The organism is Geodermatophilus aquaeductus (assembly GCF_900182545.1).
GTDB lineage: Bacteria > Actinomycetota > Actinomycetes > Mycobacteriales > Geodermatophilaceae > Geodermatophilus > Geodermatophilus aquaeductus.
In genome coordinates this window covers 1-57,246 of the sequence record NZ_FXTJ01000011.1, presented here as the reverse complement: position 1 = coordinate 57,246, position 57,246 = coordinate 1, and the positions used below count along the sequence as shown (strand labels likewise).

55 protein-coding genes and 1 rRNA gene are annotated in these 57,246 nt (G+C 76.0%); 31 read left to right on the top strand and 25 right to left on the bottom strand.

Features of this window, described 5'->3' with window-relative positions:
* Positions 1-159: 159 nt before the first annotated feature.
* Entirely contained in the window at positions 160-3,588 is a 3,429-nt protein-coding gene (locus FN207_RS27365) for an ATP-binding protein (protein WP_185938476.1), read from the top strand.
* 81 nt (positions 3,589-3,669) lie between these two features.
* On the opposite strand, the gene FN207_RS21290 is transcribed toward FN207_RS27365, so the two are convergent.
* Entirely contained in the window at positions 3,670-4,437 is a 768-nt protein-coding gene (locus FN207_RS21290; protein ID WP_142460461.1) for an SDR family oxidoreductase, read from the bottom strand.
* Between the two features lie 188 nt (positions 4,438-4,625).
* Between FN207_RS21290 and FN207_RS21285 the strand changes: the two genes are divergently transcribed.
* The 4 genes from FN207_RS21285 (at position 4,626) to FN207_RS21270 (ending at position 9,365) form a co-directional block, all read left to right on the top strand.
* Positions 4,626-5,102: a DUF7144 family membrane protein gene (locus FN207_RS21285; RefSeq protein ID WP_142460460.1), complete on the top strand. Its 477-nt coding sequence runs from the start codon at positions 4,626-4,628 to the stop codon at positions 5,100-5,102.
* A gap of 52 nt (positions 5,103-5,154) precedes the next feature.
* Positions 5,155-6,387 (top strand): arginine deiminase, encoded by a 1,233-nt coding sequence (locus FN207_RS21280; protein ID WP_142460459.1) that lies wholly within the window; start codon positions 5,155-5,157, stop codon positions 6,385-6,387.
* An 81-nt stretch (positions 6,388-6,468) separates the two neighbouring features.
* Positions 6,469-7,932, top strand: coding sequence for an MFS transporter (locus tag FN207_RS21275; protein ID WP_142460458.1), 1,464 nt, complete (start codon positions 6,469-6,471; stop codon positions 7,930-7,932).
* Complete coding sequence (locus tag FN207_RS21270) at positions 7,929-9,365, top strand: M20/M25/M40 family metallo-hydrolase (RefSeq protein WP_221888340.1); 1,437 nt, start codon at positions 7,929-7,931, stop codon at positions 9,363-9,365. The genes FN207_RS21275 and FN207_RS21270 overlap by 4 nt, the downstream gene beginning before the upstream one ends.
* A 161-nt stretch (positions 9,366-9,526) precedes the next feature.
* Here FN207_RS21270 and FN207_RS21265 read toward each other — a convergent pair whose 3' ends face one another.
* Positions 9,527-10,462, bottom strand: coding sequence for a DUF5926 family protein (locus FN207_RS21265; protein WP_142460457.1), 936 nt, complete (start codon positions 10,460-10,462; stop codon positions 9,527-9,529).
* Between the two features lie 56 nt (positions 10,463-10,518).
* Here FN207_RS21265 and FN207_RS21260 point away from each other — a divergent pair, with 56 nt between their 5' ends.
* The 3 genes from FN207_RS21260 to FN207_RS21250 are packed head-to-tail and all read left to right on the top strand — an operon-like array spanning position 10,519 to position 14,031.
* Positions 10,519-11,727: a cytochrome P450 gene (locus FN207_RS21260; RefSeq protein WP_142460456.1), complete on the top strand. Its 1,209-nt coding sequence runs from the start codon at positions 10,519-10,521 to the stop codon at positions 11,725-11,727.
* A complete protein-coding gene (locus FN207_RS21255; RefSeq protein ID WP_221888339.1) occupies positions 11,727-12,389 on the top strand; it encodes a DNA alkylation repair protein in 663 nt (220 codons plus the stop codon). Before FN207_RS21260 ends, FN207_RS21255 begins: the two co-directional genes overlap by 1 nt.
* Positions 12,390-12,414: 25 nt before the next feature.
* Positions 12,415-14,031, top strand: a complete 1,617-nt coding sequence (locus FN207_RS21250; protein ID WP_142460455.1) for a long-chain fatty acid--CoA ligase — start codon at positions 12,415-12,417, stop codon at positions 14,029-14,031.
* Here FN207_RS21250 and FN207_RS21245 read toward each other — a convergent pair.
* Complete coding sequence (locus FN207_RS21245; RefSeq protein WP_142460530.1) at positions 14,028-14,357, bottom strand: rhodanese-like domain-containing protein; 330 nt, start codon at positions 14,355-14,357, stop codon at positions 14,028-14,030. The genes FN207_RS21250 and FN207_RS21245 overlap by 4 nt on opposite strands.
* Positions 14,358-14,434: 77 nt before the next feature.
* Between FN207_RS21245 and FN207_RS26495 the strand changes: the two genes are divergently transcribed.
* Positions 14,435-14,950, top strand: coding sequence for a PH domain-containing protein (locus tag FN207_RS26495; protein ID WP_185938475.1), 516 nt, complete (start codon positions 14,435-14,437; stop codon positions 14,948-14,950).
* Complete coding sequence (locus FN207_RS21240; RefSeq protein WP_246066236.1) at positions 14,947-16,491, top strand: PH domain-containing protein; 1,545 nt, start codon at positions 14,947-14,949, stop codon at positions 16,489-16,491. The genes FN207_RS26495 and FN207_RS21240 overlap by 4 nt, the downstream gene beginning before the upstream one ends.
* Positions 16,492-16,855: 364 nt before the next feature.
* Here FN207_RS21240 and FN207_RS21230 read toward each other — a convergent pair whose 3' ends face one another.
* Positions 16,856-17,548 carry a response regulator gene (locus FN207_RS21230; protein ID WP_246066235.1) on the bottom strand — a complete coding sequence of 231 codons (693 nt, stop codon included), beginning with the start codon at positions 17,546-17,548 and terminating at the stop codon, positions 16,856-16,858.
* A 62-nt stretch (positions 17,549-17,610) separates the two neighbouring features.
* Between FN207_RS21230 and FN207_RS21225 the strand changes: the two genes are divergently transcribed.
* From FN207_RS21225 to FN207_RS21215, 3 genes are all read left to right on the top strand, one after another.
* Complete coding sequence (locus tag FN207_RS21225; RefSeq protein WP_142460452.1) at positions 17,611-18,357, top strand: sensor histidine kinase; 747 nt, start codon at positions 17,611-17,613, stop codon at positions 18,355-18,357.
* A 131-nt stretch (positions 18,358-18,488) separates the two neighbouring features.
* Positions 18,489-19,349 carry a manganese catalase gene (locus FN207_RS21220; protein WP_142460451.1) on the top strand — a complete coding sequence of 287 codons (861 nt, stop codon included), beginning with the start codon at positions 18,489-18,491 and terminating at the stop codon, positions 19,347-19,349.
* A gap of 115 nt (positions 19,350-19,464) precedes the next feature.
* The gene (locus FN207_RS21215; protein WP_142460450.1) at positions 19,465-19,722 is read left to right on the top strand and encodes a hypothetical protein; all 258 of its coding nucleotides are present in this window, start codon (positions 19,465-19,467) and stop codon (positions 19,720-19,722) included.
* Positions 19,723-19,839: 117 nt separating this feature from the next.
* Here the strand turns inward: FN207_RS21215 and FN207_RS21210 are convergent, their stop codons facing one another.
* Together FN207_RS21210 and FN207_RS21205 are read right to left on the bottom strand one after the other, a co-directional pair.
* On the bottom strand, positions 19,840-21,489 hold the full coding sequence (locus FN207_RS21210; RefSeq protein ID WP_142460449.1) for a solute symporter family protein: 1,650 nt from the start codon (positions 21,487-21,489) through the stop codon (positions 19,840-19,842).
* The gene (locus FN207_RS21205) at positions 21,482-21,871 is read right to left on the bottom strand and encodes a DUF485 domain-containing protein (RefSeq protein WP_142460448.1); all 390 of its coding nucleotides are present in this window, start codon (positions 21,869-21,871) and stop codon (positions 21,482-21,484) included. Before FN207_RS21205 ends, FN207_RS21210 begins: the two co-directional genes overlap by 8 nt.
* Positions 21,872-22,072: 201 nt before the next feature.
* Between FN207_RS21205 and FN207_RS21200 the strand changes: the two genes are divergently transcribed.
* The gene (locus tag FN207_RS21200) at positions 22,073-23,275 is read left to right on the top strand and encodes a Rieske 2Fe-2S domain-containing protein (protein WP_246066234.1); all 1,203 of its coding nucleotides are present in this window, start codon (positions 22,073-22,075) and stop codon (positions 23,273-23,275) included.
* Positions 23,276-23,353: 78 nt separating this feature from the next.
* On the opposite strand, the gene FN207_RS26490 is transcribed toward FN207_RS21200, so the two are convergent.
* Positions 23,354-23,518 (bottom strand): hypothetical protein, encoded by a 165-nt coding sequence (locus FN207_RS26490; protein WP_185938474.1) that lies wholly within the window; start codon positions 23,516-23,518, stop codon positions 23,354-23,356.
* A gap of 89 nt (positions 23,519-23,607) precedes the next feature.
* On the opposite strand from FN207_RS26490, the gene FN207_RS21195 reads away from it, so the two are divergent.
* Entirely contained in the window at positions 23,608-24,813 is a 1,206-nt protein-coding gene (locus tag FN207_RS21195; RefSeq protein ID WP_142460446.1) for an MBL fold metallo-hydrolase, read from the top strand.
* A 4-nt stretch (positions 24,814-24,817) separates the two neighbouring features.
* On the opposite strand, the gene FN207_RS21190 is transcribed toward FN207_RS21195, so the two are convergent.
* From FN207_RS21190 to FN207_RS21170, 5 genes are all read right to left on the bottom strand, one after another.
* Positions 24,818-24,970, bottom strand: coding sequence for a LacI family DNA-binding transcriptional regulator (locus FN207_RS21190; protein ID WP_246066233.1), 153 nt, complete (start codon positions 24,968-24,970; stop codon positions 24,818-24,820).
* A 99-nt stretch (positions 24,971-25,069) separates the two neighbouring features.
* On the bottom strand, positions 25,070-25,924 hold the full coding sequence (locus FN207_RS21185) for an Fpg/Nei family DNA glycosylase (protein WP_142460444.1): 855 nt from the start codon (positions 25,922-25,924) through the stop codon (positions 25,070-25,072).
* 74 nt (positions 25,925-25,998) lie between these two features.
* Positions 25,999-27,489, bottom strand: a complete 1,491-nt coding sequence (locus FN207_RS21180; protein WP_142460443.1) for an NAD-dependent malic enzyme — start codon at positions 27,487-27,489, stop codon at positions 25,999-26,001.
* A gap of 102 nt (positions 27,490-27,591) precedes the next feature.
* The gene (locus tag FN207_RS21175; RefSeq protein ID WP_110906599.1) at positions 27,592-28,029 is read right to left on the bottom strand and encodes an SRPBCC domain-containing protein; all 438 of its coding nucleotides are present in this window, start codon (positions 28,027-28,029) and stop codon (positions 27,592-27,594) included.
* Positions 28,026-28,544, bottom strand: coding sequence for a DUF309 domain-containing protein (locus FN207_RS21170; RefSeq protein WP_142460442.1), 519 nt, complete (start codon positions 28,542-28,544; stop codon positions 28,026-28,028). The genes FN207_RS21175 and FN207_RS21170 overlap by 4 nt, the downstream gene beginning before the upstream one ends.
* Before the next feature lie 176 nt (positions 28,545-28,720).
* Between FN207_RS21170 and egtA the strand changes: the two genes are divergently transcribed.
* From egtA to FN207_RS21130, 8 genes are all read left to right on the top strand, one after another.
* Complete coding sequence (gene egtA, locus FN207_RS21165; RefSeq protein WP_142460441.1) at positions 28,721-29,968, top strand: ergothioneine biosynthesis glutamate--cysteine ligase EgtA; 1,248 nt, start codon at positions 28,721-28,723, stop codon at positions 29,966-29,968.
* The gene (gene egtB, locus FN207_RS21160; protein ID WP_142460440.1) at positions 29,965-31,248 is read left to right on the top strand and encodes an ergothioneine biosynthesis protein EgtB; all 1,284 of its coding nucleotides are present in this window, start codon (positions 29,965-29,967) and stop codon (positions 31,246-31,248) included. The genes egtA and egtB overlap by 4 nt, the downstream gene beginning before the upstream one ends.
* Complete coding sequence (egtC, locus tag FN207_RS21155; RefSeq protein ID WP_142460439.1) at positions 31,248-31,937, top strand: ergothioneine biosynthesis protein EgtC; 690 nt, start codon at positions 31,248-31,250, stop codon at positions 31,935-31,937. Before egtB ends, egtC begins: the two co-directional genes overlap by 1 nt.
* Before the next feature lie 22 nt (positions 31,938-31,959).
* Entirely contained in the window at positions 31,960-32,922 is a 963-nt protein-coding gene (gene egtD / locus FN207_RS21150) for an L-histidine N(alpha)-methyltransferase (protein ID WP_142460438.1), read from the top strand.
* 72 nt (positions 32,923-32,994) lie between these two features.
* Entirely contained in the window at positions 32,995-33,807 is an 813-nt protein-coding gene (locus tag FN207_RS21145; RefSeq protein WP_142460437.1) for a DUF4397 domain-containing protein, read from the top strand.
* Positions 33,808-33,812: 5 nt separating this feature from the next.
* Positions 33,813-34,463 (top strand): class F sortase, encoded by a 651-nt coding sequence (locus tag FN207_RS21140; protein ID WP_142460436.1) that lies wholly within the window; start codon positions 33,813-33,815, stop codon positions 34,461-34,463.
* A 53-nt stretch (positions 34,464-34,516) separates the two neighbouring features.
* Positions 34,517-35,116: an RNA polymerase sigma factor gene (locus FN207_RS21135; RefSeq protein WP_246066232.1), complete on the top strand. Its 600-nt coding sequence runs from the start codon at positions 34,517-34,519 to the stop codon at positions 35,114-35,116.
* Positions 35,097-35,888 (top strand): anti-sigma factor, encoded by a 792-nt coding sequence (locus tag FN207_RS21130; protein ID WP_142460434.1) that lies wholly within the window; start codon positions 35,097-35,099, stop codon positions 35,886-35,888. Before FN207_RS21135 ends, FN207_RS21130 begins: the two co-directional genes overlap by 20 nt.
* Positions 35,889-35,956: 68 nt before the next feature.
* Here the strand turns inward: FN207_RS21130 and FN207_RS21125 are convergent, their stop codons facing one another.
* On the bottom strand, positions 35,957-39,400 hold the full coding sequence (locus FN207_RS21125) for a DUF6923 family protein (RefSeq protein WP_142460433.1): 3,444 nt from the start codon (positions 39,398-39,400) through the stop codon (positions 35,957-35,959).
* Between the two features lie 155 nt (positions 39,401-39,555).
* On the opposite strand from FN207_RS21125, the gene egtE reads away from it, so the two are divergent.
* The gene (gene egtE / locus FN207_RS21120; protein ID WP_221888338.1) at positions 39,556-40,686 is read left to right on the top strand and encodes an ergothioneine biosynthesis PLP-dependent enzyme EgtE; all 1,131 of its coding nucleotides are present in this window, start codon (positions 39,556-39,558) and stop codon (positions 40,684-40,686) included.
* A gap of 48 nt (positions 40,687-40,734) precedes the next feature.
* On the opposite strand, the gene FN207_RS21115 is transcribed toward egtE, so the two are convergent.
* Complete coding sequence (locus FN207_RS21115; protein WP_246066231.1) at positions 40,735-42,129, bottom strand: 8-oxoguanine deaminase; 1,395 nt, start codon at positions 42,127-42,129, stop codon at positions 40,735-40,737.
* A gap of 119 nt (positions 42,130-42,248) precedes the next feature.
* Here FN207_RS21115 and FN207_RS21110 point away from each other — a divergent pair, with 119 nt between their 5' ends.
* From FN207_RS21110 to pucD, 3 genes are read left to right on the top strand one after another with little or no spacing between them, the layout of a single operon-like run.
* Positions 42,249-43,124, top strand: a complete 876-nt coding sequence (locus tag FN207_RS21110; RefSeq protein ID WP_142460431.1) for an FAD binding domain-containing protein — start codon at positions 42,249-42,251, stop codon at positions 43,122-43,124.
* Between the two features lie 17 nt (positions 43,125-43,141).
* Positions 43,142-43,603: a (2Fe-2S)-binding protein gene (locus FN207_RS21105; RefSeq protein ID WP_246066230.1), complete on the top strand. Its 462-nt coding sequence runs from the start codon at positions 43,142-43,144 to the stop codon at positions 43,601-43,603.
* Positions 43,600-45,969 (top strand): xanthine dehydrogenase subunit D, encoded by a 2,370-nt coding sequence (gene pucD, locus FN207_RS21100; protein WP_185938473.1) that lies wholly within the window; start codon positions 43,600-43,602, stop codon positions 45,967-45,969. Before FN207_RS21105 ends, pucD begins: the two co-directional genes overlap by 4 nt.
* A 36-nt stretch (positions 45,970-46,005) precedes the next feature.
* On the opposite strand, the gene FN207_RS21095 is transcribed toward pucD, so the two are convergent.
* Complete coding sequence (locus FN207_RS21095) at positions 46,006-46,749, bottom strand: SDR family NAD(P)-dependent oxidoreductase (RefSeq protein WP_142460429.1); 744 nt, start codon at positions 46,747-46,749, stop codon at positions 46,006-46,008.
* Positions 46,750-46,799: 50 nt separating this feature from the next.
* Positions 46,800-47,792: an allantoicase gene (gene alc, locus FN207_RS21090; RefSeq protein ID WP_142460428.1), complete on the bottom strand. Its 993-nt coding sequence runs from the start codon at positions 47,790-47,792 to the stop codon at positions 46,800-46,802.
* Positions 47,793-47,879: 87 nt separating this feature from the next.
* Here alc and FN207_RS26485 point away from each other — a divergent pair, with 87 nt between their 5' ends.
* On the top strand, positions 47,880-48,038 hold the full coding sequence (locus tag FN207_RS26485; protein WP_185938472.1) for a hypothetical protein: 159 nt from the start codon (positions 47,880-47,882) through the stop codon (positions 48,036-48,038).
* Between the two features lie 2 nt (positions 48,039-48,040).
* Here FN207_RS26485 and allB read toward each other — a convergent pair whose 3' ends face one another.
* Genes allB through FN207_RS21050 form a run of 8 tightly spaced genes read right to left on the bottom strand, consistent with a single transcriptional unit; the run spans position 48,041 to position 54,905 of the window.
* Positions 48,041-49,357, bottom strand: a complete 1,317-nt coding sequence (gene allB / locus FN207_RS21085) for an allantoinase AllB (RefSeq protein ID WP_142460427.1) — start codon at positions 49,355-49,357, stop codon at positions 48,041-48,043.
* Positions 49,354-50,037, bottom strand: coding sequence for an urease accessory protein UreD (locus FN207_RS21080; RefSeq protein ID WP_142460426.1), 684 nt, complete (start codon positions 50,035-50,037; stop codon positions 49,354-49,356). Before FN207_RS21080 ends, allB begins: the two co-directional genes overlap by 4 nt.
* Positions 50,034-50,711, bottom strand: coding sequence for an urease accessory protein UreG (gene ureG / locus FN207_RS21075; RefSeq protein WP_142460425.1), 678 nt, complete (start codon positions 50,709-50,711; stop codon positions 50,034-50,036). Before ureG ends, FN207_RS21080 begins: the two co-directional genes overlap by 4 nt.
* On the bottom strand, positions 50,701-51,357 hold the full coding sequence (locus FN207_RS21070) for an urease accessory protein UreF (protein ID WP_142460424.1): 657 nt from the start codon (positions 51,355-51,357) through the stop codon (positions 50,701-50,703). The genes ureG and FN207_RS21070 overlap by 11 nt, the downstream gene beginning before the upstream one ends.
* Positions 51,357-53,078 (bottom strand): urease subunit alpha, encoded by a 1,722-nt coding sequence (locus FN207_RS21065; protein WP_142460423.1) that lies wholly within the window; start codon positions 53,076-53,078, stop codon positions 51,357-51,359. Before FN207_RS21065 ends, FN207_RS21070 begins: the two co-directional genes overlap by 1 nt.
* Positions 53,078-53,380: an urease subunit beta gene (locus FN207_RS21060; protein WP_142460422.1), complete on the bottom strand. Its 303-nt coding sequence runs from the start codon at positions 53,378-53,380 to the stop codon at positions 53,078-53,080. Before FN207_RS21060 ends, FN207_RS21065 begins: the two co-directional genes overlap by 1 nt.
* A 32-nt stretch (positions 53,381-53,412) precedes the next feature.
* A complete protein-coding gene (locus FN207_RS21055; RefSeq protein WP_093577433.1) occupies positions 53,413-53,715 on the bottom strand; it encodes an urease subunit gamma in 303 nt (100 codons plus the stop codon).
* A 59-nt stretch (positions 53,716-53,774) separates the two neighbouring features.
* Positions 53,775-54,905, bottom strand: coding sequence for an epoxide hydrolase family protein (locus FN207_RS21050; RefSeq protein WP_142460421.1), 1,131 nt, complete (start codon positions 54,903-54,905; stop codon positions 53,775-53,777).
* Between the two features lie 110 nt (positions 54,906-55,015).
* Between FN207_RS21050 and FN207_RS21045 the strand changes: the two genes are divergently transcribed.
* The 3 genes from FN207_RS21045 to FN207_RS21035 are packed head-to-tail and all read left to right on the top strand — an operon-like array spanning position 55,016 to position 57,014.
* Positions 55,016-55,378 (top strand): GntR family transcriptional regulator, encoded by a 363-nt coding sequence (locus tag FN207_RS21045; protein WP_110906578.1) that lies wholly within the window; start codon positions 55,016-55,018, stop codon positions 55,376-55,378.
* Positions 55,375-56,319, top strand: coding sequence for an ABC transporter ATP-binding protein (locus FN207_RS21040; protein ID WP_142460420.1), 945 nt, complete (start codon positions 55,375-55,377; stop codon positions 56,317-56,319). The genes FN207_RS21045 and FN207_RS21040 overlap by 4 nt, the downstream gene beginning before the upstream one ends.
* A complete protein-coding gene (locus tag FN207_RS21035; RefSeq protein ID WP_142460419.1) occupies positions 56,316-57,014 on the top strand; it encodes a hypothetical protein in 699 nt (232 codons plus the stop codon). The genes FN207_RS21040 and FN207_RS21035 overlap by 4 nt, the downstream gene beginning before the upstream one ends.
* 144 nt (positions 57,015-57,158) lie before the next feature.
* On the opposite strand, the gene rrf is transcribed toward FN207_RS21035, so the two are convergent.
* A 5S ribosomal RNA gene (rrf, locus tag FN207_RS21030) occupies positions 57,159-57,246 on the bottom strand; the annotation flags it as partial.

Below are 57,246 nucleotides of genomic sequence, written 5' to 3'. Positions count from 1 at the left end.
CGCGGCGGGGGTCCGGGTCAGGCTCATGGCGGGGGTTCCTCGGGGCAGGGAGAAGGTCGAGGGTGACCGTGGCCCCGCCGTCTTGACGGCCACTTGCGCCCGACTTGGGCCGCGCGGACCCCTCCCGCTGCGGGCCGGGACCTGCGAGGATGCCCGGTCGTGCGGTACCGCGTCCTCGGCCCCCTCGAGGTCACCGGTCCCGACGACCGCCCCGTCGACGTCGGAGGGGCCAAGCCCCGCGCGCTGCTGACGCTGCTGCTGGCCGAGGCCGGCCGGGTCGTCCCGATCGACCGGATCGTCAGCACGCTGTGGGGCGACGAGCCGCCGCCCACGGTCACCGGCACGCTGCAGGCCTACGTGTCGCACCTGCGCCGGGTGCTCGAGCCCGAGCGCGGGCCCCGCCAGGCGCCGTCGGTGCTGCTCACCCGCGCGCCGGGCTACCTGGTGCAGGTCGGCCCCGAGGACCTCGACAGCCTGCGCTTCGCCCGGCTGGTGGAGGAGGGCGACCGCGCCGTCGGGGCGGGCGACCCCTCCGGCGGGGTGGCCGCGCTCGACCGCGCGCTGGAGCTGTGGCGCGGCGAGCCGCTGGCCGAACTCGGCGACGCCCCCGGCGCGGCCACCGACCGGCTGCGCCTCACCGAGCTGCACGTGCGCGCCCGCGAGCGCCGCTGCGACGCGCTGCTCGCCGTCGGCCGCGCCGACGCCGCCGTCACCGACCTGCAGCGCCTGGTCGCCGAGCACCCGCTGCGGGAGCGGCTGTGGGCGCGGCTGGTGACCGCCCTCTACGCCGCCGACCGGCAGGCCGACGCGCTCGACGCCCTGCGCCGCTGCACCGAGCTGCTGCGCGAGGAGCTGGGCATCGACCCCGGCCCCGAGCTGCGCGACCTCGAGAAGGCGGTGCTCCGCCAGGACCCCCGGCTCACCTCGCGGGTGCCCCGGCCGGTGCTGTCGGTGGTGCCCCCGCCGGCGCCCACGCCCCTGGCCGCGCCCGGCGACGAGACGCTCGTCGGCCGCCGCACCGAGCTCGCCCGGCTGCGGGCGGTCGCCCAGCAGGCCGCCGCCGGCCGCGGGACCGTCGTCGTGCTGAGCGGGGAGGCCGGCATCGGCAAGACCCGGCTGGCCGAGGCGGTCGCCGACACGATCCGCGCCGCCGGGTGGGCGGTCGCCGAGAGCCGCTGCGCCGACGACGCCGGCGCCCCCGCGCTGTGGCCGTGGACGCAGGTGCTCGAGCAGCTCGGCCAGGAGCCGCCCGCGCCCGGCGGGCAGGACGGGGACGACGCCGACGCCGCCCGGTTCCGTCTGTTCCAGGCGCTGCGGGCCCGGCTCACCGCGGCCGCCGGCGAGCGCCCGGTGCTCGTCGTCCTCGACGACCTGCAGGGCGCCGACACCACGTCGGTGCAGCTGCTGACCCTGCTCGCCCGCCACCTGCCGCGGGTGCGACTGCTCGTCCTCGTGACGGTGCGCAGCGTCGGGGAGGACCTGCCCGAGGCGGTCGAGGACTGCCTGGCCCGGCTGGCCCGCGAGCCGTCGGCCACCACGATCACGCTGGAGGGTCTCGACCCCGACGACGTCGGCTCGCTGCTCACCGCGCAGCTGGGCTCGGCCGGCGACCCCGGGCTGGCCGCCACGGTGCACGACCGCACGGCCGGCAACCCGTTCTTCGTCGTCGAGCTGTCGCGCTGGATGCGCGGCGGCCGCGACCTGCACACCGTGCCGGTGCCGCCGTCGGTGGTCGAGGTGCTGCGGACCCGCCTGGCCCGGCTGCCCGCCGGCGCGCGCCCGGTCCTGGAGCTGGCCGCCGTCGCCGGCCGCGAGGTGTCCCTGGACCTGCTCGAGGCCGCCGGGGAGCCCGCCGAGGAGGCGCTGGCCGCCTTCGACGCCGCGGTCGCCGCCGGGCTCGTCGTCGAGGGCGGCACCCCGTGGAGCTGGCGGTTCACCCACGCGCTCGTGCGCGAGGTGCTCGCCGACGACCTCCCCGCGCTGCGGCGGGCCAGGCTGCACGCGCGGCTGGGCGAGGCGCTCGAGCGCCGGCTGGCCGGCGGCCGGCCCGACGGCGCGCTGGTCGAGCGGCTGGCGCACCACTTCGTGGAGGCGGCCCCGATCAGCGGTCCCGCCGCCGCACTGCGCTGGTCGACCGCCGCCGCGACCGCGGCCCGGGCCCGCCTGGCCGACGGCGAGGCCGCCGTGCACACCCGCCGCGCGCTACGGCTGGTCGACCCGTCGCAGCCCGGCGCCGCCCGCACCCGGCACGACCTGCTCACCGCGCTCGGCAACGACCTGCTGCGCAGCGGCGAGCGCACCGAGGCCCAGCAGGTCGTGGGCGAGGCCATCGCGCTGGCCCGCGAGCTCGGCGACCGGCGCTGCCAGCTGGAGTCCGCCGCCGTCTGGGGCTCGGTCACGCTGTGGAACTGGCGGCCGCACGGCGTCGTCGACACCGAGATGGTGGCCCTGCTCGAGGACCTGCTGGAGCACCGCGACGAGATCGCGCCGGAGGCCACCGAGGCCGAGAGCGACCGGCTGACCGCGCGGCTGCTGGGCACCCTCGGCGTCGAGCTGGCCTTCAGCGAGGACCTGCAGCGCGGCGTCCGGTACGCCGAGCGGGCGGTGGCGCTGGCCCGCGGCGTCGGGGACCCGGAGCTGCTGAGCCGGACGCTGAACAACTACTCGCTCGCGGTGTGGGGCCGCCCGGGCGCCGCCGAGCTGCGGCTGGCGGCCACCGACGAGGCGCTGGCCCTGGCCGGGCACGGGCTGCCGCGGCGCACCGAGTTCTACGCGCGGCTGCACCGCGCAGCGATCCGACTGCACCTGACCGACCGCGCCGGGTTCGAGGCTGACATGGAGGCCGGACGGCGGCTGGCCTTCTCGCTGTCGGGCCCCGAGGTGCGCCCGCACGTGCTGTGGCAGCAGGCCGGTGCCGCGTGGCTGGCCGGCGACGCGGCGCGCGCCGAGGAGCTGACCACCGAGGCGCACGAGCTCTACCGCCGGGTGACGCCGCACTCGCGGCACGCCTACGCCGCGCACCTGTTCACGCTGCGCCGGGCCGACGGGCGGCTGCCCGAGGCGATCGACCTGCTCGTGGAGACCGGCGACGAGGGCAACCCGCTGCTGCAGCTGATGGCCGTGCTGGCCGCCGCGGAGTCCGGCGACCTGGCCGAGGCGCGGCGGCTGCGCGCCCGGTGGGGGCGCACCCAGATCCGGGACTGGGCCAGCGACGTCGCGGTGCTGCTGCAGGCCGAGGCCGCGCTGCACCTCGGCGACGAGCCCGAGCTGACGATGGCCACCGTGCAGCTGCTGCCCTTCCGCGGGCGGCAGGCGGTGCTCGGCACCCCGGCGTTCAGCCTCGGCGCCTACGACGAGGTGCTCGGGCGGATCGCCGAGCGCACCGGCGATACGGTGGCCGCCCGCGACTGGTGGAGCGGCGCCCGCGAGCAGGGCCGCAAGGTCGGTTCCCCGCAGCAGGTGGCGCTGGCCGAGGCACACCTCGCCCGGGTGCCCGCCGAGACGGCACGCCGCCCGCCCCGCCGCCGGCCTGCGCCGCCGACGCCGCGCCGGACCCCGCAGCGCCCGGCGGAGGACCGACCCGCTTAGCAGAAGGACCCCTCTGCCCCCCACCGCTCGCACGCTCGCGGCGGGCCCCTGCAGAGGGGCCGTCGGGAACCGGAACGGCTGTCAGAGGGTGGTCGCGCGGCCGCCGTCGACGGGGATGACGGCGCCGGTCACGTACGCGCCGGCCCGGCTGGCCAGGTAGACGACGACGCCGGCCATGTCGTCGGGACGGCCGATGCGGCCGAGCGGCGAGCTGGCGGCGATCTCGTCACCGCGGGCGGCGAGCGTGGCGGCCATCATTTTGGACTCGAACGGCCCGGGGGCGACGGCGTTGACGGTGATGCGCCTGGGCCCCAGCTCCTTGGCCAGGTGCCGGGTGAGCTGGTGCACCGCGGCCTTGCTCGACGAGTACGAGTAGGTGGGCAGGACCGGGACGTGCAGGCCGTCGATGCTGCCGACGTTGACCACGCGGGCGGGGTCGTCGTCGCTGGCGGCGGCCTCGAGCAGCGGCAGCATCGCCCGGGTGAGGAAGAACGGCGCCTTGAGGTTGAGGTCGAGGACCTTGTCCCAGGCCGAGGCGGGGAACGTCTCGAACGGCTCGCCCCAGGTGGCGCCGGCGTTGTTCACCAGCACGTGCACGCGCTCCTCGCGCCGGCCGAGCTCCTCGGCCAGCCGCACGCACTCGGCCTCGGTGCTGATGTCGGCGGGGATCGACTCGACCCGGCCGTACTCCGCGAGCTCGGCGGCGGCCTGCTCGCCGGCCTCCGGCTTGCGCGAGGAGACGTAGACCGACGCCCCGGCCTGCAGCAGGCCGCGGGCCATCATCAGGCCGATGCCGCGGGTGCCGCCGGTGACGACGGCGACCTTCCCGGTCAGGTCGAACAGGTCCACGAGGTGTCCTCCACGCGGTCGTGGGGACGTGGTCGGCCCCCGGCGCGGGCACCCTATCCGGGCCGGCCGGTGGCCCCCGAGCGCGCCCGGCCGACCTCGGGTCACCCGTTCCGCGTGAGGTGCGCGCGCCGGCCGGGAGCCAGGCTCGGGGACCGGGCGGGGTGGTCCTGCCGGGAGGGAGCGCGGCCATGACCAACGCGTCGTCGCAGAGGCAGCCGGAGGCGAACTGGCAGGCGCAGGCCCACGTCGGCGCCTACGGCAACAGCTACGGGGACCGGCCGAGCGGCTGGGCGGCGTGGATCGCCTTCGCCGGCGTCCTGCTCGTGCTGATCGGTCTGCTCTCGGTGATGGAGGGCGTCACCGCACTCGTCAACGACGACTTCTACGTGGTGCGGGTCGACGCGCTGCTCGTCGCCGCCGGCTACACCGTCTGGGGCTGGGTGCACCTCGTCCTCGGCGTGGCGGGGATCCTCACCGGCGCGGGCATGATGCGGGGCAACCGCGTCGCCCAGGCCGTGGCGGTGGGGTACGCCGCGCTGAGCGCGGTGGTGCACCTGGCGTTCCTGCCGGCCTACCCCGTCTGGTCGGTCCTGGTGATCGCGTTCGACGTGCTCGTGATCTGGGCCGTCATCGTGCACGGGCAGGAGGTCGCCTCGACGCGGTGACGGCGCACGGGTCGCGCGGCCCCGGCACGCCCGGTGTGCCAGCCTGCCCCCCATGAGTGCACCCGCCGCCGAGACCGCCGCCCTGGGCGTGACCAGCGAGGTCGGCCCGCTGCGGACGGTGGTCCTGCACCGGCCGGGCGCCGAGCTGCGCCGGCTCACGCCGCGCAACAACGACCAGCTGCTCTTCGACGGCGTGCCCTGGGTGGCCCGCGCGCAGGAGGAGCACGACGCGTTCGCCGCCGCGCTCACCGGCCGCGGCGTCGAGGTCCTGTACCTCGACCGGCTGCTGACCGAGGTGCTGACCTCCCCCGAGGCACGCGGGGAGCTCATCACCGCCGCCGTCGACGACCCCCGCCTCGGGGCCACCCTCACCCGGGCCGCGGCCGCCCACCTCGCCGGCCTCCCGCCGGAGGACCTGGCCGGCGCGCTGATGGCCGGGCTGGCGCACGACGAGCTGCGCGGCGGCCGGGGCCTGGCCTACCAGGTCATGGACCGGCACGACTTCGTCGTCCCGCCGCTGCCCAACCTGCTGTTCACCCGCGACTCCTCGGTGTGGGTGGGCGACCAGGTGGCGATCACCTCGCTGGCCATGCCCGCCCGGCACCGGGAGAGCACGATCACCCGGGCGATCGCCACGTACCACCCGCGCTTCGCCGGCGCCGAGCAGCTCTACGACTCCTCGCTGGAGCACCTCGAGGGCGGTGACGTCCTGCTGCTGGCCCCGGGGGTGGTGGCCGTGGGGGTCGGCGAGCGGACCACGCCCGGCGGCGCCGAGCGGCTGGCCCGCCGGGTGTTCGCGCGGGGACTGGCCCACACGGTGCTCGTCGTCCCGATCGCGCAGGAGCGGGCGACGATGCACCTGGACACGATCGCCACGATGGTCGACGTCGACGCGATGGTCATGTACCCCGCGGTGGCCGACACGCTCGTGGCCTGGACGGTCACCGCCGACGCCGTCCCGGACGACGACGACACGACCGACCTCGTCGTCCGCGGCCCGGCACCGTTCGTCGTCGCCGCGGCCGAGGCCATGGGCATCGAGCGGCTGCGGGTGATCGACACCGGCCTGGACCCGGTCACCGCCGAGCGCGAGCAGTGGGACGACGGCAACAACACCCTCGCGCTGGCCCCGCGGCTGGCGGTGGCCTACGAGCGCAACACCGTCACGAACGCCGCGCTGGAGGCGGCGGGCATCGAGGTCGTGCGCATCGCCGGCTCGGAGCTCGGCAGCGGCCGCGGCGGGCCCCGGTGCATGTCCTGCCCGGTGTGGCGCGACCCGCTGTAGACCTCCCGGCGCGACAACGCGGCTCAGTACGCTGCCGTACCCCCTCCCGTCCCGGGAGGTCCCGGTGAGAGGACGCGAGGCGTGACAGGTACGCAGGCCGCCCGGCGCAGCGGCCGGATCGCGGGGCTCGGCGGGGGGCTGGTCGGCTTCCTCGTCTTCGTGGAGTTCACCAGCGGCGTGCTGCAGGGCTACTACGTCCCGCTGCTGACCGACGTCGCCCGGCACCTCGGGGTGAACGACGCCGACGTCAACTGGCTCGAGGCCGCCCAGCTCATGCTCTCGGCGATCGCCGTGCCGGTGCTGGCCAAGCTGGGCGACCTGTACGGCCACCGCCGGATGCTGCTGACCTCGGCGGTCGTGGTCGCGGCAGCCACGGTGCTGCTGGCGACCGCCCAGGACTTCGGCCTCTTCCTCGTGGCCTGGGCGCTGCAGGGCGTCTACTCCGCCTGGCTGCCGCTGCAGGTCGCGCTGATCCACTCGCGCTCGCGCGGCCGCGCCGACGCCGCGGCGAGCACCCGCCGGGCGACCGGGCTGATCGTCGCGGCGCTGCAGGCCGGCGCCATCGTGGGTGCCCTGGGCGGCGGGCAGGTCGGCGCCGCGTTCGCGGGGCGGTTCTGGCTGGTGCTGCTGCTCCCGGGGGTGCTCGTCGTCGGCGTCTGCGTCGTCGTGCTGACCCGCGTGCCGGAGAGCACCGACCGCCGCAGCGGGGACGTCGACGTCACCGGCGTCGCGCTGCTCAGCGTCGTCCTGCTGGTGATCACGGGTGGCCTGACGTTCGTGCGCATCAACGGCGCCGGAGAGCCGTGGCCCTGGCTGGTGACCGCGCTCGGCGTGGCACTGGCCGTGCCGTTCGTCCGCTACGAGCTGCGCCGGGAGGACCCGCTGGTCGACTTCCGGGTGCTGCGCTCCCCCAGCATGTGGCCGGTGCAGCTGACCGCCGGTCTGTTCGGCGTGAGCGTGCTCGGCGCCCAGGGTCCGCTGTCGACCTTCGCGCGCACCGACCCGGAGGTCTACGGCTACGGCCTGGGCCTGTCCACGAGCGAGGTGTCGATCGTCATCGGCGGCTACGTGGTGTCGATGCTGGCCGGCGCGAGCCAGTTCTCCCGCGTCTCGCAGGCCACCACCCCGCGGGTCACGCTCATCGGCGCCGCGACGCTCACCGGCCTCGGGTACCTCCTGCTCCTGCCGCTGCACGACACGCTGCCGCAGGTCCTCGGGGCGATGGTGGTCGCCGGCCTCGGCTCCGGGGCGCTCGTGGCGGCGCTCCCCGCGGCCGCGGCCGCGGCCGCACCGGCCGGCCGCACCGGGGTGGCCACCGGGCTGACCAACACGACCAAGGTGCTCGGCGGCAGCGTCGCCTCCGCCGTCTTCGCCGTCGCCCTGGCCGCCGGGTCCACGGGGACGGCCGGGTCGCTGTCGGGCTACGTCACCGTCTGGGTTGTCTGCGGGGCGACGGCGTGGCTGGCCGCGCTGTCGCTGGTGTTCGTGCCGCGGCTGGCCTTCTCCGACCGGCCCGAGGCCGTGGGCGTGCGGGAGGTCGCGTGAGGACCGCACCGCTCCTGCTCGGCACCGCGGCCGCGGGCGCCGCCGCTCTCGCGCGTCGGGTCGTCCGCTTCCGGCCAGTCGGCGACCCCGTCCCGCCCGCGGACGCCTCCGGCCTGGACGCCGACGCCGCCGCGGCCCGGCTGGGCGAGCTGATCCGCATCCCGACCGTCTCCTCGCCCGATCCCGGCCAGGTCGATGCCGCGGCGTTCGCGCGGTTCCGCGACCGGCTCGCCGAGCTGTACCCGCACACCCACCGGGTGCTCGAGCGGGAGGTCCTCGACGGCGGGGCGCTGCTCTGGCGCTGGCGCAGCGGCACCGACCGCCCGCCGCTGGTGCTCATGGCCCACCACGACGTCGTCCCGGTCACCGGCCAGGCCTGGACCCGCGACCCGTTCTCCGGGGCGGTCGAGGACGGCTTCGTGCACGGCCGGGGCGCCGTCGACGACAAGGGCTCGCTGGTCGCGGTGCTCGAGGCGGTCGAGTCGCTGGCCGCCGCGGGGCACACGCCGGCGCGCGACGTCTACGTCTCCTCCAGCAACGACGAGGAGGTCCTCGGCGCCGGCGCCCAGCAGGCCGTGCAGGTGTTCCGCGACCGCGGCATCGAGCCGTGGGCGGTCGTGGACGAGGGCGGCGCCGTGGTGACCGGCGTCTTCCCGGGTGTGCCGGGGCAGATCGCCGTCGTCGGGCTGGCCGAGAAGGGCCTGCTCGACGTCGACCTGGTCACCTCCGACCCCGGCGGGCACGCGTCCTCGCCCACGCCGGACGGCGCCCCGGCCCGGCTGGCGCGGGCGATCCTGCGGCTGGACGCCGCGCCGTTCCCCGCCCGGCTCGACGACGTCGTGCTGGGGATGGTCGACGCCGCCGGCCGGCACGCCTCCGGGGCGTACCGGGCGCTGTTCGCCAACGCCCGCGCGCTGCGGCCGCTGCTGGCGACGGCGCTGGCGCGGGCCAGCCGGGAGGCCAACGCGCTGGTGCGGACGACGGTGGCGGTCACCGAGCTCGAGGGCAGCAGCGCGCGCAACGTGCTGGCCACGCGGGCCCGGGCGCACCTGAACATCCGCATCGCGCTCGGTGAGACCGTGCAGTCGACGGTCGAGCGGCTCCGCCGGGTGGTCGGCGACCCCTCGGTCGAGGTGCGGGTGCTCTCGGGCACCGACCCGTCACCGGTCTCGCGGACCGACAACGAGGCCTACGCGGCGCTCGGCGCGGCCGTGCGGGCGGTGTACCCGGAGGCGGCGGTGGCCCCGTACCTGATGGTGCAGGCCAGCGACGCGCGGCACTTCGCGCAGATCAGCGACAGCGTCTACCGGTTCATGCCCTTCGACCTGTCCCGCGGCGAGCTCGACGCACTGCACGCGGCCGACGAGCGGATCAGCGTCGCCGCGCTGCACCGCGGCGCGGTGTTCTTCCGCCACCTCATCCGCACCCTCTGAGGGCCGGGCCGCGCTCCTCCGCGGACGCTCGTGCTCTGCCCACGACTGTGGGCAGAGCACGAAGGAGAGGCGGGACAGGTGTCCTGGCTGACGCTCGTGCTCTGCCCCGCGAGGCGGGGCAGAGCACGAGCGTCAGCGGGAGGACACCCGCCCTCGGGAGGTCAGCGCAGCGTGACCTGGCGGGAGAGCAGGCCGGCGCGGGCGCGGCGCTCGTCGGCGCTCAGCGGGCCGGTGGCGGCCAGCGCCTGCTCGAGGCGGGTGGCGAACTCCGCGGCCGGGCCGGCCCACTCCTGCGCGGGGGTGTCGGCGGGCAGGTCCCACACCGGGACGACCAGACCGTGGGCGCGGAAGGCGCCGGCGTAGCGAGTGCCCTCGCCGAGCAGCAGCTGCTCGGACGCCGAGAGCCGGGCCAGCGCGTCGAGCAGCGGCTCCTCGGCCTCGGGCCGCACCCAGCGCAGGTGGGCGCGCTCGTTGCCGGGCCGCACCCAGTACGCCGCCTCGAGCCCCTCCAGGCGCTCGGTCGGCAGCACGGCCTCGTTGGCCCGCTCCAGGCCGGCGCGCGCGGCGGCGCTGGCGTCGGTGCCCTCCAGCCAGAAGCCGAAGTCGGGGTGCACGGTCACCTCGAGCGGCGCGGTCAGGTCCAGCAGCTCCTGCAGCCGCGGCCCCGCAGAACCAGCGGCGCCGATCGGGCCCGGGTCCACCGGCGCGCCGGCCGGCGACTCGAGCGCGGCGGCGAGGGCGGTGCCGAGGTCGCGGCTGACGTCGTCGGAGGAGGCCGGCAGCTGGACGCCGAGCAGGATCTCGCCGTTGCTGCGGACCAGTGCCGGCGCGCCGCCGGGCAGCACGCTGGCGAGGGTGACCTCGCGCCCGTCCGTCGTCTGCAGGAGTGCGGTGGCGGCCGGCACGAGCTCGCGCAGCGCCACCCAGTCCGGCTCGCCGGGCAGGCCCTCGAACGGGCGGGTCACCGGCGGCGCGTAGCCCGAGCCGTGGCAGTGCTTGTACCGGCGGCCCGACCCGCAGGGACACGGGGCCTTGGGGTTGATCTCGCCGGCGGCGGGTGCGGGCGCGGGACGGCGGCGGGTCGCGGAACGGGCCATGCGGCCCAGGGTATGTGGGGCCGCGGCGGTGCCCACGCCGCATAGGGTCGGCAGCCGTGACCTCCGTGGCGGCACCGCTCGACCTCACCGACCCCGCCGTCGTCGCCGACCCCTATCCCGCCTTCGCCGCCGCCCGCGTCGTCGCGCCGGTGCAGTGGCACGAGGGCCTGGGGCTGTGGCTGGCGTTCACCCACGCCGAGAGCAACGCCGTCCTGCGCGACCGGCGGCTGGGCCGCATCTGGCGGGACCGGGAGCCGGGCGAGCGCTTCGGCGCGTTCAACCTCATCCACCGCAACGCCATCCTCGAGATGGAGCCGCCCGACCACACCCGCCTGCGCCGGCTGATCAGCGCGGCGTTCGCCCGCGGCCACGTCGAGCGGCTGCGCCCGTGGGTGCAGGACCTCGCCGGCGAGCTGGTCGACGGCCTGGTCGAGCGCTCCGGCGGCAGCGAGCCGGTCGACGTCCTGTCCGGGATGGCCGAGGAGCTGCCGGTCGCCGTCATCGCCGAGCTGCTCGGCGTGCCCGCGGCCGACCGCCCGCTGCTGCGGCCGTGGTCCAACGCCATCGTGAAGATGTACGAGTACGGGCGGACGACGGCGGTCGAGGACGCGGCCGAGCAGGCCGCCGCGGAGTTCGTCGCCTACCTGCGGGAGCTCGCCGCGCAGCGCCGCCGTGCGCCGGGTGAGGACCTCCTCTCGCACCTGGTCACCGTCCGCGACTCCGAGGGCGACCGGCTGACCGAGGACGAGCTGGTCACCACCTGCATCCTGCTGCTCAACGCCGGCCACGAGGCCACGGTCAACGTCAGTGGCAACGGGCTGCTGGCGCTGCTCGAGCACCCCGGCGAGCTGGCGCGGCTGCGGGCGGACCCGGCGCTCCTGCCGACGGCGATCGAGGAGCTCATGCGCTTCGACTCGCCGCTGCAGCTGTTCGAGCGCACCGCCACGGCCGACGTCGAGGTCGGCGGCGTGACCGTGCGCGAGGGCCAGAAGGTGGCCGCGCTGCTCGGCGCCGCCAACCGCGACCCCGCCGTCTTCGCCGACCCCGACACCCTCGACGTCGGCCGGAGCGACAACCCGCACATCTCTTTCGGCGCGGGCGTGCACTTCTGCATCGGGGCGCCGCTGGCCCGCGTGGAGCTGCAGGCCTCCTTCGGTGCGCTGCTGGAGCGGACCTCGGGGCTGGAGCTGGCCCGCCCGGCACGGCGCCGTCCCGAGTTCGTCATCCGCGGCCTGGCCGAGCTGCCCGTCGTCCTGACCCGCTAGTGGACGTCGCGGAGGTGCTCGGCCGGCTCCGCGCGCTGGCCGACCCGGCGCGGCTGGAGGGGATGGCCCGCTACGGCATCGGCGGCGCGGAGACCCTCGGCGTCACGGTCGCGGAGCTGCGGGCGCTGGCGAAGGAGCTCGGCCGCTCGCACGAGCTGGCCGCGGGGCTGTGGGACTCCGGCGTCCACGAGGCCCGCATCCTCGCCAGCCTGGTCGAGGAGCCGGCGGCGGTGACCGAGCGGCAGCTCGACGAGTGGGCGGCCGGCCTCGACTCCTGGGACGTCTGCGACCAGGTCTGCCAGAACCTGGTCCGGCACACCCCGTTCGCCTGGTCGAGGGCCCTGGAGTGGAGCGCGCGCCCCGAACCGTTCGTCAAGCGCGCCGGCTTCGCCGTCATGGCCGGGCTGGCGGTCGCCGACGAGCGGTCGGACGACGACCGGTTCGAGCCGTTCCTGCGCGCGGTCGCCGAGCGGGCCGACGACCACCGGCCGATCGTCCGGAAGGGCGCGAGCTGGGCGCTGCGGCAGATCGGCAAGCGCAGCCCCGGCCTGCGCGCCCGCGCCGTCGAGACAGCGCGGCAGCTCCGGGCGGGCGGCCGCGGCGCCCGGTGGGTCGGCGCCGACGCCCTGCGGGAGCTGGAACGGCGACCCGCTGGAACGTGAGCGCAGTCACTGGCACGATCTGGCCATGCGCGGGCTCATGCAGGACTTCCCCCTCACCATCGACGCGATCTTCCGGCACGTCGAGCAGCACTACGGCGACGGGACGATCGCGACCAACAGCCCCTCGGGCGTCACGAAGGTGACCTACGCCGAGTGGGCGGACCGCACCCGGCGGCTGGGCGGCGTCCTCGACACCCTGGGGATCAGCGCCGACGGCAGGGTGGGCACCTTCGGCTGGAACAGCCAGCGCCACCTCGAGCTGTACTTCGCCGCGCCGTCGTCCGGCCGCGTCCTGCACACGCTCAACATCCGGCTCTTCCCGGAGCAGCTGACCTACATCGCCAACCACGCCGAGGACGAGGTCGTCTTCGTCGACCGCTCGGTGCTGCCGCTGTTCTGGCCGCTCGTGGACACGATGAAGACCGTGCAGCACGTCGTGATCATGGACGACGGCAGCGACAACGAGATCCCCGACGACCCGCGCGTCTCCGACTACGAGACGCTGCTGGCCGAGGCCTCGCCGGTCGAGTTCCACGTCACCGACGAGAACTCCGCCGCCTCCATGTGCTACACGAGCGGCACCACCGGCAACCCCAAGGGCGTCGTCTACTCGCACCGCTCGACGTTCCTGCACACCATGGGCGTGCTCATGCCCAACGCCTTCGGGCTGAGCATCCGCGACGTCGCGATGCCGGTCGTGCCGATGTTCCACGCCAACGCCTGGGGCATCGCGCAGGCCGCCCCGGCCGCCGGCGCCTCGCTGGTCATGCCCGGCCAGATGATGCAGCCCGAGGCGCTGGCGAAGCTGATCCTCGACGAGGGCGTCACCTTCACCGCCGGGGTCCCGACCATCTGGCAGGGCGTCCTCCCCCACCTCGCGGGCAAGAAGCACAGGCTGCGGGACATCGGCTGCGGCGGCTCGGCGGTGCCCAAGGCGCTGTCGGAGGCCTACCGCGAGCAGGTCGGCCTGCCGATCCTGCAGGCCTGGGGGATGACCGAGACCCACCCGGTCGCCTCCTCGGGCATCCTGCCGCCCCGCTTCGACGACCTCGACGACGAGGGCAAGGCCGCCCAGCGCGCCCGCGCCGGCATCCCGTTCCTCGGCGTCGAGGCGCGGATCGTCGACGCCGAGACCCTCGAGCCGCAGGCCTGGGACGACAAGGCCACCGGTGAGCTGCAGGTCCGCGGCCCGTGGTGCGCGCAGGACTACTACAACCCCGACGCCGGCGTCGTGCTGACCACCGAGGACGGCTGGATGCGCACCGGCGACGTCGCGGCGATGGACTCCTTCGGCTCCATCCGCATCGCCGACCGCACCAAGGACCTCATCAAGTCCGGCGGTGAGTGGATCAGCTCGGTCGACCTCGAGAACGCGATCATGAGCCACCCGAAGGTCAAGGAGGCCGCGGTCGTCGGCATCCCGCACCCGAAGTGGGACGAGCGGCCGCTGGCCTGCGTCGTCCTCAAGGAGGGCGAGACCGCCACCGAGGAGGAGATCCTCGAGCACCTCAAGCCGCTGGTGGCCAAGTGGTGGATGCCCGACGCCGTCGAGTTCATCGACGAGGTCCCGAAGACCAGCGTCGGCAAGTTCTCGAAGAAGGACCTGCGCTCGCGCTTCGCGGAGTACGCGCCGAAGTCCTAGCGGACGAAGGGCGGCTGGCCGGTCTCGCTCACCAGGGGCCGGCCGGCCGCCTCCCACTCGCCCATGCCGCCGCCGACGTTCACCGCGTCGTAGCCGTTGAGGTTGAGCCAGGCGGCCACCCGCGCCGAGCGCCCGCCGCTGCGGCAGACGACGTAGACCGGATCCCCGTCGGGCACCTCGTCGAGGCGCGCCGGGACGTCGCCCATCGGGATGTGCGTGGCGCCCTCGGCGTGGCCGGCCACCCACTCGCCGTCCTCGCGGACGTCGAGGAGGACGGCGTCCTCGGGGACCTCGACGGCGGACACGGTCGGGACCTGCTGCGGCATCACGCTCCCATCCTCCCAGGTGAGCCCCGGCCGCACCGGCGACGGAGGTCACTGCCGGGCTGGGAGGATGGGCCGTGATGTCCGCTGCCCCCGCACCCCCGGTCCACGAGCCGGCCTGGTCTCTGTCGCGCTCGGCGATCTGGCTGTGGGTCACCCAGGGGGTCCTCGGCACGCTGGTCTACGGCGTCCTGGTGGCGGTGTTCGTGCTCGCGGTGCCGTCGTCGGTGGGCGGGCCGGTCCCGGTGCTGCGGTGGCTGCTGCCGGCGCTGGTCGCCGTCTACGCGGTGGTCGCCATCGGCATCCGCCCGTTCGTCCGCTACCGGGTGCACCGCTGGGAGGTCACCGCGGAGACGGTGCACGCCCTGACCGGCTGGCTGAGCCGCACCTGGACGCTGGTGCCGGTCGCGCGGATCCAGACCGTCGACGTCACCCGCGGCGTGCTGCAGCAGCTCTACGGCCTGGCCAGCGTCGCGGTGCTCACCGCGTCGTCGCAGGGCACCGTCCGGGTGCCCCACCTGGAGGTCGGCGTCGCCGAGCGGGTGGCCGAGGACCTCGCCCTCCGCGCGGAGCAGGTCCGGGACGAGGCCACGTGACCGAGGGCGGGGTGACGGAGGGCGGGGTGACGGAGGGCGAGGCGACCGACCTGGGGCAGGCGGCGCCGGAGGTCACGGCGCCCCGGCGCACCTCCCCGCTGATCGTCCTGGTCCACACGGTCACCTTCCGGCAGGCCCGGCAGGTCGTGCCCGCCGCGATCCCCGTCGTCGCCGCGGTCGGCGTCGACGGCGTGGGCGTCGTCGTCGCGCTGGTCGCGGCGGTGACGGCGCTGTCGCTGCTGTTCGCGGCGCTGTCGTGGTGGCGGTCGACCTACCTCGACACCGCCTCCTCGGTGGTCCTCACCCGCGGCCTGCTGGCCCGCTCGGTGCGTACCGTGCCCAACGACCGCATCCGCGGCGTGGAGGTCGAGGCGCCCGCGCTGCACCGGCTGTTCGGGCTGGTCCGGGTCCGCATCGACGCCGCGGCCGGGACGCTGACGGGCGGGGACGAGGAGGTCGTCGTCGACGGCGTCCCGCGGGCCGAGGGCGACCGGCTGCGGACCTCGGTGCTCACCCACCGTCGCACCGCCGTCACACCCGCCGGGACGGACCCGTCCGCCCCGCTGCCGGAGGAGCCGGCCGAGGAGGAGCTGGCCCGCTTCGACCGGCGCTGGCTGCTCTATGCGCCGCTGGTCGCCAGCTACCTCGCGGTGCCGCTGGCCGCGGTCGGCGCGCTGTCACGGCTGCTGCAGGAGCTGCCCCGGGACCTGCGGCCCGACGTCGACGGCCCCGACCTCACCGACGTCCGCGTCCTCGTCGCCTCCGCCGTCGTGGTCCTGGTGCTGCTGGCTCTCGGCGCGGTGGCCGGGGCGGCGGTCGTCAACTGGGGCTTCCGGCTGGTGCGCCGCGGCGGCTCGCTGGTCGCCGTCCGCGGGCTGCTGACCCGGCGGCACACCGAGCTGGAGGTCGACCGGGTCCGCGGCGGCGCCCTCGTCGAGGGGCTGGGCATGCGGCTGGTGCGCGCCGCCCGGGTCAACGCCCTGGTCACCGGCCTGGGCGCGGCCAACCGGCGCGGCCAGCTGTTCCCGCTGGGCCCCCGGGCCGAGGCGGAGCGGCTGCTCGGCGTGCTCGTCGACGACCCCGGGCCGCTCACGCCGCACCCGCCGGCCGCGCGACGCCGGGCGCTGGTGCGCGCCGTCGGCAGCGGGCTGCTCGTCACCGCCGCCGGGACGGTCCTCACCCTCACCACCGGCTTCTGGGGCGTGCTCGCCGCCGGGATGGTGCTCACGGTGCTCGGCGTCCCGCTCGGCCGCGGCCGCTACGCGGCGCTCGGGCACGCAACGGGGCCGCGGTCGTTCAGCGTGCGCAGCGGGCTGCTGGTGCGCGAGCAGGCGGTGCTGCAGCGGCGCGCCGTCGTCGGCTGGCAGGTGCGGCAGACCCTCTTCCAGCGGCGCGCGGGCCTGGCCACCGTCGTCGCCTGCGTCGGCGCGGGCAGCGGCGGCTACGCCGCGGTCGACATCGCCGCCGCCGACGTCGCCGCGTTCACCGAGGCCGCCTCCGGCCGGTGGGCCACGGCCGCGCCGACCGACTCCCCCGGCTGAGACCTCCCGTCCTCACCCTCGGAGGGTGACGCCCCGCACGGAGGTCCGGCGCAGGCTGACGGTCACGGGCAGGCGCCGTAAGGGACGTCGTGCCCGCACACGACCGGGAGGGGTGACCCGTGTACGGCTGGTTCCTGTGGGGCGTGATCCTCCCGCTGCTGCTGATCGTCGCCGGGATCATCACCATCCGGCGCCGCAACCGGCCCTAGTCGGGTCGGGAGGGGCCTCACCGCCACGGTGAGGGGCCAGGCGGGTCACCGGGCGGCCGGTGGCCCGTCGGGGCCAGTTCACCGGCACCGGCGCGTGTCGATCACGGGCCCGGGTAGCCCGGCGCTCGATGACGCCCGAGCGCCGGAGCTCCTGCTCAGCCCAGCCCGCCGGTCGGCTTGCCCAGGCCGACGCGGCCGGCCAGCGCAGCCGCCTCCACGCGGGTGGCCACGCCGAGGCTGCGCAGCAGCGAGGCCACGAGCCGCTTGGCCGTCCGCTCGGAGACGTGCAGCGTGGTGGCGATGTCGACGGTGCTCGTGCCGTCGGCCACCAGCCGCCACAGCCGGCGCTCGTCGCTGCTCAGCCGGTCGGCGACGGTCTGCTCGCCGCTCGGCGCGGCGTCGTCGAGGAGCTGGCGCAGCAGCGCCTCGGGGACCACCGACCAGCCGTCGAGCACCGCCAGCAGCGGGCGGACCAGGTGCTCCGGGTCGGCGCTCTTGGGCAGGAAGCCGGCCGCCCCGGCCCGCAGCGCCTCGAGCGCGGCGTCGGCCTCGGCCAGGCCGGACAGCGCCACCACGCGGACCACCGGGTCGGCCCGGCGGATCGCCGCGATGGCGCGCACGCCGCCCGGCGGCGGCATGTGCAGGTCCACGACGGCGACGTCGGCGTGGTGCCGGCGCACCAGCGCGGCCGCCGCGGACGCGTCGTCGGTGGTGGCGACCACCCGCACCCGGCCCTCGCTCACCCCGGGGAGCAGCAGTGACAGCCCCCGGCTGAACAGCGGGTGGTCGTCGACGACGACCACGTCCACGTGCGTCTGACGCTCAGCCCCGGCGTCGGTCGACCCCACGACCCTCCTCACCCGGCCCGTTGCGCCCGGCGGAACAGGCCCGACGCACCCCGGAGGTGCCCGTGACCCTGGCCCCCGACACACCCCGTACCGCCCGGTCCGGTTCCGGACGGCTGCTCCCCGACCTGGTCCGCGTGGTGCGCGCCCACGTGGCCCGCGCGGCCCGCCGGCCGGACCCCGAGCCGGAGCTCCCGCCCACGCCGGAGAGCGCGCTGCTGCGCGCGATGTGCCACGACATGAAGAGCCCGCTGGCCTCGCTCGAGGCGCTGCTGCGCTCGCTGGACCACGCGCCCGCAGGCCGCGACGAGCTGCTCGACCTGGCCCGCGCGCAGACCGCGCACCTGTCCTCGATGCTGCGCACCGCCGACGCCTCCGGCGGGGCCACCCGGCGGGCGCCCGGCGGCCGGCTGCTCGACGACGTCCTCCGCGCCTCGGTGGCCGCCTCGGGGCTGCCGCCGCACCAGCTGACCGTGGGGGTGCAGGACTGCGCCGCCGACGTGACCGTGGCCGACGCCCGGGTCCAGCGGATCCTCACGAACCTGCTGGAGAACGCCCACCGGCACGGCGACGGCGCCCCGGTGCTGCTCACCGCGACCTGCCGCGCGCGCTGGGTGCGGCTCGCGCTGACGCAGGACGTGGCCCACCCCGAGCGGGTGGTGCAGTACCTCCGCCACGACGCGCCGCCGGTCGACCTCACCGGACTGGGCCTGTGGTCGGTGCAGCGGCACGCCCGCGACCTCGGGGGCACGGTCGTCTGGGCCACCTCCGCGGCCGGCCTCACCCTCTGCGTCCAGCTCCCCGACCGCTGAGGTGAGCCGCCCTGCAGGTTGGCACCGGCGGGCCAGCTGACGGCACGGGCGGGCCACCGGGCGCGGGCAGATCCCCCGTGTCACCGCAGCGGCGGCGACGCGACGACGCACCGCGATGTGAGGGAGAGCCCGTGTTCACGCACACCCACGCCCTGCAGTACGAGGCCAAGCCCGACGGTCCCGACCCGGACTTCGCCCGCAAGATGCAGGAGGTCCTCGGCGGTCAGTGGGGCGAGATGACCGTCGCCACCCAGTACCTGCTGCAGGGCTGGAACTGCCGGCTGCCCGGCAAGTACAAGGACATGCTCCTCTCGATCGGCACCGAGGAGCTGGCCCACGTCGAGATGATCGTCACGATGATCGACCGGCTGCTCGACCACGCGCCGCTCAAGCCCGACTCGGCCGACCGCACCAAGGAGGCGGCCGCCGGCTACGGGCAGCACAACCCCCAGCACCTGATCCAGAACGGCCAGGCCGCGTCCTACATGGACAGCATGGGCAACCCGTGGACCGGCGCGTACGTCACCGCCAGCGGCAACCTCTACGCCGACTTCATGTACAACGCCACGGCCGAGATGCAGGGCCGGCTGCAGGTGGCCCGGCTCTACAACATGACCGACGACCCGGGCGTCAAGGACCTGCTGCGGTTCCTCATCACCCGCGACCACATGCACCAGCAGCAGTGGCTGGCCGCCATCGAGCAGCTCAAGGAGGACGGCCTCGAGGGGCTGCCCGTCCCCGAGGCCTTCCCGCTCGACGAGGAGGTCGGCGACCTGGGCTACACCTTCATCCAGGCCTCCGACGGCCCCGAGGCCGCCAACGGCCGCTGGGCGTCGGGTCCCTCGATCGACGGCCGCAGCGAGTTCCGCGCCGCGGCGATCGAGGCCACCGCCGACGCCCCGACGCTGCCCCCGGGCGATCCGCGGCTCTACAGCACCCCGCAGACCGAGGCCCACACGATGCTGCAGAAGGCCAAGGACCTGCTCAAGTGAGTCGCTGACCCACCGCACTCCCGCGCCGTCGCCGTGCCGGTGGCCGGGCTCCCGCAGCCCGGCCGCCGGCCCGGCGGGCGCATCCCGTGACAACCGGCAGTCCCCGGAGGTCCCCGTGCACCTGCCCACCCCCGCCGTCGCCGTGACGGTGGTCTACGCGGCGGCGCTCGCCGTCGCCGTCGCCAGTGCCGCCACCGGCTCGGCCCGCGAGGCGCTGGCCGGCCTCGTCGTCCTCGCCGCCCTCGCCACGCGCTGGGCGGTCCGCCGCTCCCGCCGCGGCGCGCTCTCCACCGCGACGGCCGTCACGACCGTCGACACCGCGCTGCCCGACGCCGTCCTCCCCGAGGCCGCGCCCGCCGTCCGGGCCGCCTGAACGCACGAGGCGCGCGCCCCCGTCAGGGGACGCGCGCCTCGGCGTGGAGTGCTGGAACGGCCCCCTGGCAGGGTCCCGACCCGAGCGGAGCGAGCGGTGGGGGGCACGGAGGTCCTTCTAGTGCTGGACGGCCTTCTCCGCGCCGATCCCGGTGAGTGAGCGCACCTCGAGCTCGGCGTTCTTGTCGAGGTCCGGCTTCTCCTTGGACAGGACGGTGCCCAGCCAGCCGAGGAAGAACGACAGTGGGATGGAGATGATGCCCGGGTTGTTCAGCGGGAACCAGTGGAAGTCCACGTCCTGGAACAGCGACGGGGACAGCCCGGTGGCCGGGTTGACCGGCGCACCCGACACGACCGGCGAGAAGATGATCAGCACCAGGCAGGTGATCAGCCCGCCGTACATCGACCACAGCGCGCCCTGGGTGGTGAACCGCTTCCAGAACAGCGTGTAGAGGATGGTCGGCAGGTTGGCCGAGGCCGCCACCGCGAACGCCAGCGCCACCAGGAAGGCGATGTTCAGCCCGGCCTGCAGCGCCAGGATGCCCAGGCCGATCGAGATGGCGCCGATGACCACGGCGGTGATGCGGGCGACCCGCACCTCACCGTTCGGCGGCACCTGACCCTTCTTGATCACCGAGGCGTAGACGTCGTGCGCGAAGGACGCCGAGGCGGTGATCGTCAGGCCGGCGACCACCGCGAGGATCGTCGCGAACGCGACGCCGGCGATGATGCCGAGCAGGATCGTCCCGCCCAGCTCGAAGGCCAGCAGCGGAGCGGCGGAGTTGACCGCACCGGGAGCGCCGAGGATCGTCTCGGGGCCGACCAGCGCACCGGCGCCGTAGCCGATGACCAGGCTGAACAGGTAGAAGACGCCGATCAGCCAGATCGCCCAGACCACCGAGCGACGGGCGTCCTTCGCCGTCGGCACGGTGTAGAAGCGCATCAGCACGTGCGGGAGGCCGGCCGTGCCGAGCACCAGGGCCAGGCCGAGGGAGACGAAGTCCAGCTTCGAGGTGCTGGTGGCGCCGTACTGCGCGCCGGGGGCGAGGACGTCCCGGCCCTCGACCGCCACCGCCTGCGCGTCGCCGAGCAGCGCGGACAGGTTGAACCCGAACTTGGTCAGCACCCACAGGGTCATGACCAGCGCGCCGGCGATGAGCAGCGAGGCCTTGATGATCTGCACGTACGTGGTGCCGCGCATGCCGCCGACCAGCACGTAGATGATCATCAGCGCGCCGACCAGGACGACGACGAGCGCCTGCGCGGCCTCGCCGGTGATCCCGAGCAGCAGCGTCACCAGCCCGCCGGCACCCGCCATCTGCGCCAGCAGGTAGAACAGCGAGACCGCGAGCGTGGAGATGGCCGCCGCGGTGCGGACCGGGCCCTGCCGCATCCGGAAGGCCAGGACGTCGGCCATCGTATAGCGGGCGGTGTTGCGCATGAGCTCGGCGACCAGGAGCAGCGCCACGAGCCAGGCCACGAGGAAGCCGATGGAGTACAGGAAGCCGTCGTAGCCGTACACGGCGATGGCCCCGGCGATGCCGAGGAACGAGGCCGCCGACAGGTAGTCACCGGCGATGGCCAGGCCGTTCTGGGTGCCGCTGATGTTGCGGCCGGCGGCGTAGTAGTCGGCGGCGCTCTTGTTGTTGCGGCTGGCCCGGAAGGTGATCACCAGGGTGACCACGACGAACGCGCCGAAGATCGAGATGTTGACGGCGGGGCTGCCGATGGTGCCGCTGTCCGCGGCGACGACGGAGAGGTCAGCCACGGGTGGACCCCTTCGACAGGTCGGTCGCGCGGCCGCCGCCGGCGTACTGGTGGGACTCGAGCCGCTCGCGCATCTCGTCGGCGATCGGGTCGGTCCTCCGGTTCGCGTGCGCGACGTAGAGGTGCGTGATCACGAACGTCGACACGAACTGGGCCAGGCCGAGCAGGAGCCCGACGTTGACGTTGCCGAAGACCGGGGTGGCCATGAAGTCCGGCGCGTACGTCGAGAGCAGGACGTAGAGCAGGTACCAGGCCAGGAAGGCCACGGTCATCGGGAAGGCGAAGCGCCGGAAGCGCCGGCGCAGTTCGGTGAACTCCGGCGAGTCCTGTGCCTGCCGGTACTCCTCCGGCGTCAGCAACCGCCGTTCGGCGGGTTCGGTCACGGTGTCTCCCTCGTCGACGGGCCTGTGAGCGCGATCACCATAGGTCGGGGGCCGTGGGGTCGGAAACCACCGAAAGTTTCGGTGCCGAGCCGTGACCTGAGCTTCTGGCAGGCGTAACGCCCCGGTAGTGCGCCGGCGGTGCAATGGGTCATGACCGCGACGGCACGGACGTCGACCGCACGGTCGACGGGTTGGTTCCCGGTGGCCCGCGCCACCGAGGTCGGGACGACGCCGGTGCCCGTCGGCGCCGGGGGACGCGCGTACGTCGTCGTCCGGCTGCGTCCGGGCGCCGAGGTCAGCGCCTTCCCGGCCCGCTGCCCGCACCGGCTGGTCCCGCTCGCGGCGGCGAGCGTGGTGGGGGGCCGGCTGCAGTGCCCGTACCACGGGTGGCGGTTCGACGCCGAGGGCCGCTGCGTGGACGTCCCCTCGCTGGGACCCGACGGGACGGCACCGCCGCGGGCGGACCTGCCGGTGCCGTGGGCCGTCGAGGAGCGGCACGGCTGGATCTGGCTGGCCCCCGAGCGCACCGACGTCACCCTGCCGCCGGCGCCCGCGGCCGAGCCGGTGCCCGAGCCGGCCCCCGCGCCCGGGCCCCCGTCGGGTCCGGTGTTCGGCAACCTCGACCCGTCGCTGGAGCACGCCTGGCACCCCGTGGCGCTCTCCCGCGAGCTGCGCCCCGGCGGCTGGCTGCAGGTGCGGCTGCTCGGCCGGACGTGGTCGCTGTCCCGTGGCGCCGACGGCCTGGTGGCCGACCCGCCGGCCTGGGGCGTGCGCGAGCGGTTCGGCGTCGTCTGGCTGGCACCGGCGGAGCCGCGCGACGTCCCGCTGGAGCTGCCCGAGGACGGCGACCGGCGCTTCGTCCGCCGCTGGCTGCCGCCGGCCCGCTCGGCCGGGCCGGCCGGTCCGCTGGCCGACACCTTCCTCGACGCCGCCCACTCCCCCTTCGTGCACCCGTCCGCGGCCGGCGCGGTGGAAGTGCCCACTCCCGAGGTGACGCCGGAGCCGGGCGGGTTCAGCAGCGTGCAGGAGCACGGGGAGCGGCCGGCCCGCCGCCGGGTCACCCACGTCCACCGGGCGCCGTTCCAGCTGCGGCTGCGGCTGGACCTCCTCGACACGGGCGCGGCGACGACGGTCCTGTTCCTGCTGCAGCCCGAGGACGCCGACTCCACGCGGATCTACACCTGCGTGCTGCTGTCGGCCGGTCCCGGCGAGCCGCTGCCCGGCCCCGACGAGGTGGCCGCCGCGGTCGCCGCCGAGGAGCGGCTGCTCGCCGAGGACCTCGGGCTGCAGGCGCAGATGGCCAGCACCGGGCTGCCGCTGGCGATGCGCGACGAGCTGCACGTGCGCTCCGACCGCCTCGGCGTGGCCCTGCGCCGCGCGCTCGCCGACTTCGCTGTCGCCTGAGGGGCCGCCCCCACCGCGCGGTGCCCGCCCCCGCTCTGCAACGTGAGGACGGGCACCACGGCGCCAGGACGGCGGGTGTCAGTCCGCGGTGAGCTCCGCGCCGCACGCGGCGCAGCGCGTCGGCGGGTCCTCGTCGGCGAGCCGGCCGCACGCCGGGCACACCCGCGCCAGCCAGCACGCCGGATCCCCGCCCTCGTCGGGTCCCCCGGCCGGCTGCGGGGAGGGTCCCTCGTCCTGCGACATCGCGCCTCCTCGTCGTCGACGGGTGCGACCGTACGGCGCCTCGTCGCGGTGACGCGGGTCGCGGCGGACCCCCGCGCCGGGCTGGGAAGATGGACGTCGTGCCGTCCCGCCGTCGCAGCGCCCTGACCGCCGCCGCCCTCGCCCTGCCCGTCGGTTTCGTCGCCCGCGCCGCCTGGGGGCTGCCCACGGCGATCGGCGCCGGCCGGCGCGAGATCCGCCCGACGGCGGCCGGCTCGCCGCAGTGGTCCGACGGGCGGTTCCGCAACACGCTGCCCACGCCGAGCCTGCCGCCGCCCAACGCCCGCCGCGGCCTGCTGCGGCAGTGGCACGACGACCGGCACGTCGGCCTCCCGGCCCGCCCGGTGCCGCTGGTCAGCCCGGAGGTCCCGGCCGATGCCGGCGAGCTCGCCGTCACCTGGTACGGGCACTCCAGCGCGCTGCTGGAGGTCGACGGCGCCCGCGTGCTGGTGGACCCGGTGTGGGGGTTCCGCGTGTCGCCGTCGCCGGTGTTCGGCCCGACCCGGCTGCACGAGCCGCCGGCGCCGGTGAAGACGCTCCCGCGGGTCGACGCGATCCTGATCTCCCACGACCACTACGACCACCTGGACCTGCCCACGGTGCGGGCGCTGGTCGAGCAGCAGAACGCGCCGTTCGTCGTCCCGCTGGGCGTGGGCGTGCACCTGCGGCACTGGGGCGTGCCCGAGGACCGGGTCGTCGAGCTGGACTGGGACGGCGCGACGACGGTCGGCGACCTCACGCTCACCTGCACCGAGGCGCGGCACTTCTCCGGGCGCTACCTGACCCGCGACACCACGCTCTGGTCGTCGTGGGTGGTGGCCGGCCCCCGGCACCGCGTCTTCTTCGGCGGCGACACCGGCTACACCCCGGCCTTCGCCGGCATCGGCGCGCGGCTGGGCCCCTTCGACCTGACGCTCATGCCGATCGGCGCCTACAACGACGCCTGGAAGCACATCCACATGGACCCCGAGGAGGCGGTGCGCGCGCACGGCGACCTCGGCGGGCGGGCGCTGCTTCCGGTGCACTGGGCCACGTTCAACCTGGCGTTCCACCGCTGGGCCGAGCCGGTGCAGCGGCTGCTGGCCGCCGCCGGCCGCTCGGGGGTGGAGGTCCTCGTGCCGCGGCCGGGTCAGCGGGTCGACGTCCTGTCCCCGCCGCCGCTGGAGGACTGGTGGAGCGCCGTCGGGTCGGCCGGACCGGAGGCCGATGACGCGGGCGCGGGCAGCGCCGTGCTCACGCGGGTGCTGTCGCGGCTGTCGGCGCTGCGGGCCGGCTGAGGCCTCAGGCGCTGCGGCGCACCACGAGCTCGGAGGGGAAGAACAGGGTCTCCTCGGCGGCGGCGCGGACGCGGTGCACGGTGGTCGCCGACACCGGCCCGGTGCCGCTGACCACCCGGGACACCGTCGCACGGGAGACGCCCGCGGCACGTGCCACGTGCTCGAGGGTGACCGACGGCGGCGGGTCGTCTCGCACGCAGCCGTCGTACCACCCGCCGGGCCCTGCCGGGGACCCCTCGGCGGGCTGGGACCGCTCTCAGCGCAGCAGCTTGCTCATCCGCCGGTCGGCCAGCGGCTTGCCGCCGGTCTGGCAGGTCGGGCAGTACTGCAGCGAGGTGTCGGCGAAGCTGACCTCGCGCACCGTGTCGCCGCACACCGGGCAGGGCAGGCCGGTGCGGGCGTGCACCTGGAAGCCCGACCGCTTCTCGCCCTTGAGCGTCGCCGCCCTCTGCCCGACCTGGCGGTCGAGGGCGTCGGTGAGCGTGGCCCGCATCGCGTCGTAGAGGCGGATGACCTCGTCGTCGGTGAGCTTGTCGGCCATCTTGAACGGCGAGAGCCGGGCGGTGTGCAGGATCTCGTCGGAGTAGGCGTTGCCGATGCCGGAGAGCATCGTCTGGTCGGTCAGCGCGCCCTTGACCTGCCCGTGCCGGCCGCCGAGCAGCGCGGCGAACTGCTCGCGGTCGACGGCGAGCGCGTCGGGGCCGAGCCGGCCGATGCCGGGCACCTCCGACGGCGAGCGGACGAGGTAGACGGCGAGGCTCTTGCGGGTGCCCTGCTCGGTGAGGTCGAAGCCGTTGCCGTCGTCGAGGTGGACCCGGAGCGCCAGCGGGCCCTTGCCGGGCTTGGGCGGGGCGGGAGGCAGGCCGGTGCGCCAGTGCAGCCACCCGGCACGGGCCAGGTGCACGACGAGGTGCAGGCCGGAGACGTCGAGGTCGAGGAACTTGCCGTGCCGGGAGGCGCCGGTGACCTCGAGGCCGGCCAGCGCCGACAGCGGCGGGTCGAACGTCTTGAGCGCCTGCAGCGCGGTCAGGTCGGCGCGCGCGACCACCCGGCCGACGGCGTTCTCCCGGAGGAACGCCGCCAGCGCCTCCACCTCGGGCAACTCGGGCACGCGGCCATGATCCCCGCCGCACCCGCCCGCCGTCGTCCCCGAACGTGTGCACTTCCGCGGAAGTGCACACGGGTTCAGCCGCCGAGCGACGTCCGGTCGGTGACGGTGGCGGTGGCGCCGGGCTCGGCGCGGGCCTGCTCGGCGACCGCGGCGGCCACCGCCTGCGTGACGGCGGGGTCGAAGACGCTCGGGATGATGTAGTTGGCGTTGAGCTGGTCGTCGCGGACGATCGCGGCCAGCGCGTCGGCCGCCGCCAGCAGCATCCCGTCGCTGATCTCGCGGGCGCGGGCGTCGAGCAGCCCCCGGAAGACGCCGGGGAAGGCCAGCACGTTGTTGATCTGGTTGGGCAGGTCCGACCGGCCCGAGGCGACGACGGCGGCGTGCTGGCGGGCGCGCACCGGGTCGACCTCCGGCGTCGGGTTGGCCATCGGGAAGACCACCGCGCGCTCGGCCATGGCGGTCAGCGCCTCGACGGGCAGCACGTTGCCGGCGCTCACGCCGATGAACACGTCGGCGCCGACGAGGGCGTCGGGCAGCTCGCCGCGCACGCCGGCTGGGTTGGTGCGCCGGGCGAGGTCGGCCTTGGCCGGGGACAGCCGCTCGTCGTCGGGCGAGAGGATGCCCTCGCGGTCCCACACGAGCACCTGCCCGGCCCCGGCCTCCAGCAGCAGGTGCACGATCGCCGTCCCGGCCGCGCCGGCCCCGGCGACGACGATCCGGACGTCGGGCAGGTGCTTGTCCACCACGCGCAGGGCGTTGCGCAGGGCGGCCAGCGCCACGATCGCCGTCCCGTGCTGGTCGTCGTGGAAGACGGGGACGTCGAGCCGCTCGCGCAGCCGGGCCTCGATCTCGAAGCAGCGGGGTGCGGCGATGTCCTCGAGGTTGATGCCGCCGAAGCCGGGCGCGATGAGCTCGACGGTGCGCACGATCTCGTCGACGTCCTGGGTGTCCAGGCAGATCGGCCAGGCGTCGATGTCGGCGAACCGCTTGAACAGCGCGGCCTTGCCCTCCATCACCGGCAGGGCCGCGCCGGGCCCGAGGTCGCCGAGGCCGAGGACGGCCGACCCATCGGTGACGACGGCGACCGTGTTGCCCTTGATGGTCAGGCGGCGCACGTCCTCGGGGTGCTCGGCCAGCGCCAGGCAGACGCGGGCCACGCCCGGCGTGTAGGCCATCGAGAGGTCGTCGCGGGTCTTGAGCGGCACCTTCGAGGCGACCTCGAGCTTGCCGCCCAGGTGCAGCAGGAAGGTGCGGTCGCTGACCTTGCGCACGGCCACGCCGGGGACGGCGCGCAGCGCCTCGACCACCTCGTCGGAGTGCGGGGCGTCGGCGGCCGAGCACGTGACGTCGACGGTGAGCCCGTCGGGCCGGGACTCCACGACGTCGATCGCGGTCACCGCGCCGCCGGCCGTGCCCACCGCGGTCGCGATGCGGCCGATGCTCGCCGGGTCGCCGTCGGCGGAGAGCCGGACGGTGATCGAGTAGGACGCCGAGGTCACCGGCCCGCGGGGGACGCCGGTCGGCTCGCCCAGGGCGGTGGGATCCGCAGCTGTGTCACTGGTCACACGACGATCGTGTCACCGCCGGGCCCGGCCCGCGCTCAGGTGCCGCCGACCGTGCACATCCGCGGAGATGCGCGGTGCACTTCCGCGGAAGTGCACGGTGGGTCAGCCGGAGGTGCGGGCGCGGCCCTCGGCCCGGGCCTTGACCCCGGCGCAGAACTGGCGGAACGACGGGTTGAGATCCGGCGTCGCGCGCTCGGTCACCCAGGCCAGCGGGCCGGTCTGGTCCTCGCGGACGGTGAGCACCGTGCCGCCGTCGTCCTGCGCGTCGAGCTGGTAGGTGCGCTCGATGACGGCCAGGCCCAGCGGCAGCCCGCCGCGCCAGCGCATGACCTCCCGCGGCCGGAGCTCGGTGACGGTGACCGCGAACGGGCGGCTGCGGATCATCGTGGCGTAGAGCGTCAGCCGCTCCCCCAGCGCGACGCGGCCCTCGACCCGGTCGACGCCGGAGTCCCAGTCGCGCCACGAGCCGACGTCGACCAGGTCCCGCCAGACCTCCTCCGGGCTCGCGTCGATCCGGACCGTCGCCTCAAAGCTCCTCATGGGACCTCCCCGGTCGAGTCTGCCCGCGGCCGGCGGGCCGGGCCAGGGTCGGCAGCAGCGTCGGCAGCAGGGTCGCGCAGCAGGAACGGCCGGTCCACGGCGGGCGGCCTCCGCGCCCACTCCAGCAGCCCGGCGACGTCGATCCCGTGCGGCGGTGCCGCCGCGTAGGGCGCCACGTTGTCCGCACCCCGCTCGACCAGCCGGGCGGCGCCGCGGTCGTTGCCCCGGGCGGCGTGGGTGAGGCCGACGGCGAGCTGCGCCAGGCCCCGCCACAGCTGCCGCTCCTCCCCCGGCGCGGCCTTCCAGGCGTCCTCGAGCACCTCGTGGGCGTGGAACGGGCGGCCGGCGTCGAGCAGCCGCTGCGCCTCGGTGAGCGCCTCGTCCGGCGTGCGCGGCACCCCCTCCGGCGCCCGCTCCTCCCCGGCCGCGCCGTGCGGCAGCGGACGGCCGAGGGCGTCGCGGGGGCGGGCGTTGCGGGCCCGCCCCGCGGCGTCGCGGTCGCGCGGGGAATCCACCCGGGGATCCTCCCGCGAACACCGGACGACGGCGCGGTGCACGTCCGGGGAGGGCTTGTCACCACCGTCGTGTAGTGCATGGATGACAGACGAGGACGGCCCCCCGCGCGGAGCCGCCCCCGCACCGACCCGCGGTCGCCCCGGCGACCGGTCCGGACCTGGAGGGGGTGGGCCCCGTGGCCCCTGCCGTGGAGGAGCGCACCGCGCTCGACCTTGAGACCGCCGTCGACGCGGTCACCGCCGGCGCGCTGCGGCCCGGCCCCACCGGCGCGGTCGGCCTGGAGCTCGAGGCGCACCTGGTCGACGTCGACGCCCCGGCCGTCCGGGTGCCGTGGGAGCGGGTGACCGCCGCGGTGGCCGCCCTGCCTCCCCTGCCCGGCGGCAGCCGGGTGACCCTGGAGCCCGGCGGCCAGGTGGAGCTGTCCGGGCCGCCGCTGCCCGGCGCCGCCGCCGCGGTCGCGGCGCTGCGGGCCGACCGCGCGGTGCTCGCCGCCGCGCTGGCCGCCGCGCGGCTGGGTCTGGCGCCGGTGGGTGCCGATCCGCTGCGCCGGCCGGCCCGCGTCAGTCCGGCGCCGCGCTACCGGGCGATGGAGCGGCACTTCGCCGCCGCCGGCTGCGGCGCCGCGGGGACGGCGATGATGACCGCGACCGCGTCGCTGCAGGTCAACCTGGACGCCGGCCCGCGCGGTGGGTGGAGCCGCCGGGTGGCGCTGGCCCACCAGCTCGGCCCCGTGCTGGTCGCCGTCTCCGCGTGCTCGCCGCTGCTCGGCGGCCGGGCCACCGGGTGGCGCTCGTCGCGGCAGCAGGTGTGGGGCGCGCTCGACCAGGCCCGCTGCGGCCCGCTGCTCGGCGGGGACGACCCGGCCGGCGAGTGGGCGCACTACGCGCTCGCCGCACCGGTGATGCTCGTCCGCGACCCGGACACCGGCACCGCCGAGCCGGTGCTTCCCCGCACCCGCTTCGCCGACTGGGTCACCGGCGCGGTCCCGCTGGGCGGGCGCCGTCCCACCGCGGCCGACCTCGACTACCACCTGTCCACGCTCTTCCCGCCGGTGCGGCTGCGCGGCTACCTGGAGATCCGCTACCTCGACGCCGCCCCCGAGCCCTGGTGGCCGGCCCTGGCCGCCGTCACCACCGCCCTGCTCGACGACGCCCGCGCCGCCGACGCCGCGGCCGAGGCCACCGCGCCCGTGGCCGGCGCCTGGGACCGCGCCGCCCGCGACGGGCTGGCCGACCGCGACCTGCGCACCGCCGCGGTGCGCTGCCTGGCCGCCGCGCTGGCCGCCGTCGACCCGTCCCTGCGGCCGGAGGTCGAGGCGCTCGCCGCGCTCGCCGAGGCGGGCCGCTCCCCGGGTGACGCGCTCCCGGGCGACCCGGCCGCCGCCCTCCTGACCGCCACCGAGACCCCGGAGGTGCGCCCGTGACCGCCGTGCACGAGCAGCTCGCCCGCGACCTGGAGACCGCGCGGCAGCGGACGCTGCTGCTCACCGACCACGACGAGCCCGAGCTGCTGCGCCAGCACACCCCGCTGTTGAGCCCGCTGGTGTGGGACCTCGCGCACGTCGCGCAGCAGGAGGACCTGTGGCTGCTGCGCGACGGCGACACCCGACGTCCGGGCCTGCTGCCGCCCGCGGTGGAGGCGCTCTACGACGCCTTCGCCCAGCCCCGGGCGGTGCGCGCGCGGCTGCCGCTGCTGCCGCCGGTCGAGGCGCGCGCGTTCGGCCGGGAGGTCCGCGGCCGGGTGCTCGACCGGCTGGAGCGGGCCGGTCCCGACGACGACCCGTTCGACGTGGCCATGGTGGTCAGCCACGAGCAGCAGCACGACGAGACGATGCTGCAGGCGCTGGCCATCCGCACCGGCCCGCCGCTGCTGGGCGAGGGCACCCCGCTGCCGCCGGGGCGGACGGGGGTGGCCGGCACGTCGGTGCTGGTGCCGGGTGGTCCGTTCGTGCTCGGGGTCGACGCCGCCGACGAGCCGTTCTCGCTGGACAACGAGCGGCCCGCGCACGTCGTCGACGTCCCCGCCTTCCGCATCGGCCGGGTGCCGGTGACCAACGGCGAGTACGCGGCCTTCGTCGCCGACGGCGGCTACGACACCCGGCGCTGGTGGTCGGCGCGCGGCTGGGCGCACCGGCAGGAGGCCGATCTCGAGCGCCCGCAGTACTGGAGCCCGACCGGCGCGGTCCGCACCCGCTTCGGCGTCCTCGAGGAGATCCCGCCCGACGAGCCGGTCCAGCACGTCAGCTTCTTCGAGGCCGAGGCCTACGCGGCCTGGGCCGGCGCCCGGCTGCCCACCGAGGCCGAGTGGGAGAAGGCCGCGGTGTGGGACCCGGCCACCGGCCGCCGACGGCGCTGGCCGTGGGGCGATGCCGCCCCGACGCCGGCGCTGGCCAACCTGGGCGGCTCGGCGCTGCGGCCCGCGCCGGTGGGCGCCTACCCCGGCGGCGCGTCGGCGGTCGGCGCCGAGCAGATGGTCGGCGACGTCTGGGAGTGGACGTCGTCGGGCTTCGAGGCCTGGCCCGGGTTCACGCCGATGCTCTACGCCGACTACTCCGCGCCCTTCTTCGGCGGCGACCACCGGGTCCTGCGCGGCGGCGCCTGGTCGGTGGAGCCCTCGATCCTGCGGCCCAGCTTCCGCAACTGGGACCACCCGATCCGCCGGCAGGTGTTCAGCGGGTTCCGGCTGGCCTGGTCGGTGGACTGATGTGCCGCCACCTCGCCTGGCTGGGCCGGCCCCGGTCGCTGTCCTCGCTGGTGCTCGAGCCGCCGTCGTCGCTGCTGGTGCAGTCGTGGGCGCCGCGGCGGCAGCGGTACGGCACCGTCAACGCCGACGGCTGGGGCGTGGGGTTCTGGGCGGCGGGCCGCGAGGGCCCGGCACGGTGGCGGTCGGCGCGGCCGCTGTGGGGCGACCCGTCGTTCGCCTCGGTGGCGCCGGTGCTGGTGTCCGGGTGCGTGGTGGCCGCCGTCCGCTCTGCCACGGTGGGCATGCCGCTGGAGGAGAGCGCCGTCGCGCCGTTCACCGACGGCCGCTGGCTGCTGTCGCACAACGGCCGGGTGGACCGCGCCGTGCTGCCGCCGGTGCGCGACGCCGAGTCCACCGTGGACAGCGCGCTGCTCGCGGCGCTGGTGTTCTCCCGCGGCGCCGGGGCGCTCGGCGACGTCGTCCGGGAGGTGGGCGTCGCCGATCCCGCCGCCCGGCTCAACCTGCTCGCCGCCGACGGCAGCCGGCTGCTGGCCACCACCTGGGGCGACACGCTCTCGGCTCTGGTCACCGACGAGGGGACCGCGCTGGCCAGCGAGCCGTGGGACGACGACCCCGCCTGGACCGACGTCCCCGACCGCTCGCTGGTCGAGGTGACCCCCGACGGCCTGACCGTCACCGCGCTGACCTGACCGATCCGAGCAGAGGAGACCCGTGACGACGACCCGCCACCTCGCCCCCCAAGACCCCGCGGCCGCGCTGCGGGCCGACGTCCTCGCCGGGCTGACCGCGACGCCGAAGTGGCTGTCCCCGCGCTGGTTCTACGACGCGCGCGGCAGCGAGCTGTTCGACGAGATCACCCGGCTGCCCGAGTACTACCCGACCCGCGCCGAGCGGGCGGTCCTCGCTGCGCACGCCGACGAGATGGCCCGGGCCTCCGGCGCGGATGTGCTCGTCGAGCTCGGCAGCGGCACCTCGGAGAAGACCCGCCTGCTGCTCGACGCGCTCACCCGGGCCGGCACGCTGCGGCGCTTCGTCCCCTTCGACGTCGACCCGACCGTGCTGGAGGCGGCCGGCGCGGCGATCGGTGCGGAGTACCCGGGCGTCGCCGTCGACGCCGTGGTCGGCGACTTCACCGAGCACCTGACGCTGCTGCCCCGCTCCGGACGGCGGCTGGTGGCCTTCCTCGGTTCCACGATCGGCAACCTCGAGCCCGCCCCCCGGGCGGCGTTCCTGGCCGAGCTGGCCGCCACCCTCGCCTCCGGCGACGCCCTCCTGCTCGGCACCGACCTGGTCAAGGACCCCGCGCGGCTGGTCCGCGCCTACGACGACGCCGCCGGCGTGACCGCCGCGTTCAACCGCAACGTGCTCACCGTGCTCGACCGCGAGCTGGGCGCCGACTTCGATCCGGCCGCCTTCGACCACGTGGCGCTGTGGGACGCCGAGCAGGAGTGGATCGAGATGCGGCTGCGGTCACGGACCGACCAGGTGGTCACCGTGCCGGCGCTGGACCTGACGGTGCACTTCGCCGCGGGCGAGGACCTGCGCACCGAGGTGTCGGCCAAGTTCCGCCGCGCCGGCGTGGAGGCCGAGCTCGCCGCGGCCGGGCTGCGGACGACGCACTGGTGGACCGACCCGGCCGGCGACGTCGCCGTCTCCCTCTCGGTGCCCATCTGAGGGCGGGTGCATCCGGACCTGCGGGGCCGCGGGAAGGGGAGGTGTCAGCACCCCCAGCTCCCGGAGGACCCCGTGACCCGGACCCGCACCCTCGGCCTCGCCACCGTCGTCGGCACCGGCGCGCTGCTCGCGCTCGCCGCCGCCCCGGCGTCGGCGGCCGACACCGCCACCGTCTCCGTGCTGCACGCCGTCCCGGACACCCCGGTGGACGTGTACGCCAACGGCGAGCGGCTCATCGACGACTTCCAGCCCGGCACCCTGACCGACCCGCTGTCGCTGCCGGCCGGCTCCTACGACCTGGCGCTCTTCCCCGCCGACGCCCCCGACGGCTCCGGCGCGCCGCTGCTGTCGGCGAACGGCGTCGCGGTCCCCGCCGGCGCGAACGCCACGGTGGTCGCCCACCTCACCGCCGAGGGCCAGCCCGCGCTCACGCCGTTCGTCAACGACACCTCCGCGGTCCCGGCCGGTCAGGGCCGCGTCGTCGTCCGGCACGTGGCGGCCGCGCCGGCGGTCGACGTCCGCGCCGGCGGCCAGGTCGTCGCGCCCAACCTGACCAACCCGAACGAGGCGGCGCTCGAGGTGCCGGCCGGCACGGTCAGCGCCGACGTCGTCCTCGCCGGCACCTCCACCGTCGCGCTCGGCCCGGCCGACCTGGCCGTGACCGAGGGCGCCACGACGATCGTCTACGCGTGGGGCTCGCAGGATGCGGGCTTCGAGCTGGCCGTGCAGACGATCAGCGGCGGGCACTCGGCGCCCTCCGGGGTCCCCGGTGGCACCGCCGGCCTGGCCGACGACGACCTGCCGCTCCCGCTGCTCGGCCTGTCCGCGCTCGGGCTGGTCGGTGCCGGGCTGGCCGCGCGCCGGCTCGCCACGACGCGGGCCTGACGGCCGTGCGTCCCGCCGCCGCCGGTGTGGTCCTGGGTCTGGCCCTCGCCGTGGGCGTGCCCGCGACGTGGGCTCTGACCCGGCCGCCGGCGGCGGCGGGCGCGCCGGTCGAGCAGGCGCTCCCCGCACCGTCGAGCACTCCCCCGCCGGCCGACGTCCCGGCGGTGCCGGGCGTGCCCGTCCGCGACGCCGCCCCGGCACCCGCGCCCGCCGTCGTCCCCCCGGTGCGGCTGGAGGTGCCGGCGCTCGGCGTCGACGTGCCGCTGGAGGAGTCCGGCGTGCGTCCCGACGGGCAGATGGCGCTGCCGGACGACGTCGGCCGGGCCGGCTGGTACCGGTTCGGGCCGGTGCCCGGAGCACCCGGGTCGGCGGTGCTCGCCGGCCACGTCGACGACGCCGAGCAGGGCCTCGGTGAGCTCGCCCCGCTGCGGGAGGCCGAGCCGGGACAGGAAGTCCTGGTCACCGACGCGGCGGGCGCGACGACCCGCTGGCGCGTGGTCGCCCGCGAGACGCTGGACAAGCAGGCGCTCCCGGTGGACCTGCTGTTCGGGCGCGACGGGCCGCCGCGGCTGACGCTGGTCACCTGTGGCGGACCGTTCCTGCCCGAGACCGGCGGCTACCGCGACAACGTCGTCGTGGTCGCGGAGCTCGCGTAGTGACCGGCCTGCTCCCGTCCCGGACGGGCTCCGGACGGCATAGGGTCGAGCGGGTGACCACCGAGGCCGAGCCCGCGCCCGCGGGCCCGGCCGGGCCCGACGACGCCGAGGTCGGCCGCCGCTTCGCCGCCGGCGAGGAGCAGGCGCTGGCCTGGGCCTACGAGCGGTGGGCGGCGCAGGTGCACGGGATGGCGGTCCGCGCGTTCGGCCCCGGCCCCGACGCCGAGGACGTGACGCAGCAGGTCTTCATCTCCGCCTGGACCGGGCGCGCCGGTTACCGGCCCGAGCAGGGCCCGCTCCCGGCCTGGCTGACCGGCGTCTGCCGGCACAAGATCGCCGACACCTGGGCCCGGCGCGACCGGCAGCGGCGCGCCACCGAGGCCGCCGTCGCCGAGCTGAACGCCGCGCCCGCGGGCGGTCCCGCGCCGGTCGACAGCACCGTCGCCGACCGCGTGCTGCTGCTCGGCGAGCTGGACCGCCTCGGGCAGCCCCAGCGCGGCATCATCGAGCTCGCCTTCTTCGCCGACCTCACGCACACGCAGATCGCCGAGCGCACCGGCCTGCCGCTGGGGACGGTCAAGAGCCACATCCGGCGCACCCTGGAGCGCCTGCGCGACCGGTTGGAGGTGGACGGTGCCGCACTGCACGCCTGAGGACCTCGGCCTCGCGGCGCTGGGCGAGCCCCTGGCCGACGACGAGGCCGCGCACCTGGCCGACTGCGAGAGCTGCCGCGGCGAGGTGGCGCGACTGCGCCGCGCCGTCGACGCGCTGGCCGTGCCGGAGCTGGCCGCGCCCGGGCCGCCGGTCGCGCCGCCGCCGGGGCTGTGGGCCGGGATCGCCGCCGCCACCGGGGTGTCCGCGGCCCCGCGCGCCGACGTCGTCGCGGCGTCCGCGCCGGCCGCCGGCCCGGTGCCCGACGTCGTGCCGGGACCGCTGCCCGCGCCGGTGGAGCCGCCTACCGAGCCGGTCGCGCCGGTGGTCCCGCTGCGGCCGCGCCGGTCGCGCCTGCTGCTCGCCGCCGCCGCGGCGCTCGTCGTGGGGCTCGGCGTCGGCGCGGGTGCGGTGGCGCTGGCCAACCGCGGCGACGACGGCGTCCCCGTGGCCGCGACCGTGCTCGACCCGCTCGACGGCAGCGACGCCTCGGGCCGCGCCGAGGTGGTCGAGCGGGCCGACGGCACCCGGGTGCTGCAGGTCGAGCTCACCGCGGGCGCCCCGGCCGAGGGCTACTACGAGGCGTGGCTGCTCGACGAGTCGGTGTCCGGGCTCATCCCGCTCGGCGTCGTCCGCGCCGGCACCGAGGAGTTCGAGCTGCCCGCCGGCCTCGACCTCGGCGAGTACCCGGTGGTCGACGTCTCCGTGGAGCCGCTGGACGGCGACCCCGCCCACTCCGGCGTCTCGGTGGCCCGCGGCCAGCTCGACACCTGACGCGCGGCGGCCCGGACCCCCCGTGGGTCCGGGCCGCCGTGCCGATCAGGTCAGGCGTGCCGGTCAGGTCAGGCCGGCACCTCCGCCCGGCCGCGCCGCCGGCCGACGACGACCAGGACCGCGCCGCCGACCACGAGGAACCCGGCGAGGACCAGCAGCGGCAGGGCGTCGGTGCCGGTGGAGGCGAGGGCCGCCGCCGGTGCCGGTGCGGCCGGGGCCGCCTCGACGCTGGCGCCGTAGCTGCCCTCCACCGCCTGGCCGTAGGCGTCGGTCACCCGGTAGGTCACCGGGGTCGCTTCGCCGCTGAAGCCCGGCAGCGGGGTGAACGTGACCACGCCGGTGGCCCGGTCGAGGACGTAGGTGCCCTGGCCGGCCACGACGACGGTGTCGACCGCGGCCCCCGAGGCGTCGAGCAGCGTGACGCTGCCGCCGGCGGGCACCGGGATCGCGGTGGCCCGCTGCGCCACCCCGGCCGCACCAGCCGTGCTCAGCCGCGACGCCGGGGGCGCCGACGGCTTGGCGACCGTCGGGACGGCGGTGCCGGTGGCCGTCTGCCCGTAGGCGTCGGTGACCCGGTAGGCCGCCCCGTGCGCGGTGCCGGAGAAGCCGGCGGCCGGCGCGAAGGTGACGGCGCCGGTGGCCGGGTCGAGCGTGTAGGTGCCCTCACCAGGCACGGTCAGGCTGGTCACCGGGGTGCTGCCGTCGAGCAGGGTCACCGTGCCGCCGGGCGGGACCGTCAGGCTGACCGTGTGCGCCTGCGTGCCGGTGCCGGACGAGGTCACCGTCGGCGCGGACGGCGCGGCCGGCGGCACGACGGTCGCCGTCCAGGTCGCCGTGACCGCCTGACCGTAGGCGTCGGTCACCCGCGTGGTCACCGGCGCCGCCGGGCCGGAGAAGCCGGCGACGGGCGTGAACCGGACGGTGCCGCCCACCACCGCGTAGGTGCCCTGGCCGGCCACGGTCAGCGTGGTCCGCGGCGTGCCGCCGTCGAGCAGCACGAGGGTGCCGCCGGGCGGCAGGGTCACCGTCGTCTCCTGCGCGGTGACGGCCGGTCCCGAGGTGGACCGGTCGGGGACGACCGGCGCCGCCGGCGGGGTCACCGCGGGCGTGTAGATGCCCTGCGCGGAGGTGCCGTAGGCGTCCACCACGCGGTAGTCGACGGGGGTCGCCGCGCCGGAGAAGCCGAGGACCGGGGTGAAGGTGACCGCGCCGGTGGCCGGGTCGAGCTCGTAGCCACCCTCACCCGGGACGGTCAGGGACGTCACCGGGTCCCCGTCGGCGTCGAGCAGGGTCACCGTGCCCGACGTCGGGACGGTCAGCGTCTGCCCCTGCGCCGCCGTCCCCACGCCCGTGCTGGTCCGCGCCGGCGCGGCCGGGCCGGTCGGCGGCGTGACCTCCGCGGTGTAGGTGCTCGCAGCGGTCTGGCCGTAGGCGTCGGTCACCCGGTAGTCCGCCGCGGTGGCGGTCCCGGAGAAGCCGAGGACGGGCGTGAAGGTCAGCACGCCGGTGGCCGCGTCGAGGGCGTAGGTGCCCTCGTCCGGCACGGTCAGCGTGGTCACCGGGGTGCTGCCGTCGAGCAGCGTCACCGAGCCACCGCCGGGCACGGTCACGGCCGTGGCCGGCGACTGGGCCGCGGTGCCCACGCCGGTCGAGGTGAACGGCGACGCCGACGGCGGGGCGGGCGTCGTGACGGTCGGCTGGTGGGCGCCCTCGTCGGCCTGGCCGTAGGCGTCGGTCACCCGGTAGGCGGCCGGAGTCGGGGAGCCGCTGTAGCCGAGGTCCGGGGTGAAGGTGACCGTCGCGGTGGCGGCGTCGAGCGCGTAGGTGCCGCCGGTGACCGTCACGGTGGTGGCCGGGTCGCCGTCGGCGTCGAGCAGGGTGAGCGAGCCGCCGGACGGGGCGGGGGTCACCGTCGTCGACTGCGGCGCGGTGCCCACACCGGTCGTGCTGCGGTCCCCGGCCACCGGGGCGGCGGGCGCGGTCACGGTGGCGGTGTACGTGCCGGTGCCGGTGTTGCCGTCGGCCGCGGTCAGCCGGAAGGCGACGGCCGGGGCGGTGCCGGTCCAGCCGTTCACCGGGGTGAAGGTGAACGACGAGCCGGAGACGGCGTAGGTGCCCTCCCCCGACACGGTGAGGCTGGTGACCGGGTCGCCGTCGCCGTCCAGCAGGGTCGCGGTGCCGCCGGCCGGGACGCCGGAGGACACCGACTGCGCGACCGGGCCGGGACCGGTGGAGGTGAGGGTCCGGGCGGCCGGGGCGACGACGAGGGTCGCCGTGTTGGCCGCGGTGTCCAGCTCGTTGCCGATGACCGTGACCACCGACGAGGAGCCGACGGTGGCCGCGGCCGGCGAGGTGCCGCTGAAGTCGTAGGTGTCGGAGGTGCCGTCGGGCAGCTGGCCGGACACGCACTGGACGTGGGCGCCGGTGAGCGTGCAGCCGGTCGGGACCGACACGGCGGTCACGCCGGCCGGGACGTCGAACTGGAAGACACCGCCCGAGGACCCGCCGGGCCCGGCGTTGCTGACGACGACCTGCCAGGTGATCGGGCTGCTCGGCGCCGCGGGGGCGGGCGGGGTGACCGTGAGCTGCAGGTCGGCCGGCGCGGACGGCGAGGTGGCGCCGTCGTTGCTGCTGGTGGAGGGGCCGGCGATGGTCGAGACCCGCGTGATCGTCGGCACGGCCGCGGCCGGGTCGTGCACCGTCACCTGGGTGATGGTGCCGGTCCCGTTGTTGGAGAAAGCGAGGTTGCCGTTGCCATAGGTCCACGCCGCCCCGTAGCCCGAGGCGTCGGCCGACGGGAAGACGGTGCCGGTGGGGATCCGGGTGACCGTGCCGCCGGTGACGTCGAGCCGGATGAGGGTCTTCGTCGACCCGCTGATCTCGACGCCCCACAGGTACCCGTCGGACCAGGTGAGGTCGATGGCGTTGAAGTCCTGGGACGGGTCGATCGTGGCGACGACCGTGCGGGTGGCGACGTCGACGGCGTACACGTCGCTGGTCGTCACGTTCGTCTTGACGTAGAGGACGTCCGCGGTGGCCCCCTCACCGAAGGCACCGGCGGCGTAGGAACCGCCCGACGGGGCCGGCAGGCCGGTGACGGCGCCGAGCGTCGTCGCCACGCCGTCGGTGGAGCGGATCTGCACGAGGTTGGCGGTCGTGGACGCGATGCCGTAGAGGTCGTTGTCGGCGACCCGGTAGCCCACCGCGTTGTAGGCCATCGACGCCGCCGCGCCGATCGAGTGGATCTCCACGCCGCCGTTGCCGGAGTTCGCCAGCCGCGACTGGACCGCGTGCCGCAGCGTCGAGTTGGTACCGCCCACGTACTCGGGGTCGGTGTTCGGGATCACCTGCGCGATGAACACCGTCGGCACGGCGGGCGCGCTGCTGGCGGTTAGGACGACCCCGGTGGTGCCGGCGCCGGCGGCGGCGACGGCCAGGGTGACCCCGGCGGCGACGAGACCGCGGGCGCCCCGGCGGGGGCGGGGGGACGGACGGGTGGGGCGACGCAGCACGGACTCTCCTCGGATCGCGACAGGGCCCTATCGGGTGAGGCGGAGGGGCAGTTGAGGCGGACGGGACAGGTGGTGCGAGAAAGGTCGGTGACCGCATCCGCGCAGGTCACAAGTCGACTGCCGGGGTCGCGGGCGGTTCGCCTACCGTCGGGCGGGTGACCGCGCTCGACCTCCGCCTGCCGCAGGACGACCTCGCCGACGCCTGGCGCACCGCCCGCCCGCGCCCGGCCGGCCGGCACCTGGACACCGCCGCGTGCAGCCGGCAGAGCAACCGGGTCCTCGAGGCGGTCGCGCACCACGCGCGGCACGAGGCCGAGCTCGGCGGCTACGTGGCCGAGGCGACCGCCGGCGACCTGCTGCAGCAGGGCCGCAGCGTGATCGGCGGGCTGGCCGGCATGGCCGCGGCCGACGTCGCCTTCGTCGAGTCCGCGCAGGCCGCCCTCGCCGCGCTGCTGGCCGCGTGGCGGCTGCCGGCCGGCACGCGGGTGGCCCGTACGCCCGGGGAGTACGCGCCCAACGCCGCGATGCTGCGCGCCGCCGGGCTGGAGTCGGTCCCGCTCGCGGTCGACGGCGACGGCCGGGTCGACGTCGCGGCGCTCGAGCGGCTGCTGGCCACCGACCCGCCGCGCTTCGTGCACCTCACCCACGTCGCCAGCCACCGCGGCGTCGTCCAGCCGGCGGCCGAGGTGGCGGCACTGTGCCGGGCACACGGGGTGCCGCTGGTCCTCGACGCCGCCCAGTCGCTCGGCCACGTCGACGTCGACCTCGGCGCCGACGTCGTCTACTCGACCTCGCGCAAGTGGCTGGCCGGCCCGCGCGGCGTCGGCTTCCTCTGCGTCCGGCCGGCGGTCGCCGCGCAGCTGCAGCCGGTGCTGCCCGCCCCGGCCGACCTGCCGCCGGTGCGCGGGCTGGAGAGCGGCGAGGCGCACGTGGCCGGCCGGGTCGGGCTCGTGCTCGCGGTCGGGGAGCACCTGGCCGCGGGGCCGGTGCGGGTGCGCGAGCGGCTGGCGGCGCTGGGCCGGACGGCGCGCCAGGTCCTCGACGGCGCCGCGGGCTGGCGGGTCGTGGAGCCGCTGGACGAGCCGACCGCCACGACGACGCTGCGCCCGCCGGACGGGGTCGACGTCGTCGCCACCCGGGCGCGGCTGCTCACCGAGCACGGCATCGTCACCACCGCGGCCGGCCCCGAGCGCGCGCCCGAGGAGATGACTGGGCCGGTGCTGCGGGTGTCCCCGCACGTGGACGGCACCGTCGAGGACCTCGAGGCCCTCGCCGCCGCCCTGTGACCGTGCATCTCCGCGGAAGTGCACGGCGCACTTCCGCGGAGATGCCCGTCAGAGGGGCGCCTGCAGGCGCTCGGACACCCGGCGGTGGACGGCGAGCTGCTCGTCGAGGCCGGGGTGCACCGGGACGCCGTCCTCCACCACGAACCGCCCGCCGACGACGGTGTGCCGCGCGGCCACCGGCCCGCAGCGCAGCCACGCCTCCACCGGGTCCGACAGCGCGCCGGCGAACGCGGGCCCGGTCAGCGGCCACACGGCGAGGTCGCCGCACGAGCCCACCGACAGCTGCCCGATCTCGCCGGTGCGCCCCAGGCAGGCCGCGCCGCCGCGGGTGGCGACCTCCAGCGCGTCGCGGGCGCTGAACGACCCCGCGCCGTGCCGCAGCTTGCCCTGCAGCATCGCGGTGCGGGCCTCCAGCCACAGGGACGCCGCGTCCGCCGACGCCGACCCGTCCACGCCCAGCCCCACCGGCGCCCCGGCCGCCCGCAGCTCGGCCACCGGCGACAGCCCGCTGCCCAGGATCATGTTCGACGACGGGCAGTGCGCGGCGCCCACCCGCGCGGCACCGAGCCGCTCCACCTCGGAGGCCGACGGCCACACGACGTGCGCCAGCCACACCCGGTCGCTCATCCACCCGACGTCGGCGAGGTAGTCGACCGGGCGGCGGCCGAAGCGCTCGAGGCAGAACGCGTCCTCGTCCTGCGTCTCGGCGAGGTGGGTGTGCAGCCGCACGTCGAGCCGCCCGGCCAGCTCGGCGGTGCGCGTCATCAGCTCCGTGGACACGCTGAACGGCGAGCACGGGGCCAGCGCCAGCCGGGTGAGCGCCGTCGGCGAGCGGTCGTGGTGGGCCTCCACCAGCCGCTGGGACTCCGCGAGGATCTCGTCGTCGTCCTGGACGACGCTGTCGGGCGGCAGCCCGCCGTCCTTCACCGACAGCGACATCGAGCCGCGGGTGAAGTGCGAGCGCATGCCCAGGTCCTGCGCCGCCCGCACCTCCGCGCCGATGAGGTCGCCGGCGCCGCGCGGGTGCACGTAGAGGTGGTCGGTCGAGGTGGTGCAGCCGGCCAGCGCGAGCTCGGTGAGCCCCACGTAGGCCGACACGTACGCGGCCTCCTCGTCCAGCCGCGCCCACAGCGGGTAGAGGGTGACCAGCCAGTCGAACAGGCCGCCGGTCAGCGCGGGCGCGAAGGCGCGGGTGAGGTTCTGGTACAGGTGGTGGTGGGTGTTGACCAGCCCGGGCGTCACCAGGCAGCCGCGCGCGTCGACCGTGCGGTGCGCGTCCGGCCGCGGGTCGCCGGGCCCGCCGACCCCGCTCACCACGCCGCCGGTCACGGCCACCCAGCCGCCGGGGATCTCCCGCCGCCCGTCGTCGACGGTGGCCAGCAGGTCGGCGTCGTGGACCAGCAGGTCGGCGGGGGGCGCGGGCGGGCCGGCGGTCGTCTCCACCCGCCGCATCCTGCCCAGCCCGTGTGAACACGGCGAGTCGCCACGGGACGTCGCGCAACCCGACCGGAACGAACGCGGACTACCGTGACCGTCCCCCGCACCACCGACGAGGAGTAACGATGGACTTCCTGCAGCCCGCGACGTGGGAGGAGGCGCTGGAGGCGAAGGCCGCCGCCCGCGACGCCGTTCCCATCGCCGGGGGCACCGACGTCATGGTGGGGATGAACTTCGGCCGGCTGCGCCCCTCGCTGCTGCTCGACCTCACCCGGGTCCCCGAGCTGCAGCAGTGGGCCGACGACGACGGCGCGGTCCGCCTCGGCGCGGGCGTCCCCTACGCCCGCGTCATCTCCGAGCTGGGCGACCGGCTGCCGGGCCTGGCGATGGCCGCGCGCACGATCGGGTCGCCGCAGATCCGCAACCGCGGCACCGTCGGCGGCAACCTGGCCACCGCCTCCCCCGCCGGCGACGCGCACCCCGCGCTGCTCGCCGCCGACGCGGAGGTCGAGGTGGCCTCGGTCCGCGGCACCCGCCGCATCCCGGTCACCGAGTTCTACCGGGGCGTGAAGCGCTCCGCGCTGGCCGACGACGAGCTCATCGCCGCCGTCCGCATCGTCCCGCCGCGCGGCCCGCAGCAGTACAGCAAGATCGGCACCCGCAACGCGATGGTCATAGCCGTCGCCGCGTTCGGGCTGGCGCTGCACCCCGACCGCCGCGCCGTGGGCACCGGCATCGGGTCGGCCGCGCCGACGCCGCGCCGCGCGCCCGCGGCCGAGGAGTTCCTCGCCGGCGAGCTCGACGGCCTGTGGGACTCGCGTGCCGAGCTCCCCGCCGCCACCGCCACCCGCTTCGGCGAGATGGTCGCCGCGGCGGCCGCCCCCATCGACGACGTCCGCGGCACCGCCCGCTACCGCGTCCACGCGCTCTCGGTCATGGCGCGGCGCGCGCTGACCTGGGCCTGGGCCGACTACCGGAAGGGAGACCCGACGTGCGCCTGAGCTGCACCGTCAACGGCATGCCGCAGCAGGTCGACGACGTGTGGGAGGGCGAGAGCCTGCTCTACGTCCTGCGCGAGCGGATGGGCCTGCCCGGCTCGAAGAACGCCTGCGAGCAGGGCGAGTGCGGGTCGTGCACCGTCTACCTCGACGGGGTGCCGGTCTGCGCCTGCCTGGTCGCGGCCGGCCAGGCCCAGGGCCGCGAGGTCGGCACCGTCGAGGGGCTGGCCCCGGCCGGTGAGCTGCACCCGGTCCAGCAGGCCTTCCTCGAGGCCGGCGCAGTCCAGTGCGGCTTCTGCACGCCCGGCCTCCTGGTCGCCACCGACGACCTGGTCACCCGCTCCCGCGCCGAGGGCCGCAAGCCCGCCGACGCCGAGATCCGCGAGGCCCTCGCCGGCAACCTGTGCCGCTGCACCGGCTACGAGAAGATCCTCGACGCCGTCCGCCTGGCGGCCGACCGGATGGCGGGGGACCCCCGGTGAGCACGCCCACCCGCACCCCGAGCGGAGCGCCGTCGCACCTGAGCGGCGCGGGCGGCCGGGTCGGCGACGACGCCGCGCGCCCCGACGGCGTCCTCAAGGTCCGCGGCGAGTTCGCCTACGGCAGCGACCTGTGGATGGACGACATGCTGTGGGGCGTCACGCTGCGCAGCCCGCACCCCTACGCCCGCATCCGCTCGATCGACATCGGTGGCGCGCTGGCCGTCCCGGGCGTGCACGCCGTCCTCACCTCCGACGACGTGCCCGGCGAGAAGGTCTACGGCCTCGAACTCGCCGACCAGCCGGTGCTCGCCCTCGACGTCGTGCGCTACCAGGGCGAGCCGGTGGCGCTGGTGGCCGCCGATCACCCCGACACCGCCCGCCGCGCCGCCGCCCGGATCGTCGTCGACTACGACGTCTGGGAGCCGGTCACCGACGCGCGCGTGGCCCTCGGCCACCCCACCTGGAACCAGCTGCACGACGCCCCCGCCGAGGTCACCGAGCTGAGCCGGGAGAGCGCCAACCTGCACCCGCACGGCAACCTGGTGCGCCACCTCAAGGTCCGCAGGGGCGACCCCGAGCCCACCGCCGACGTCGTCGTGGTGGGCGAGTACGAGGTCGGCATGCAGGACCAGGCCTTCCTCGGCCCGGAGTCCGGCCTCGCGGTGCCCGGTGAGGACGGCGGCGTCGACCTGTACGTGGCCACCCAGTGGCTGCACGTCGACCAGCGGCAGATCTGCGCGGCCCTCGGGCTCCCGCCGGAGAAGGTGCGGCTGACCCTGGCCGGGGTCGGCGGCGCGTTCGGCGGCCGCGAGGACCTGTCGATGCACGTGCACGCCTGCCTGCTCGCGCTGCACACCGGCAGGCCGGTGAAGATGTCCTACAACCGCGAGGAGTCCTTCTTCGGCCACGTGCACCGCCACCCGGCGACCATGCGCTACGAGCACGGCGCCACCCGCGACGGCGACCTGGTCTACGTGCGGGCGACCATCTACTTCGACGGCGGCGCCTACGCCTCGAGCACGCCGGCGGTCGTGGGCAACGGCGGCACGATGGGCATCGGCCCCTACGTCGTCCCCCACGTGCACGTCGACTGCTACGGCGCGTACACGAACAACCCCCCGTGCGGCGCCATGCGCGGCTTCGGCTCGGTGCAGACGGCGTTCGCCTACGAGTCGCAGATGGACGCGCTCGCCGCCGAGCTCGGCATGGACCCGGTCGACCTGCGCTGCCGCAACGCGATGGAGCAGGGCTCGGAGGCCATCACCGGGCAGGTCGTCGACAGCCCCGCGCCCGTCGTCGAGCTGCTGCGCCGGCTCGAGGCGATGCCGCTGCCCCCGGAGGTCCCCACCGGCGACGACGTCGACCTGCGGGACATGCCCGGCGGCGTCTCCAACACCACGCACGGCGAGGGCGTGCGGCGCGGCGTCGGGTACGCCGTCGCCTACAAGAACGTCGCGTTCTCCGAGGGCTTCGACGACTACTCGACCGCCCGCGTGCGGCTGGAGGTGGTCGGCGGCGAGGCGGTCGCGACCGTGCACACCGCGGCCGCCGAGGTCGGCCAGGGGCTGGTCACCGTCGAGCAGCAGATCGCCCGCACCGAGCTCGGCGTCGACCGGGTCACCGTGCACCCCAAGGACACCGCCGTCGGCTCGGCGGGCTCCACCTCGGCGTCCCGACAGACCTATGTCACCGGCGGCGCGGTGAAGGCCGCGTGCGAGGCCGTGCGCGCCCGGGTGCTGGAGCGGGCGCAGGCCGTCGTCGGCCGGCCGGTGGCCGACCTGCGGCTCGACGGCGGGAAGGTGGTGTCCGACCTCGAGGGCGTCGCGCTGCCGCTGGCCGACGTGCTCGGCGACGAGGTGGTCGAGGAGACGCTCGAGTGGCGGCACCGGCCCACCGAGGCGGTCGACCCCGAGACCGGGCAGGGCTTCGCGCACGTGCAGTACGCCTTCTCCGCGCACCGGGCCGTCGTCGACGTCGACACCGAGCTCGGGCTGGTCAAGGTCGTGGAGATGGCCTGCACCCAGGACGTGGGCAGGGCGATCAACCCGCAGGCCGTGATCGGCCAGATCCAGGGCGGCACCGCGCAGGGGCTCGGGCTGGCGGTGATGGAGGAGATCCTGGTGCGCGACGGGCGGGTGCAGAACCCGTCGTTCACCGACTACCTGATCCCCACCGTGCTCGACATGCCGCCGATGCGGGTGGAGATCCTGGAGTACGCCGACCCGCACGCCCCCTACGGGCTGCGCGGCGTCGGCGAGGCACCCAACATCTCCTCGGGCCCGGCGGTGCTGGCCGCGATCCGGCAGGCGACCGGCCTGCCGCTGACCCGCGTCCCCGTCCGCCCGGAGCACCTCACCGGGACCTGACCCCGGAGGGCGGAAGGAATGGCCATCCCTGCCGCCCTACGGGGTCACCCCGGCCAGGCGGTCCATCGCGGCGAGCACCCGGTCCTGCAGCCCCGCGTCCTCCAGGGCCCGCGGGGTCCGCGCCGGGCGGCGGCCGGCGGTGTAGCCGCCCGGCCAGTCGCCGGCCGCGGCGAACGCCACCCGGGCGCCGCCGTCCTCGACGTCGCCCGGTGCGCCCGAGGAGGCGAGCTTGGTGCGCACCCAGCCCGGGTCGACCGCGCCCACGCGCAGGGCGGGCAGGCGGCGGGCCCAGGCCAGCGCCAGGACGACGTCGAGCGCCTTGGAGTCGGCGTAGGCGCGGCGCGGCTCCCGGGGGCTGCCCAGGTCGTCGGGGTCGACGCGGCCCGAGCCGACCATCCCGCTGCCGAGGAAGACCAGGCGCTCGCGGACCTGCTCCCGCAGCAGCGCGGTGAGCAGGTGCGGGGCGAGCGCGTTGACGGCGAAGGCGATCTCGTGGCCCTGCCGGCTGGGCGGAGCGCCGTCGGGCGGCCACACGCCGGCGTTGTGCACGAGCACGTCGACGTCCCCCACCTGTCCGGCGAGCGCGCGCACCTCGTCGAGGTCGGCCAGGTCTCCGGTGACCAGCCGGACGTCGCCGAGCCGGCCGAGCTCCTCGGCGACCGGCGCACCGCGCGCTTCGCTGCGGGCGTGCAGGACGACGGTGTGCCCCTCGCCCAGCAGCCGCCGTGCGGCCGCGCGGCCGATGCCGTCGGTGGAGCCGGTGATCGCGATCGTCGTCACGGACCGCCCCTACCCGCCTTCCGGGCGGCAGAAATGGCCATTCCTGCCGCTCAGGGCGCGGTCTCCTCCCAGCGGCGGTGCAGGGCGGCGCGGCCGGCCTCGGTGGGGCGGCCCCACAGCCGCAGCCGGGCCATGCCGCCGTCGGGGAAGACGTCCATCCGCACGCGGGTGACGCCGGCGTCGCCGGGCAGCACGAACCGGTGCCGGGTGTCGGGCTGCAGCGGCGTGCGGGCCAGCAGCTCCACCTCGCGCCCGTCGGCGGTGGTGCCGGTCAGCGACGCCGATCCGGGCGCGTTGCCGAGGAACCACGAGGTGTCGAGCTCGGCGAGGGTCACGGTGCCCTCGCAGGCCAGCGTGACCTCGACCCAGTCGTTGCCGTCGTCGCGGCGGCGGGCGTTCTCCCAGCCCTCCCCCATCGACCGGGCCACGCCGCGGCCGAGCAGCTGGTGCGGGCTGCCGTAGAAGGCATTGCTCACCCTGCGGACCACCCCGCCGTTCTCCAGAGCCGCGAGGTCACACGGGCCGGCGTCGAGCAGCCGCGGGTCGGGGACCACCTCGCCGTGCACGCGCAGCCGGGCCACGCCGCCGTCGGGGTGGATGGTCAGCCGCACGTGCGTCACCCGCGGCCCCGGCTCGACGGCGAAGCGGTTCTCGGTGCCCCCGGCCAGCGGCGAGCGCGGCAGCAGCGGCACCCACGCCGCGTCGGCCAGGGCCGCGGCCGGCGGGTGGCCCTCGACGGAGACGCCCTCCAGCGACGCGGACGTCGGGTAGTTGCCCAGGAAGAAGGCGGTGTCGACGACGACGCCGTGCACGATCCCCGGCATCCCGAGCCGCACGACCGCCCAGTCGCTGCCCGGTTCGCGGCGCCGCCGGGTCTCCCAGCCGTCGTACTCCTTGCCGCGCGCCCCGAAGTCGTCCCGTGCCCGCGGCGGCTCGGGCCGGATCAGGTTCTCCTTGCCGGCGAAGAACTCGTCGTTGGCGGCCACCACGGCTCCGCCCTGCGTGCGGACGGCGAGGTCGGGCAGGTCGAACGGGTCGGTCATCGGTCTCCTCGTCCGCGGCGGTCGCGGGTCACTCTCGCACGGCCGGGGTAGGGGGCCCCGCGTACCGCCGAACCCCGAGGAGGACCCGTGTCCGAACCGACCGACGACCTGCGCGAGCGCGCCCGCGAGCACGTCCAGCAGATGCCCGCCGAGACCGCGCTGGGCAACGCCGACCCCGCCGGCGGCTCCACCGACGACCCCAAGATCATGGACGAGGCCGCCCGGGAAGAGGGCGAGCAGTCCTGACCTCAGGCGGCGCCCCCTCGGCCGAGCAACCGGCCGAGGGGGCTGCCGTCGGCCTCCCGCCCACCCAGCCAGGTCCGCCGGACGACGCCGGTGAGCTCCCGTCCCGCGTAGGGCGTCACCGGGTTGCGGTGCTCGAGCCGTCCGACGGTGAACGGCTCGTCGGGCGCGAAGGCCACCAGGTCGGCGTCCTTCCCGACCGCGATCGCGCCCTTCCCGGGCAGCCCGGCCAGCCGCGCCGGCGCCGCCGACATCCAGCCCACCACCCGCGCCAGCGGCATCCCGCGCGCCCGGGCGCCGGTCCACACCGCCGGCAGCGCCACCTGCAGCCCGGCGATCCCGCCCCAGGCCAGCCCGAAGTCACCGACGTCGAGCCGCTTGAGCTCAGGCGTGCACGGCGAGTGGTCGCTGACCACCAGGTCGACGTCCCCGGCGGTCAGCGCGCCCCACAGCGCCTCGCGGTGCGCCGACTCCCGGATGGGCGGGCAGCACTTGTAGGCGGTGTCGCCGTCGGGCACGTCCTCGGCGGCGAAGGTCAGGTAGTGCGGGCAGGTCTCCACGGTGATCCGCACGCCCTCGGCCCGTGCCGCCCGCAGCAGCGGCAGCGCGTCGCCGTCGGCCAGGTGGACGACGTGGCTGCGCGCCCCGGTGTCCCGCGTGGCGGCCACCAGCCTGCCGATCGCGGTCTCCTCCGCCGCGGGGGGCCGGGAGGCGAGGAACGCCGCGTAGCTCGCCCCCGCCGGCTCCGGCGCCGCCGCGATGACCGCCTCGTCCTCGGCGTGCGCGATGAGCAGCCCGTCGAAGGAGGCCAGCTCGGCCAGCGCCGCGCGCAGCCCGGCGTCGTCCAGCGGCGGGAACTCCGGGACGCCGGAGTCGAGCAGGAAGCACTTGAACCCGACGACGCCGGCCTCGTGCAGCGCCCGCAGCTCACCGGCGTTGCCGGGCACCGCGCCGCCCCAGAAGGCCACGTCGACGGCGACCTGCCCGGCGGCGACCTCCCGCTTGACCCGCAGCGCCTCGACCGTGGTGGTCGCCGGCACGGAGTTCAGCGGCATGTCCACGATCGTGGTGACGCCGCCGGCGGCCGCTGCCCGGGTGGCCGTGGCGAAGCCCTCCCACTCGGTGCGGCCGGGCTCGTTCACGTGCACGTGGCTGTCGACCAGGCCGGGCAGCAGCACCTCGTCGTCGGCGAGGGTGACCGCGCCCGCGGGGACGTCGTCGAAGGCGGTGACCGCGGTGACCACCCCGCCGTCGGTGTGCACGCCGGCTGCGCGCTCGCCGTCGGGCAGCACCACCCGCCGCGCGCGGACGACGAGGCTCACGCGACCGCCTCCGCCGCGCGCACGACCCGGTGCAGCTCGGCGCCCCACGCGGTGGCCACCCAGCCGTTCTCCAGCGGCAGCCGGACGGCGTCGTCCCCGGTCAGCACTCCCGCAGCCTGCCCGACGTGCACCGTCGACGCCCAGGCGCGCGGCGCCACGGGCGGCAGCCAGGCCGGCGCCCCGGGGCCGAGGCCGACGGTCGTGTGCAGCAGCGGCCGGCCGTCGGCGACCACCCGCGTCGTGCCGGTCCAGCGCCCGGGTTCCTCGCCGGTGCGGCCGAGCAGCACCTGCTCGCACGCGGTGAGGACGGCGCCGGCCGCCAGCGTCGCCGTCAGCTCCGCCCGGTGGTGCGCGCCGCGCGCGACGACCGTGGGCTCCGGGCGCAGGTCCAGCTCCCCGGCCACCTCGGCGACGACGCGCTGCACGGAGGGCCGGTCGCCGTCGCGGGCGGGCAGCGCGACGGCGGCGGCCACCGAGCGCACCGCCAGCGTGGCGCCCTCCTCGACCACCAGCCGGACCTCGGCGTCGTCGCCGCCCAGCGGGCCGAACGCCGTCGCCACGAGGTGCACCGACGCCGGGCCGGTGCGCCGCACCGCCAGCTGCCCGCTCGCGCGGACCACCGGCAGCACGGTGCGCCCGCCGGGGCCGCGCCGCGCGACGACCTCGACCCGGGTGATCACGCCTGCTGCAGCGCGCGGGCACGCACCTGCTCCCGCACCCACGCGGCCACCTCGGTGGCGGCCGGGTCCTCGCGCAGCGAGATGAGCAGCGTCGGCTTCTCCCCGCGCACCGCCGCCGAGTCCCGGCGCATGACGTCGAGGTCGGCGCCCACCAGCGGCGCGAGGTCGGTCTTGTTCACCACGAGCAGGTCCGAGGCGGTGACGCCCGGCCCGCCCTTGCGCGGCACCTTGTCCCCGCCGGCGACGTCGACGACGAACACCTGCACGTCGACCAGGCCGTAGCTGAAGCTCGCCGTCAGGTTGTCCCCGCCGGACTCGACGAACACCAGCTCCAGCCCGGGGTGGCGCGCCTCGAGCAACTCGACGGCGTCGAGGTTGGCGGTGATGTCGTCGCGGATGGCGGTGTGCGGGCAGCAGCCGGTCTGCACCGCCTCGATCCGGTCGTCGGGGAGGACGGCGTTGCGGCGCAGGAAGTCGGCGTCCTCGGTCGTGTAGATGTCGTTGGTGACGACGGCGAGGTCGTACTCGGCGCCGAGCGTGCGGCACAGCGCCGCGGCCAGCGCCGTCTTCCCGGAGCCGACCGGCCCGCCGAGGCCCACGCGCAGCGGCCCGCCGTGCCGGTGCCCGTGCTCGTACGGGTCCACGTAGTCGTCGAGGTTGTGGTCAGGAGGCAAAGAAGCGGTCCTTCCGTGCAGCGTGCACCTCGGCCAGCAGGTCGAGGAGCGGATCGGTGTCGGCCGGCAGCCCAGGGCGGCAGAAATGGCCATTTCTGCCGCCCTGGACCGCCGCGTCGGCGACGGCGTCGATCTCTGGCGCCAGCCGCGCGGTGACCGCCGCGACGGTGAGCGGGTCCATGGCCAGCAGCCGCTGGGCCGCCGTCGCCGGACCGCTCACCGACAGGTAGGCGGCGGCCGCGGCGGCGTCCCGGGCGGTCAGGCTCCCGGCAGCCGCGGCGACGCCCAGCGCGACCGGGTGGTGCGGCGCGGCCGGCAGCGCGTCCCACAGCGGCGAGGGCCAGGCGCGGCGTCCCACCCGCACGAGCCCGCGGCCCTGCTGCCGGGACGCCGCACGCAGCGCCGGCGACGGCGTCCGCGCGTCCGCCTCGGCGTCGAGCGCCGCCAGGTCCCCGCCGCCGCACGCGGCGGCCGCCAGCCCGGCCGCCACGGCGCCCGACGTCGTCAGCCGGCGGAGGAGGAAGGCCGCCAGCGACGACGGGTCGTGCACCAGCCCGGCCGCAACCGCCTGCTCCACCCCGCCGGAGTGCGTGTGCCCCCCGGCCGGCAGCCGCGAGTCGGCCAGCGTCAGCAGCGCCGCCGTCATCAGAAGAGGAAGTACCGCTGCGCCATCGGGAGCTCGCGCACCGGTTCGGGCTCCCACACCTCGCCGTCCACGGTCACCGTGAAGGTGTCCGGGTCGACGCGGATCTCCGGCAGCGCGGTGTTCTCCGGCATGTCGGACTTGGTCAGCCGCGTGGTGTCGGTGACCGCGGCCAGCCGCCGGTCGATCGCCAGCCGGTCGCCCAGCCCCGCCTCGAGCGCCGCCGGAGCCACGAAGTGCAGCGACGTCAGCGCCGGCACCTTGCCGTACGCGCCGAACATCGGCCGGGGCAGCTGCGGCTGCGGGGTGGGGATGGAGGCGTTGGCGTCGCCCATCTGCGCCCAGGCGACCATCCCGCCCTTGAGCACCGCGTGCGGCCGGACGCCGAAGAACCGCGGGTCCCACAGCACCAGGTCGGCGAGCTTGCCGGGCTCCACCGAGCCGACCTCGTCGTCGATGCCGTGCGCCACCGCCGGGCAGATCGTGTACTTGGCGACGTAGCGGCGGGCCCGCAGGTTGTCCGCCGCGCCGTCGCCGGCCAGCGACCCGCGCTTGCGCTTCATCACGTGTGCCGTCTGCCAGGTGCGCAGGACGACCTCGCCCACGCGGCCCATCGCCTGCGCGTCCGAGCCGATCATCGAGATGGCGCCGAGGTCGTGCAGGAGGTCCTCGGCGGCGATCGTCGTCGGCCGGATCCGGCTCTCGGCGAAGGCGAGGTCCTCCGGCACGGAGGAGTCCAGGTGGTGGCAGACCATGAGCATGTCGAGGTGCTCGTCGAGGGTGTTCACCGTGTGTGGCCGGGTCGGGTTCGTGCTGCTCGGGAGCACGTTCGGGTGCCCGGCGACGGTGATGATGTCCGGCGCGTGACCGCCTCCGGCGCCCTCGGTGTGGTACGCGTGGATGCTCCGCCCGGCGATCGCGGCGAGGGTGTCCTCCACGAAGCCGGCCTCGTTGAGCGTGTCCGAGTGCAGCGCCACCGGGACGCCGTTGCGCCCCGCCACGGTGAGGCAGGCGTCGATCGCCGCGGGCGTGGAGCCCCAGTCCTCGTGCAGCTTGAAGCCGCTCGCACCGGCGCGCAGCTGCTCCTCCATCGCCTCCTGCGAGACGGTGTTGCCCTTGCCCAGCAGCGCGACGTTCACCGGCCACGGGTCCATCGCCTCGAGCATCCGGGCCAGGTACCAGTCGCCGGGGGTGATCGTGGTGGCCTTCGACCCCTCCGCCGGGCCGGTCCCGCCGCCGATGAGCGTGGTGACGCCCGAGCCCAGCGCCGCCGGCACGATCTGCGGGCAGATGAAGTGCACGTGGCAGTCGATGCCGCCGGCGGTGAGGATCTTGCCGTTGCCGGCCATCACCTCGGTGCCCGGGCCGATGACCAGGTCCGGGTGGACGCCGTCCATCGTGTCGGGGTTGCCCGCCTTGCCCAGCGCCACGATCCGCCCGTCGCGGACGCCGACGTCGGCCTTGACGATCCCCCAGTGGTCGAGGACGACGGCGCCGGTGATGACCAGGTCGGGCGCGCCCTCCGCGCGGGTGGCGCGGCCCTGGCCCATCGACTCGCGGATGACCTTGCCGCCGCCGAACACCGCCTCCTCGCCGGCGCGCCCGGGGCCACCGCAGCGGTCCTCCTCGACCTCGATCAGCAGGTCGGTGTCGGCCAGCCGCACGCGGTCGCCCGTCGTCGGGCCGTACAGCTGGGCGTAGCGCTCGCGGGACAGCTGCACCATCAGCCGAGCCCTCCCTCTGCGGTCAGGCCGGGGACGACGCGCCCGCCGGCGAGCGGCACCAGCGTCACCGTGCGGGTGATGCCCGGCTCGAAGCGGACGGCGGTGCCGGCGGCGATGTCGAGCCGGTGCCCGTGCGCGGCCGCACGGTCGAAGGCCAGCGCCCGGTTGGTCTGCGCGAAGTGGAAGTGCGAGCCGACCTGCACCGGCCGGTCGCCGGTGTTGGTCACCTCCAGCTCGGTCCGCGGCGCGCCCTCGAGCGTCTCGATGACACCCTCGGCGGGGAAGACCTCTCCCGGGATCACGGGCTCTGCTCGATGGTCCCGCTCGCTGACGCTCACGGGATCGGGTGGTGGACGGTCACGAGCTTGGTCCCGTCCGGGAAGGTCGCCTCCACCTGCACCTCCTCCAGCAGCTCGGGGACGCCGTCCATGACGTCGTCGCGCGTGAGGACCGTGCGGCCCGACTGCATGAGCTCGGCCACCAGGACGCCGTCGCGGGCGCCCTCCAGCACGTGGTCGGTGACGATCGCCGTCGCCTCCGGCAGGTTCAGCCGCAGCCCCCGCGCCCGCCGCCGGCGGGCGAGCTCGGCGGCGTAGGAGAGCAGCAGGCGCTCCTGCTCGTGCGGGGTGAGGTGCACGCGGGGTCCTCCGGGGGTCGGCAGCCTCCGGACGCTAACCGCCGGATGTGTCGCCGCCGTTACCGGAGCGGGCGGAAGAACTCCCGGACGTCGGCCACCAGCTCCACCGGGCGCTCCATCGCCGCGAAGTGGCCGCCGCTGTCGTGCTCCCGCCAGAACCGGATGTCGGTCAGCTGCCGCTCGGCCCAGGCCCGGGGAGGCACGAAGATCTCCTCCGGGAACATCGAGACGCCGGTGGGCACGTCCACCCGCGGCGTCCGCTCCTGCGGCGCCCGGGCCATCTCCCAGTACATCCGCGCCGACGACGTCGCCGTGCCGGTGAACCAGTACACCGAGACGTGGTCGAGCAGCCGGTCGATGCCGAGCGCGCCGACCGGGTCGCCGTCGCTGTCGGTCCAGGCGTGGAACTTCTCGAGGATCCAGGCGCACTGCCCGGCCGGGGAGTCGGTGAGGCCGTAGCCGAGCGTCTGCGGCCGGGTGCGGTGCTGGTGGCTGTAGGCCGATCCGTCCTCGCGGAAGGCAGCCATCCGGTCCAGCGCCCGCTGCCCGCGCGCGTCGAGGTCCCCCCGCCCCTCCGGCGGCGCGGTCACCACCATGTTGAGGTGCACGCCGACGACCCGGTCGGGGTGCCGGGCGCCGAGGTTGGCCGAGACGAACGACCCGATGTCCCCGCCTTGCGCACCGAAGCGCTCGTAGCCGAGCCGGCGCATGAGCTCCGCCCAGGCGTCCGCGGTCCGCCCCGGTCCCCAGCCGGGCGCCGTGGGCCTGCCGCTCCACCCGTAGCCGGGCAGCGAGGGGACGACGACGTCGAAGGCGTCGCGCGGGTCCTCCGGGTCGGTGAGCGGGCCGACGACCTCGAGGAACTCCACCACCGAGCCGGGCCAGCCGTGGGTGAGCACCAGCGGCAGCGCTCCCTCGTGCGGTGAGCGGACGTGCAGGGCGTGCACCGGCAGCCCGTCGATCTCGGTGACCACCTGGGGGAACGCGTTGATCCGCGCCTGTCGCGCCGGCCAGTCGTACTCGTCGGCCCAGTAGCGGCAGACCTCCTGCAGCACGCCGGGCGGCACCCCCTGCGACCAGTCGTCCACGGTCGGGGGGTCGGGCCAGCGGGTGTCGTGCAGCCGGCGGCGCAGGTCGGCCACCGCGGCCGGCGGCACGTCGACGGTGAAGGGGGTCAGCGCGTCGTCCACGGACCCGACCGTATCGGCGCTTGACGCCCGGCACGACTCGGTCCTACGGTTCGTTACATGAGTAATGAACCCAGGGACCTCGACGACCCCGGCGGCGGCCGGCGTCTCCCGTGAACGAGGACCAGGGCCCGATCTTCCGGCAGGTCGCCGCACAGATCGAGAACGCGATCGTCGACGGCTCCCTCGCCGAGGAGAGCCAGGCGCCCTCGTCCAACGAGCTCAGCGCCTTCCACCGCATCAACCCCGCCACGGCAGCCAAGGGCCTCAACCAGCTGGTGGCCGACGGGGTCCTCTACAAGAGACGAGGAGTCGGGATGTTCGTCGCCACGGGCGCCCGGGAGCAGCTGCTCAAGCGTCGCCGCAGCGAGTTCGCCGACCAGTACGTCCGCCCCCTGATGACCGAGGCGCACAAGCTCGGCATCTCCACGCGCGAGCTGTCCACCATGATCGACCGCTGGGAGGACGAGCGATGACCGCCGCCGCGACGCTCACCGACGTCTCCATGCGGTACCGGGAGCACGCCGCCCTGGACGGCGTCACCGCCTCCTTCGCCACCGACGGCATCACCGGCCTGCTGGGCCGCAACGGCGCCGGCAAGACCACGCTCATGCAGCTGCTCACCGGGCACCGGGTGCCGACCAGCGGCAGCGTGCGAGTCCTCGGCGCCGATCCCTTCGAGAACGACGCCGTCCTGCGGCAGGTCTGCTTCGTCAAGGAGAGCCAGCGCTATCCCGACCAGTTCCGTGTCCGCGACGCCCTGGCGGCAGCGGCCAGCGTCTTCCCCGCGTGGGACGAGGACCTCGCCCGCTCGCTGGTGGCCGACTTCGACCTGCCGGCACGACGGTCGGTCCGCAAGCTCTCCCGCGGCATGGTCTCGGCCGTCGGCATCACCATCGGCCTGGCTTCGCGGGCGCCGCTCACGTTGTTCGACGAGCCCTACCTGGGGCTCGACGCCGTCGCCCGGCAGCTGTTCTACGACCGGCTGATCGCCGACTACGCGGAGAACCCGCGCACGATCGTCCTGTCCACCCACCTCATCGAGGAGATCAGCGGACTGCTCGAGCACGTGCTGCTCATCGACGGCGGGCGGGTCGTGCTCGACGACGACGCCGACAGCCTCCGGGCCTCCGCGCTCACCGTCACCGGCCGCACCGACGCCGTCGCCACCCTGGCGAGCGAGCACGAGGTGCTGACCACCGAGAGCCTCGGCGGCTCGAGCCGGGCGATCGTGCGGCTGCGCCGACCGGTCGACCGCGAGGACCTGGCCGCCGCCGGCCTCACGGCCGAGCCCACGCCCCTGCAGCAGCTCGTCGTGGCGCTCAGCTCCCGCTCCGCCCCCGCCTCCCGGCGGGCCGAGGCCCCCGCCGACCGCCCCTCCGACGACGACCACGCCTTCCAGGAGGCCACCCGATGAACCGCACCCTCGCCACGGCGCGTATGCACCTGGTCAACCCCCTGCTGACCATCGGCGTGCCCTGGGCGATCGTGCTGCTGAGCTTCGCGATCAACCTGCCGATCTGGGCGCTCACGGACGCCGGCCAGGGACCGGGCGGCGGCATCACCGGCGGCGTCCTGTCGCTCTACATCACGGTGCTGGTCGTCTACGTCCAGTCGGTGACCCAGCTGCTGCCGTTCGCGATGGGGATGAGCATCAGCCGGCTCACGTTCTACCGCGGCACCGCCCTGGTCGCCGTCGCCTCCGCGCTCGCCTACGGCATCGCGCTCTCGATCCTGACCCAGGTCGAGGACGCCACCGGTGGGTGGGGCGTCGGGCTCCAGTTCTGGGCACCCGGCCCCGTCGACGTCGACAACTGGGCGCTGCAGGTCGTGGTGTCCGGCGCCCCGATGCTGGCGGCCGCCTTCCTCGGCGTCGGGATCGGTGTCGTGATGAAGCGGTGGGGCCAGCTCGGCCTCTGGAGCCTGGTGGTCGGAGCACTGCTCGTCTTCGGCGGCCTGGCCATCCTCGTGTCCTGGCAGCAGGCGTGGGGCGACGTCGGCACCTGGCTCACCGACCAGTCGATGCTGACCCTGGCGGTGCTCATCCCGGCGGTCCTCAGCGTGGTCGCCGCAGGACTGTCCTTCGCCGGCCTCCGTCGGATCGTCCCCTGACCGCAGCGCACCCGAGAGCCTCGGACAGGGCCCCGGTTCCGTCACGGCGGATCCGGGGCCCGCGTGCATCTGCCACCGGATTCCGTACACCGGCAACGCAGAAGGGCCCCCACCGCACTGGTGGGGGCCCTTCTGTGAATGGTTGTCCGGCGGCGTCCTACTCTCCCACCCCGTCTCCAGGGCAGTACCATCGGCGCTGAGAGGCTTAGCTTCCGGGTTCGGAATGGGTCCG

What these genes read in the sequence shown, in the direction of transcription:
- FN207_RS21195 (WP_142460446.1), top strand. Translation starts at nt 23,608, where the DNA reads ATGGACGTCGTGCCGTCCCGCCGTCGCAGCGCCCTGACCGCCGCCGCC.
- FN207_RS21280 (WP_142460459.1), top strand. Translation starts at nt 5,155, where the DNA reads ATGAGTGCACCCGCCGCCGAGACCGCCGCCCTGGGCGTGACCAGCGAG.
- alc (WP_142460428.1), bottom strand. Translation starts at nt 47,792, where the DNA reads ATGACCGACCCGTTCGACCTGCCCGACCTCGCCGTCCGCACGCAGGGC.
- FN207_RS21065 (WP_142460423.1), bottom strand. Translation starts at nt 53,078, where the DNA reads ATGGTGCAGCTGTCCCGCGAGCGCTACGCCCAGCTGTACGGCCCGACG.
- egtC (WP_142460439.1), top strand. Translation starts at nt 31,248, where the DNA reads ATGTGCCGCCACCTCGCCTGGCTGGGCCGGCCCCGGTCGCTGTCCTCG.
- FN207_RS21110 (WP_142460431.1), top strand. Translation starts at nt 42,249, where the DNA reads ATGGACTTCCTGCAGCCCGCGACGTGGGAGGAGGCGCTGGAGGCGAAG.
- FN207_RS21035 (WP_142460419.1), top strand. Translation starts at nt 56,316, where the DNA reads ATGAACCGCACCCTCGCCACGGCGCGTATGCACCTGGTCAACCCCCTG.
- FN207_RS21265 (WP_142460457.1), bottom strand. Translation starts at nt 10,462, where the DNA reads ATGGCCCGTTCCGCGACCCGCCGCCGTCCCGCGCCCGCACCCGCCGCC.
- FN207_RS21175 (WP_110906599.1), bottom strand. Translation starts at nt 28,029, where the DNA reads ATGAGGAGCTTTGAGGCGACGGTCCGGATCGACGCGAGCCCGGAGGAG.
- FN207_RS26490 (WP_185938474.1), bottom strand. Translation starts at nt 23,518, where the DNA reads ATGTCGCAGGACGAGGGACCCTCCCCGCAGCCGGCCGGGGGACCCGAC.
- FN207_RS21040 (WP_142460420.1), top strand. Translation starts at nt 55,375, where the DNA reads ATGACCGCCGCCGCGACGCTCACCGACGTCTCCATGCGGTACCGGGAG.
- FN207_RS21250 (WP_142460455.1), top strand. Translation starts at nt 12,415, where the DNA reads ATGCGCGGGCTCATGCAGGACTTCCCCCTCACCATCGACGCGATCTTC.
- FN207_RS21105 (WP_246066230.1), top strand. Translation starts at nt 43,142, where the DNA reads ATGCCGCAGCAGGTCGACGACGTGTGGGAGGGCGAGAGCCTGCTCTAC.
- FN207_RS26495 (WP_185938475.1), top strand. Translation starts at nt 14,435, where the DNA reads ATGTCCGCTGCCCCCGCACCCCCGGTCCACGAGCCGGCCTGGTCTCTG.
- FN207_RS21285 (WP_142460460.1), top strand. Translation starts at nt 4,626, where the DNA reads ATGACCAACGCGTCGTCGCAGAGGCAGCCGGAGGCGAACTGGCAGGCG.
- FN207_RS21245 (WP_142460530.1), bottom strand. Translation starts at nt 14,357, where the DNA reads ATGCCGCAGCAGGTCCCGACCGTGTCCGCCGTCGAGGTCCCCGAGGAC.
- FN207_RS21070 (WP_142460424.1), bottom strand. Translation starts at nt 51,357, where the DNA reads ATGACGGCGGCGCTGCTGACGCTGGCCGACTCGCGGCTGCCGGCCGGG.